54 protein-coding genes and 2 pseudogenes (2 of these 56 cut by a window edge) are annotated in these 56,668 nt (G+C 55.5%); 29 read left to right on the plus strand and 27 right to left on the minus strand.

Annotated elements, in window-relative coordinates; translation table 11 throughout:
- The 3 genes in view from ACM6IT_RS22080 to ACM6IT_RS22090 are tightly spaced (at most 48 nt apart) and all read left to right on the plus strand, a layout consistent with a single transcriptional unit that may run on beyond the window.
- Window positions 1–487, plus strand: the 3' portion of a protein-coding gene (locus tag ACM6IT_RS22080) for a metallophosphoesterase family protein (protein ID WP_414918679.1). Its footprint begins 242 nt before the window's first position; the window shows 487 of its 729 coding nt (coding positions 243–729); its start codon lies beyond the left edge, outside the window; the stop codon is at window positions 485–487.
- A gap of 40 nt (window positions 488–527) precedes the next feature.
- A complete protein-coding gene (locus ACM6IT_RS22085) occupies window positions 528–932 on the plus strand; it encodes a DUF6957 family protein (RefSeq protein WP_414918680.1) in 405 nt (134 codons plus the stop codon).
- A 48-nt stretch (window positions 933–980) separates the two neighbouring features.
- Window positions 981–1,337 carry a hypothetical protein gene (locus ACM6IT_RS22090; RefSeq protein WP_414918681.1) on the plus strand — a complete coding sequence of 119 codons (357 nt, stop codon included), beginning with the start codon at window positions 981–983 and terminating at the stop codon, window positions 1,335–1,337.
- Window positions 1,338–1,446: 109 nt separating this feature from the next.
- On the opposite strand, the gene ACM6IT_RS22095 is transcribed toward ACM6IT_RS22090, so the two are convergent.
- Complete coding sequence (locus tag ACM6IT_RS22095; protein ID WP_414918682.1) at window positions 1,447–1,746, minus strand: hypothetical protein; 300 nt, start codon at window positions 1,744–1,746, stop codon at window positions 1,447–1,449.
- Window positions 1,747–2,070: 324 nt separating this feature from the next.
- On the opposite strand from ACM6IT_RS22095, the gene ACM6IT_RS22100 reads away from it, so the two are divergent.
- The 5 genes from ACM6IT_RS22100 to ACM6IT_RS22120 all read left to right on the plus strand — a co-directional run bounded on the left by ACM6IT_RS22100 (window position 2,071) and on the right by ACM6IT_RS22120 (window position 6,595).
- On the plus strand, window positions 2,071–2,505 hold the full coding sequence (locus tag ACM6IT_RS22100) for a LexA family protein (protein ID WP_414918683.1): 435 nt from the start codon (window positions 2,071–2,073) through the stop codon (window positions 2,503–2,505).
- The gene (umuC, locus tag ACM6IT_RS22105) at window positions 2,492–3,772 is read left to right on the plus strand and encodes a translesion error-prone DNA polymerase V subunit UmuC (protein WP_414918746.1); all 1,281 of its coding nucleotides are present in this window, start codon (window positions 2,492–2,494) and stop codon (window positions 3,770–3,772) included. The genes ACM6IT_RS22100 and umuC overlap by 14 nt, the downstream gene beginning before the upstream one ends.
- A gap of 265 nt (window positions 3,773–4,037) precedes the next feature.
- Entirely contained in the window at window positions 4,038–5,360 is a 1,323-nt protein-coding gene (locus tag ACM6IT_RS22110) for an AAA family ATPase (RefSeq protein ID WP_414918684.1), read from the plus strand.
- Entirely contained in the window at window positions 5,350–6,198 is an 849-nt protein-coding gene (locus ACM6IT_RS22115; protein WP_414918685.1) for a DUF4435 domain-containing protein, read from the plus strand. Before ACM6IT_RS22110 ends, ACM6IT_RS22115 begins: the two co-directional genes overlap by 11 nt.
- Window positions 6,199–6,229: 31 nt before the next feature.
- The gene (locus ACM6IT_RS22120) at window positions 6,230–6,595 is read left to right on the plus strand and encodes a histone-like nucleoid-structuring protein, MvaT/MvaU family (RefSeq protein ID WP_414918686.1); all 366 of its coding nucleotides are present in this window, start codon (window positions 6,230–6,232) and stop codon (window positions 6,593–6,595) included.
- Between the two features lie 416 nt (window positions 6,596–7,011).
- On the opposite strand, the gene ACM6IT_RS22125 is transcribed toward ACM6IT_RS22120, so the two are convergent.
- Window positions 7,012–8,043 carry a LacI family DNA-binding transcriptional regulator gene (locus ACM6IT_RS22125; protein WP_414918687.1) on the minus strand — a complete coding sequence of 344 codons (1,032 nt, stop codon included), beginning with the start codon at window positions 8,041–8,043 and terminating at the stop codon, window positions 7,012–7,014.
- Between the two features lie 292 nt (window positions 8,044–8,335).
- Here ACM6IT_RS22125 and ACM6IT_RS22130 point away from each other — a divergent pair, with 292 nt between their 5' ends.
- The 4 genes from ACM6IT_RS22130 to ACM6IT_RS22145 all read left to right on the plus strand — a co-directional run bounded on the left by ACM6IT_RS22130 (window position 8,336) and on the right by ACM6IT_RS22145 (window position 12,750).
- Entirely contained in the window at window positions 8,336–9,235 is a 900-nt protein-coding gene (locus ACM6IT_RS22130) for a nitrilase family protein (protein WP_414918688.1), read from the plus strand.
- Between the two features lie 12 nt (window positions 9,236–9,247).
- On the plus strand, window positions 9,248–10,462 hold the full coding sequence (locus tag ACM6IT_RS22135; RefSeq protein WP_414918689.1) for a hypothetical protein: 1,215 nt from the start codon (window positions 9,248–9,250) through the stop codon (window positions 10,460–10,462).
- Window positions 10,463–10,572: 110 nt separating this feature from the next.
- Complete coding sequence (locus ACM6IT_RS22140; protein WP_414918690.1) at window positions 10,573–11,934, plus strand: amidase; 1,362 nt, start codon at window positions 10,573–10,575, stop codon at window positions 11,932–11,934.
- 423 nt (window positions 11,935–12,357) lie between these two features.
- Window positions 12,358–12,750 carry an antitoxin Xre-like helix-turn-helix domain-containing protein gene (locus tag ACM6IT_RS22145; RefSeq protein WP_414918747.1) on the plus strand — a complete coding sequence of 131 codons (393 nt, stop codon included), beginning with the start codon at window positions 12,358–12,360 and terminating at the stop codon, window positions 12,748–12,750.
- Between the two features lie 262 nt (window positions 12,751–13,012).
- Here the strand turns inward: ACM6IT_RS22145 and ACM6IT_RS22150 are convergent, their stop codons facing one another.
- From ACM6IT_RS22150 to ACM6IT_RS22185, 8 genes are all read right to left on the minus strand, one after another.
- A complete protein-coding gene (locus tag ACM6IT_RS22150; protein ID WP_414918691.1) occupies window positions 13,013–13,798 on the minus strand; it encodes a cold-shock protein in 786 nt (261 codons plus the stop codon).
- A 169-nt stretch (window positions 13,799–13,967) separates the two neighbouring features.
- Entirely contained in the window at window positions 13,968–14,696 is a 729-nt protein-coding gene (locus ACM6IT_RS22155; RefSeq protein WP_414918692.1) for a M48 family metallopeptidase, read from the minus strand.
- Window positions 14,686–17,796 carry a type I restriction endonuclease subunit R gene (locus ACM6IT_RS22160; protein ID WP_414918693.1) on the minus strand — a complete coding sequence of 1,037 codons (3,111 nt, stop codon included), beginning with the start codon at window positions 17,794–17,796 and terminating at the stop codon, window positions 14,686–14,688. The genes ACM6IT_RS22155 and ACM6IT_RS22160 overlap by 11 nt, the downstream gene beginning before the upstream one ends.
- A gap of 138 nt (window positions 17,797–17,934) precedes the next feature.
- Window positions 17,935–18,354: a hypothetical protein gene (locus tag ACM6IT_RS22165; protein WP_414918694.1), complete on the minus strand. Its 420-nt coding sequence runs from the start codon at window positions 18,352–18,354 to the stop codon at window positions 17,935–17,937.
- Entirely contained in the window at window positions 18,351–19,601 is a 1,251-nt protein-coding gene (locus ACM6IT_RS22170; protein WP_414918695.1) for a restriction endonuclease subunit S, read from the minus strand. The genes ACM6IT_RS22165 and ACM6IT_RS22170 overlap by 4 nt, the downstream gene beginning before the upstream one ends.
- 41 nt (window positions 19,602–19,642) lie before the next feature.
- Window positions 19,643–22,054 (minus strand): type I restriction-modification system subunit M, encoded by a 2,412-nt coding sequence (locus ACM6IT_RS22175; protein WP_414918696.1) that lies wholly within the window; start codon window positions 22,052–22,054, stop codon window positions 19,643–19,645.
- 1,120 nt (window positions 22,055–23,174) lie between these two features.
- On the minus strand, window positions 23,175–23,384 hold the full coding sequence (locus tag ACM6IT_RS22180) for a hypothetical protein (protein ID WP_414918697.1): 210 nt from the start codon (window positions 23,382–23,384) through the stop codon (window positions 23,175–23,177).
- Window positions 23,385–24,003: 619 nt separating this feature from the next.
- Window positions 24,004–24,885, minus strand: a complete 882-nt coding sequence (locus ACM6IT_RS22185) for a hypothetical protein (protein ID WP_414918698.1) — start codon at window positions 24,883–24,885, stop codon at window positions 24,004–24,006.
- Here ACM6IT_RS22185 and ACM6IT_RS22190 point away from each other — a divergent pair.
- Both ACM6IT_RS22190 and ACM6IT_RS22195 read left to right on the plus strand, forming a co-directional pair.
- Window positions 24,884–25,450, plus strand: coding sequence for a hypothetical protein (locus tag ACM6IT_RS22190; RefSeq protein WP_414918699.1), 567 nt, complete (start codon window positions 24,884–24,886; stop codon window positions 25,448–25,450). The genes ACM6IT_RS22185 and ACM6IT_RS22190 overlap by 2 nt on opposite strands.
- 126 nt (window positions 25,451–25,576) lie before the next feature.
- A complete protein-coding gene (locus ACM6IT_RS22195; protein ID WP_414918700.1) occupies window positions 25,577–26,026 on the plus strand; it encodes an antitoxin Xre-like helix-turn-helix domain-containing protein in 450 nt (149 codons plus the stop codon).
- Window positions 26,027–26,537: 511 nt separating this feature from the next.
- On the opposite strand, the gene ACM6IT_RS22200 is transcribed toward ACM6IT_RS22195, so the two are convergent.
- Both ACM6IT_RS22200 and ACM6IT_RS22205 read right to left on the minus strand, forming a co-directional pair.
- Window positions 26,538–26,942: a hypothetical protein gene (locus ACM6IT_RS22200; protein WP_414918701.1), complete on the minus strand. Its 405-nt coding sequence runs from the start codon at window positions 26,940–26,942 to the stop codon at window positions 26,538–26,540.
- Window positions 26,943–27,041: 99 nt separating this feature from the next.
- Window positions 27,042–27,133 (minus strand): annotated as a pseudogene (locus tag ACM6IT_RS22205) (AbrB/MazE/SpoVT family DNA-binding domain-containing protein); the annotation flags it as partial.
- A 284-nt stretch (window positions 27,134–27,417) separates the two neighbouring features.
- Here ACM6IT_RS22205 and ACM6IT_RS22210 point away from each other — a divergent pair.
- The gene (locus ACM6IT_RS22210; protein ID WP_414918702.1) at window positions 27,418–27,996 is read left to right on the plus strand and encodes a DNA adenine methylase; all 579 of its coding nucleotides are present in this window, start codon (window positions 27,418–27,420) and stop codon (window positions 27,994–27,996) included.
- The gene (locus ACM6IT_RS22215; protein ID WP_414918703.1) at window positions 27,996–28,766 is read left to right on the plus strand and encodes an 8-oxoguanine DNA glycosylase; all 771 of its coding nucleotides are present in this window, start codon (window positions 27,996–27,998) and stop codon (window positions 28,764–28,766) included. Before ACM6IT_RS22210 ends, ACM6IT_RS22215 begins: the two co-directional genes overlap by 1 nt.
- A gap of 38 nt (window positions 28,767–28,804) precedes the next feature.
- On the opposite strand, the gene ACM6IT_RS22220 is transcribed toward ACM6IT_RS22215, so the two are convergent.
- The 6 genes from ACM6IT_RS22220 to ACM6IT_RS22245 form a co-directional block, all read right to left on the minus strand.
- Window positions 28,805–29,530, minus strand: coding sequence for a hypothetical protein (locus tag ACM6IT_RS22220; RefSeq protein WP_414918704.1), 726 nt, complete (start codon window positions 29,528–29,530; stop codon window positions 28,805–28,807).
- Window positions 29,508–30,125 carry a 7-cyano-7-deazaguanine synthase gene (locus tag ACM6IT_RS22225; RefSeq protein ID WP_414918705.1) on the minus strand — a complete coding sequence of 206 codons (618 nt, stop codon included), beginning with the start codon at window positions 30,123–30,125 and terminating at the stop codon, window positions 29,508–29,510. The genes ACM6IT_RS22220 and ACM6IT_RS22225 overlap by 23 nt, the downstream gene beginning before the upstream one ends.
- Complete coding sequence (locus ACM6IT_RS22230; RefSeq protein ID WP_414918706.1) at window positions 30,122–31,330, minus strand: PfkB family carbohydrate kinase; 1,209 nt, start codon at window positions 31,328–31,330, stop codon at window positions 30,122–30,124. Before ACM6IT_RS22230 ends, ACM6IT_RS22225 begins: the two co-directional genes overlap by 4 nt.
- 19 nt (window positions 31,331–31,349) lie before the next feature.
- Window positions 31,350–31,679, minus strand: a complete 330-nt coding sequence (locus ACM6IT_RS22235) for a hypothetical protein (RefSeq protein ID WP_414918707.1) — start codon at window positions 31,677–31,679, stop codon at window positions 31,350–31,352.
- Between the two features lie 210 nt (window positions 31,680–31,889).
- Window positions 31,890–33,482 carry a potassium channel family protein gene (locus ACM6IT_RS22240; RefSeq protein WP_414918708.1) on the minus strand — a complete coding sequence of 531 codons (1,593 nt, stop codon included), beginning with the start codon at window positions 33,480–33,482 and terminating at the stop codon, window positions 31,890–31,892.
- Window positions 33,483–34,514: 1,032 nt separating this feature from the next.
- Entirely contained in the window at window positions 34,515–35,444 is a 930-nt protein-coding gene (locus ACM6IT_RS22245) for a LysR substrate-binding domain-containing protein (protein WP_414914836.1), read from the minus strand.
- Between the two features lie 226 nt (window positions 35,445–35,670).
- Here ACM6IT_RS22245 and ACM6IT_RS22250 point away from each other — a divergent pair, with 226 nt between their 5' ends.
- From ACM6IT_RS22250 to ACM6IT_RS22270, 5 genes are all read left to right on the plus strand, one after another.
- On the plus strand, window positions 35,671–37,161 hold the full coding sequence (locus ACM6IT_RS22250; protein ID WP_414914837.1) for an aldehyde dehydrogenase: 1,491 nt from the start codon (window positions 35,671–35,673) through the stop codon (window positions 37,159–37,161).
- A gap of 21 nt (window positions 37,162–37,182) precedes the next feature.
- Window positions 37,183–38,553, plus strand: a complete 1,371-nt coding sequence (locus ACM6IT_RS22255; RefSeq protein WP_056728808.1) for an aspartate aminotransferase family protein — start codon at window positions 37,183–37,185, stop codon at window positions 38,551–38,553.
- Between the two features lie 464 nt (window positions 38,554–39,017).
- A complete protein-coding gene (locus ACM6IT_RS22260) occupies window positions 39,018–40,004 on the plus strand; it encodes an ABC transporter substrate-binding protein (protein ID WP_414918709.1) in 987 nt (328 codons plus the stop codon).
- Window positions 40,005–40,012: 8 nt separating this feature from the next.
- Window positions 40,013–40,816: an ABC transporter permease gene (locus ACM6IT_RS22265; RefSeq protein ID WP_007990681.1), complete on the plus strand. Its 804-nt coding sequence runs from the start codon at window positions 40,013–40,015 to the stop codon at window positions 40,814–40,816.
- Window positions 40,804–41,637 (plus strand): ABC transporter ATP-binding protein, encoded by an 834-nt coding sequence (locus ACM6IT_RS22270; protein ID WP_046041715.1) that lies wholly within the window; start codon window positions 40,804–40,806, stop codon window positions 41,635–41,637. The genes ACM6IT_RS22265 and ACM6IT_RS22270 overlap by 13 nt, the downstream gene beginning before the upstream one ends.
- Before the next feature lie 129 nt (window positions 41,638–41,766).
- Here ACM6IT_RS22270 and ACM6IT_RS22275 read toward each other — a convergent pair whose 3' ends face one another.
- Both ACM6IT_RS22275 and ACM6IT_RS22280 read right to left on the minus strand, forming a co-directional pair.
- Window positions 41,767–42,846, minus strand: a complete 1,080-nt coding sequence (locus ACM6IT_RS22275; protein WP_414918710.1) for an endonuclease/exonuclease/phosphatase family protein — start codon at window positions 42,844–42,846, stop codon at window positions 41,767–41,769.
- 66 nt (window positions 42,847–42,912) lie between these two features.
- Complete coding sequence (locus ACM6IT_RS22280) at window positions 42,913–43,587, minus strand: YciC family protein (protein ID WP_414918711.1); 675 nt, start codon at window positions 43,585–43,587, stop codon at window positions 42,913–42,915.
- Between the two features lie 178 nt (window positions 43,588–43,765).
- Here ACM6IT_RS22280 and ACM6IT_RS22285 point away from each other — a divergent pair, with 178 nt between their 5' ends.
- The 3 genes from ACM6IT_RS22285 to ACM6IT_RS22295 all read left to right on the plus strand — a co-directional run bounded on the left by ACM6IT_RS22285 (window position 43,766) and on the right by ACM6IT_RS22295 (window position 45,755).
- Window positions 43,766–44,527, plus strand: coding sequence for a DUF2076 domain-containing protein (locus ACM6IT_RS22285; protein ID WP_414918712.1), 762 nt, complete (start codon window positions 43,766–43,768; stop codon window positions 44,525–44,527).
- 120 nt (window positions 44,528–44,647) lie between these two features.
- Window positions 44,648–45,127, plus strand: a complete 480-nt coding sequence (locus ACM6IT_RS22290; protein WP_007990686.1) for an NYN domain-containing protein — start codon at window positions 44,648–44,650, stop codon at window positions 45,125–45,127.
- A 22-nt stretch (window positions 45,128–45,149) separates the two neighbouring features.
- Window positions 45,150–45,755 carry a PolC-type DNA polymerase III gene (locus ACM6IT_RS22295; RefSeq protein WP_056728794.1) on the plus strand — a complete coding sequence of 202 codons (606 nt, stop codon included), beginning with the start codon at window positions 45,150–45,152 and terminating at the stop codon, window positions 45,753–45,755.
- Between the two features lie 137 nt (window positions 45,756–45,892).
- Here the strand turns inward: ACM6IT_RS22295 and ACM6IT_RS22300 are convergent, their stop codons facing one another.
- Window positions 45,893–46,345 (minus strand): Lrp/AsnC family transcriptional regulator, encoded by a 453-nt coding sequence (locus ACM6IT_RS22300; RefSeq protein ID WP_007990688.1) that lies wholly within the window; start codon window positions 46,343–46,345, stop codon window positions 45,893–45,895.
- 165 nt (window positions 46,346–46,510) lie between these two features.
- Here ACM6IT_RS22300 and yedA point away from each other — a divergent pair, with 165 nt between their 5' ends.
- Together yedA and ACM6IT_RS22310 are read left to right on the plus strand one after the other, a co-directional pair.
- The gene (gene yedA, locus ACM6IT_RS22305) at window positions 46,511–47,443 is read left to right on the plus strand and encodes a drug/metabolite exporter YedA (RefSeq protein ID WP_223542006.1); all 933 of its coding nucleotides are present in this window, start codon (window positions 46,511–46,513) and stop codon (window positions 47,441–47,443) included.
- 78 nt (window positions 47,444–47,521) lie between these two features.
- On the plus strand, window positions 47,522–48,862 hold the full coding sequence (locus ACM6IT_RS22310) for a DEAD/DEAH box helicase (protein ID WP_150726987.1): 1,341 nt from the start codon (window positions 47,522–47,524) through the stop codon (window positions 48,860–48,862).
- 117 nt (window positions 48,863–48,979) lie between these two features.
- Here the strand turns inward: ACM6IT_RS22310 and ACM6IT_RS22315 are convergent, their stop codons facing one another.
- Window positions 48,980–50,221, minus strand: coding sequence for a TIGR03862 family flavoprotein (locus tag ACM6IT_RS22315; protein WP_414918713.1), 1,242 nt, complete (start codon window positions 50,219–50,221; stop codon window positions 48,980–48,982).
- Between the two features lie 194 nt (window positions 50,222–50,415).
- Window positions 50,416–51,336 carry a histone deacetylase gene (locus ACM6IT_RS22320; RefSeq protein WP_414914843.1) on the minus strand — a complete coding sequence of 307 codons (921 nt, stop codon included), beginning with the start codon at window positions 51,334–51,336 and terminating at the stop codon, window positions 50,416–50,418.
- Window positions 51,337–51,414: 78 nt separating this feature from the next.
- On the opposite strand from ACM6IT_RS22320, the gene ACM6IT_RS22325 reads away from it, so the two are divergent.
- The 3 genes from ACM6IT_RS22325 to ACM6IT_RS22335 all read left to right on the plus strand — a co-directional run bounded on the left by ACM6IT_RS22325 (window position 51,415) and on the right by ACM6IT_RS22335 (window position 53,547).
- Entirely contained in the window at window positions 51,415–51,984 is a 570-nt protein-coding gene (locus ACM6IT_RS22325) for a GNAT family N-acetyltransferase (protein ID WP_056728786.1), read from the plus strand.
- Between the two features lie 103 nt (window positions 51,985–52,087).
- Entirely contained in the window at window positions 52,088–52,957 is an 870-nt protein-coding gene (gene tesB, locus ACM6IT_RS22330) for an acyl-CoA thioesterase II (protein ID WP_056728784.1), read from the plus strand.
- Entirely contained in the window at window positions 52,954–53,547 is a 594-nt protein-coding gene (locus ACM6IT_RS22335; protein WP_414918714.1) for an HAD family hydrolase, read from the plus strand. The genes tesB and ACM6IT_RS22335 overlap by 4 nt, the downstream gene beginning before the upstream one ends.
- A 54-nt stretch (window positions 53,548–53,601) precedes the next feature.
- On the opposite strand, the gene ACM6IT_RS22340 is transcribed toward ACM6IT_RS22335, so the two are convergent.
- From ACM6IT_RS22340 to ACM6IT_RS22355, 4 genes and pseudogenes are all read right to left on the minus strand, one after another.
- Complete coding sequence (locus ACM6IT_RS22340; protein ID WP_056728780.1) at window positions 53,602–54,561, minus strand: alpha/beta hydrolase; 960 nt, start codon at window positions 54,559–54,561, stop codon at window positions 53,602–53,604.
- On the minus strand, window positions 54,562–55,461 hold the full coding sequence (locus tag ACM6IT_RS22345) for a neutral zinc metallopeptidase (protein ID WP_414918715.1): 900 nt from the start codon (window positions 55,459–55,461) through the stop codon (window positions 54,562–54,564).
- Window positions 55,462–55,687: 226 nt separating this feature from the next.
- Window positions 55,688–56,119, minus strand: a pseudogene (locus ACM6IT_RS22350) (hypothetical protein).
- Window positions 56,103–56,668 carry the final stretch of an FAD-dependent oxidoreductase gene (locus ACM6IT_RS22355; RefSeq protein WP_414918716.1) on the minus strand. 1,183 nt of this gene lie beyond the right edge of the window, so only the last 566 of its 1,749 coding nucleotides appear in the window; its start codon lies off the right edge, out of view; it ends in the stop codon at window positions 56,103–56,105. The pseudogene ACM6IT_RS22350 and the gene ACM6IT_RS22355 overlap by 17 nt, the downstream one beginning before the upstream one ends.

A 56,668-nucleotide genomic window follows, 5' to 3' on the forward strand; every position in this document is an offset into this window, starting at 1 on the left:
GCTGGAGAATGAAGCACTGATCGTAGATCAAACTCGTTTTCTAGTTACCACGGGGTGGACGGATTTCACCTCGACTGGAGATGTTGAGGCAGCAGCCCGTACAGCGCGGGAGTGGATGAGTGATTTCCGTGTGATCAGAGCTGCCGCGAGCTATCGACGTCTGCATCCGGCTGATCTGATCGCCAAATCAAAGACGGCCTACAATTGGTTGGCTCAGGAATTAGGCACGCCCTTCGACGGCAAAACCGTGGTGATCACCCATCATGCGCCAACGCCGGACAATCTTTCTGAAGACGTTGAGGGCCACTTGGCGGCGTCCTATGCGAACAACTGGTCGGATCTGTTGGGGAAGGCTGATCTGTGGGTGTATGGCCACACTCATGTGGCTGCAAGCTTCACCAAAAATGGATGCCGCGTGGTCTCAAATCCGCGCGGTTATCCAGGCCAGAACACCGGCTTCGATCCCGATTTAATTATCGAGGTTTGAATGGCGATTTCCCACCACTCAGTAAATTTGAGGAACGGAGATGGCAACGTTAGAAGAAATCTCCCGGCTTCTCTACGGAGCTGGGGATGGATTGGCCGGCTGGCAGGGCTCTCAGCAGGACTTGATTTTCTTGGCCTCAAAGGTGTTCCCAGGTAAAGCGTTCTGCGTCGTGCGGCAATGGATTTTGATTGACCTCACCGTGAAGCCTGATGAAAAGGACAAACTGACGAGGCTTGGACTGCTACCCGCGACCTTGTTCGCTCGCGAAGTTGTCTTGGACAGCAGGGGCCGCTTTCAACCCAAGATGTGGGTGCGCAGCAATTTCGGAGTTTCTTTCATTTACGGTTGCATGTTTGAAACCAAAAATACCGTGTACCTGCTTTTAGGAGGAGGGCAAAAGAAAGAAGCAACCGTGGATGCCGCGTTTTCGATGTCCACCGGGTAACCTGTGACGTCATAACCACATATTGAATCGTTTTGGAGGCTCTGCCGGATGCCAGAAGAAATTGAAGTGGAGCTATACGGTAAGGATGTGAGTGACTTTCAGCTGAGTCGCTTGGTGCGAGCGAGCCATCGAAAATACTCCGTGCCTATCACCGCTTTCATCAGTGATGCTTTCATCGTTGAGGATACTTGCGCAGGTGTTTCTTTTGACCACGCAGAGAAACACGAGGGATATCGCAAAGCAGATGGCACCATCCTTCGCACAGGAAAAATTCACACCGTACGGAAGGAAGGGCGTTTCTGGCTGCTTGAAACGCAAGACGGCAACTACGTCATCGGCAGCTTCATGCGAGATGTTGGACGGCAGAGTTTTCTGAGGTTTCTGCGCACTGGCGAGCGCATCTGATGCGTCAATTAAAGAGCTCCGAAACCGCAATTCTGAGCTCTTAACTTGGTCGGCTCCATCCCGTGACTCTTCTCATCCGTGGGCTGTTTTCACGAGAGTGGTACCTGGCTCAGTAGCCGAACTCGTCCAGCAATCTCTGCAAAAAATCGCGCCGCCTTTGAACGATGCAGAGAATCAAATAATCCCGGTCGGTATCCCTTGTGGACAGGTGCCCGGCATCCACTAAGCCATGGACGTAGCCTTCAGCTTTGCCCCTTGCCTCGAGCAATGCCTCGATGGAGGTGCTTTTGTAGATGTCGCTAGCGATCAGTTGCCACCGCTTCTTTTGCCGGTGCCCGATAGGGTCGTCCGAAAACTTCGGTGCGCTGATCAGTGCATCGAAATCCTTAGGTGCGCTGCTGGTTCTCAAGATGGGCTCTCACGAAGTTGGCATCTGAGAGGAGGCTAACATGCGCACACAATATTGCCGGACGCTAACTGGAAGATTACTAAAGCCCCTTTCTGATTGGACTCATCCCTTCTTGAACAGCTAGCCGCTTCGCGAAGAAGCGACCTATTTCATGGCGGCGTTGGGACAAAAAAACGCTCATGGTTCGGTACTCATGATCGCCTGGCCGACCTCCCGATGTTGCCCAAGCGAACCCATTGGTCGCAATTTTTATCACCCAAGATTGACCGCAAGCACGCTTCAACGTTAACTGTATGTATATACAGCTTGGTTAAGGCATGTCTCATGAGCGTCACCATCCTCGGGCCACTGGCAGAAGGGGGAGTCCAGCTCCCGTTTTACTCGTTCAAAGTCCCTGCGGGCTTTCCGTCACCAGCGGCAGATCATCTCGAGCAGCACATCTCCATCGACGAGCTTCTGGACATCCGAGCACCACATATCTACTTGGTGCGCATTGAAGGCCACAGCATGGAAGGTGCGGGCATCTTTGATGGAGACATGGCCGTGGTGGATCGCTCGATTACCGCTGAGCATGGGCACATCGTGATTGCGGCGGTGAATTGCGAGCCGGTCTGCAAGCGCCTGTGCAAGCGTGGGCCTAACATCATTCTCATGTCCGAAAACGTAGGTTATCCGCCGCGATACATCCTCGAAGGCGATGAGCTGATTATCTGGGGGGTGGTGACATTCAGCGTGCGTGCTCATGATCCAAAAGCCTGAGCCTGTCTTCGCGCTGATCGACTGCAACAGCTTCTACGCGAGCTGTGAGCGGGTGTTCCGCCCTGACCTGGCCAAGACACCCATCGTGGTGTTGTCGAACAACGACGGCTGCGTGATTGCACGTAGCGCAGACAGCAAACCGTTCGTGAAAATGGGCGAGCCTTACTTTCAGATCAAGCACAAACTCAAGCAGCACGGCATCGTCGCGTTCTCCTCGAACTATGCGTTATACGGTGACATGAGCGAACGTGTGATGAGCGTCATCGAGTCGTTGGTGCCTGCTGTCGAGGTGTACAGCATCGATGAGGCCTTCGCGGATTTAGCAGGTGTACCGGGTGATCTTGAAGCGCTAGGGCGTCGGATTCGGGCACAGGTGTATCGAAGCACCGGTATTCCGGTCGGCGTCGGTATTGCCGGTACCAAAACCTTGAGCAAACTCGCAAATCACGCAGCCAAAAAATGGCAGGCGCAGAGTGGCGGTGTCATTGATCTACGTGACCAGGTTAAGCGCGACTGGGTGCTTAAGAAATGCTCGGTCTCAGATGTCTGGGGTGTAGGTCGGAAGATGACTCTTCACTTGGAAGGCATGGGCATCAAGTCCGCGTGGGATCTCTCCAAAACCGACCCCTGGATGCTTCGCAAAAGATTCAATGTGGTCATCGAAAAGACTTCGCGTGAGTTGGCGGGTACGCCATGCCTTGAGCTTGATGAGCCTGATCCGCCCAAGCAGGAAATTTGCTGTTCTCGCATGTTTGGCAAACGCCTCACCGAGATCGCACCAATCAAGGAGGCGGTCGCTTCCTACATGATGCGAGCCACCGAAAAGCTCCGTGCGCAGCAATCGTTGTGCAAGAAAATCAGGGTCAGTGTCCGCACCGGCATGTTCAATCCAGAGGAAGCAAAGTACGCCAATGGTGTGCTGGTTGAATTGCCTTACCCAACTGATGATGTGCGATTGATGACGAAGGCGGCGGTGGAGGCTGTTGATTGTGCGTTCCGACCAGGGTTCAAGTACAGCAAAGCAGAGGTGCTCTTGCTCAGCCTATGCCAGAAAGGTGAGTACACCGATGACCTTTTTTCCATCTCACAACCGGTCGCTACTGAAAAGGTCATGAGCGTGCTGGACTCCATTAATGAGCGATGGGGTAGGGGAACATTGCGCTTAGCGAGTGTGCCAACCAATCCCGATTGGGGAATGCGCCGGGAGATGATGAGTCAGAGTTTCACGACGAGGGTAGATCAGCTTTGGACGGTCTTCTGCAAGTGAATTGAGATACGCGATTTGCATTGCATAGCATTCTAGATAGGCATCGGACTAGGCAGATCTCATTTCAAGCAGTCAAAATAGCAAAGGATGCATCCTGTTTTTTCCTAAAATTGCAGTTACGCACATGGTTTTTTAGGTGTCTGTCTAGCTCAACTCAATTGGATTTTCATCTGACCCATCACGAATGCCTCATTTTGACGCTACCTGTAGTAGCCCTCTCGGTGTCCATATGCCATGATCAGGAAAAATTGCTAAGGGAATAGTCATGAGCACACCTTTGCGCATCAAAGAAATTTACATTTCAAAACTCTACGGAATATATAACCATAAGGTAACTCTTAAGGATGAGGGGATTACCATAATTCATGGTGCTAATGGTGTCGGGAAAACAGCAGTTTTAAAGAGTTTGAAGTATTTATTTGATTGGGATATGGATGCATTATCAGGTATTCCATTTCGCACAATGCATGTTGGGCTAAGTGATGATACTAAAATCTCAATTGCCAGGTCTCTAGACGATAATAAGTTATTATCTCGTTCTAATAACGGCCTAATTGGCCCTTTGGAGATTTCCTTTTTTAAAGGTGCCAATGGACATGTAGAGACGGTGCTTCCAGTTGATCCGGAATTGTATAAGGTTGCTGAGGCAGTAGCTGATAATCAACCATGGTTGAAAAAAATTCAACGTGGTCTTTGGGTCGATGAATCTACTGGTAAGGCTGTTGATATATGGGACGTGGCAGAAAAATACCTTCCGCCACGTCACAAGAAAAAAAGAACCAGATCTGCTTTTTTTGATAAGATCAGGAAAGCAGTAAATGTTAAGATGATCGACACTAATCGTCTTGCGCGGCGTGATGAAGGGCGGCGAGAGTTAAATGTTGAAAGTTGTGCAGCTGATATGTTGGAAAAAATTGAGCAGGTTAGTTCTGAGTATGCAAAACGGTCTCAAAAACTCGATCAGTCGTTCCCTCATCGCCTTATTATGGGGCAGCACGACGCACTAGAGTCTAATGTTGTTGAAACTCGCCTTAAACACTTAGAGAGTTATCAAGCTTGGTTGAGTTCTATGGGGCTGTTGGCTACTTTTGATGGGCCAGCATTTCCATCGGATGTGAGGGCGCTGTCTCGAGGTAAGTTGGAGACGATAAGTTTATTTGTGCAAGATAGCGAGAAGAAGTTGGATGCGTTTAGTGAGTTGGCTGAGCGTTGCTATATTCTGCTTGAGTTATTAAGGGAGAAATTCAAGCACAAGCACTTAATGATCAGTAAAGAAAAAGGGTTGTCAGTTGTTGATGAGGCCGGATCAGAGATTCCTTTGACATCCCTCTCCTCGGGTGAGCAACATGAAATTGTTATTAATTATGAGTTGTTGTTTAAGACGCCGGAAAATTGCCTACTGTTAATAGATGAGCCTGAGATTTCGTTGCATGTTAAGTGGCAGCGCAGTTTTATTGGTGATTTGTCAAGAATAGCAAAAGTAGTTGGGTTTGAAACACTTATCGCAACGCACTCTCCGTTCATCGTGGGCGACAACCATCATCTGATGGAATCGCTGGACGAAATCGGAGATAGTGATGATTACTGAAAGAGAACCCGGCGATATTATTTCAGAAGTCCTGATGACATTGGCAGCCGATCCCGAAACAATTTTTTGGTTGCTTGAGGGTATCTCGGATGTTAAGTTTTTCAGGTCGCGCTTAAAGTCAGGTATTTGCTTAGTCGACTCAACAGGAAAATATAAAGTTATTTCTACAATGCAGAGAATCAATGCTGATAGAAGGCTCGCAGAAATAAAGCTTTTAGGTATTGTAGATAATGATTATGACTGGCTGACGGAGTATCGGTTGCCGGAAAATATTATTTCAACCGAGCCCCGAGATCTTGAAGGTGTTATGTTGAGGGCTAATAGCGTTGCGTGTGTGTTGGCTGAATATGGTAATGCAGAAGCGGTTGTAAGGTTTGAGCGCGGTGGGGTATCGATAGTTGAGGCGGTGATTCAGCGATCACTGTTGTTTGGGAAAATCCGGGCGGTCAATAACTTAAATGAAAAGGTATGTCTCAAAAAGTTTAAGCCGCTGCAGTTTTTCAAAGAAGATTGGAGTTATGATGAGGAGTCGGCGTTAGAAAGAGCAGTGCAGCTAGGTGTTGCTCCAAATGCTGAAATTCTTCGTGAGAAAATCCGAGATCTTCCTTCAGTCAGCGATTGGTATTATATTCGAGGACATGACGCTATTGACATTCTTTGCGGGGGGCTTAAATCGTTGTTTGGTGACGGTCGATCAGTTGGCATTCCAGCTATTGAGCCTATCTTGCGCCAGTCTTTGAATGATGAAGACTTTGCCAGATCTAAAATTTTTACTGAAGTAGTTCAGTGGCACCAAGATCGCGGTCTTGGTAGTCCGTATATTTATTCACCTAGATAATTAAATTTTATTTAATTGGAGGATGTGTTTCATGTCCAAACTCGCTGAATTCCGCCAACTCGAAAAACACCTTGCCGAACAGCTTGAAGCTCTCGAAGCCCTGAAAGGCGACGCTGGCCTCAAGAAAGAAATCGAATTTGAAACCAAGCTGCGCGCTCTGCTTGCCGAGTACGGCTACAGCCTGCCGAACGTGATCAACCTGCTTGATCCGAAGTCCGGTCGTCGAGCTCCAGCCGTCGAGTCCAAGGCCGGCAGCCGTAAGCCACGCCAGGTGAAGATCTACAAAAATCCGAACACTGGTGAAGTCGTCGAAACCAAAGGCGGCAATCACAAAACGTTGAAAGAATGGAAAGCAGAACACGGCTCCGCGACCGTTGAATCTTGGCTGACCAAGTGATTTTGGTTTGAGTACAAAAGGGCCCTTCGAGGGCCCTTTTTATTGCCCGGAATTTTTTCAGAACCGATCATTAATTGAACACTTGTGAGCTGGGCAGGAATCCGCGCCGGTAAGGGTCAGTCGAGAGCTATTCACAAGTCCGATATCACTGTGGAAGGTGTGCTCTCTGAGGCCGAGCGCTCGAACACCCGCAGGCCATTCCAGATGGGGCGCTGTCTGCGGCATTAGCGCTGTACCTACACCATTTTCTGCCAGCTTGAGGATGACCTCCAGTCCATCCGGCTCACCGCTCAGCATGGGCACATCATGATTGCGGCTGTGAACTAGGAGCCGATCTGCAAGAGTCTATGTAAGCGAGGCCCAACATCATCTTGATGCCCGAAAATTTATGCTATCCACCGCGTTAGTTCATAAAGTTAATTCAGCTGTAGAAGTGAACTGTCTCTGGCGACAAGTTCGGGCTCGAGCCTGATTGAGCTAACCGTCCTTCCTTTGATTTTTTGAAGTAGCAATTCCATAGCTCGATACCCCATTTCATGCATCGGCGACCGAATGCTGCTGAGTGGAATCGGAAGCTGCGCAGCCAGAGGGGTATCGTTGAAGCCCACAATTGCTATGTCGTGCCCAGGTGTTAGGCCGAGCGCACGCGCCGCACCCATGACGCCAATCGCGATGAAGTCATTTACGGCGAATACGGCAGTAGGGCGTATTGATCGCGAGAGAAGCTTCATCCCAGCTTCATAACCTGCGGCGGTATCAAAATGGCTTGGGACAATCCAGTCAGATGAGATATCGATGCCAACAGTTCGACAATAACCAACAAAGCCCGCTGCACGCTCTACGCCGGTACTGGCAAAGGACTCCCCTGCAATCACTGCGAGTTGCGTATGCCCTTGAGAAATGAAGTGCTCAGCTGCTAGAGCCCCACCCCGGTAGTCATCGCAGGTGACAGAGCAGTAATCGCCAGCGCGACGGCTAACCAGTACAAACGGTATGCCTCGTCCTGCGATGTCCTCTAGGAACTCATTGGCCGAGTCTACATGGGCATCACCAATGATGAGTCCATCGACTCGGCGTGCCAGCGCCATTTCACCCAGCTCTCGCTGGATGGCTGGTGAGTCCTGGGTATTGGAAACGAAAGTGAAGACCCGATTCTTATAGGCAGCTTCGTCAATGCCCTCGTAGATCGTTGCCAGTACAAGGTCGGACAGCCTCGGTACGAGTACGCCGACTGCCTGACTACGTTGTGTTTTCAGGCTGGTAGCGTGTGGGTTTGGGCGATATTGCAGCTCGGCAGCCAGTTTCCTAATTCGCAGCACTGTCTCAGGGGATGCCGCCAAAGCGGCGTCATCTTGCGAGCCATTCAAGACGCGGGAAACGGTAGAGACAGAAACGCCGAGCTGCTGCGAGAGTGCTCTCAGTGTGATCGGTTTTCCTGGTGTGCTCATACATTCCTTCTCACCAATACGATTATTTCAGCCAATAGGGTGCGAAAGCCCGAGATTGTCAAACGTCTGAGTGTGCGGGCTTCGCAACAAATATTGAACACATCTGACGAGTTTCGGCGCTTTTTCCAGAAAAAATCATCTTTTAGGCTCCATTCTGCGCCGACGAATGGCCAATCCTACCATATTGACTTTCCTAAATTTGAGAGCATAGTTTGCCTACCCAAACGTTTGGGTAGCGATCCGTCGCTAAACCCAAACGTTTGGGTTAAAACAATAAGACGAGGTTTCAGCGATGAACGAAAGTACGAAAGAGAGAGTGAGTCCGGTTCGAGTGGCTGTGGTGCAGTTCGATCCTCAGGTCGGCATGGAAAACCGTGAGCGCAACTTGAGGCACGGCCTGAGCATGGCGCTACAGGCAGTCGAAGGTGGTGCGAACCTCATTGTGTTGCCGGAGCTTGCAAACACGGGCTATCTCTTTACCAGTCGGCAGGAAGCTTTCGAGCATGCGGAAGGTGTGCCGAATGGCCCTAGCGTCCAGGTCTGGATGGACTTCGCGAAGAAACACGACGTTTATCTAGTCGCTGGTGTTGCCGAGCGAGATGGAATGCAATTGTTCGACACGGCAGTTCTGTTGGGGCCTGAAGGCTTTATTGGCAAGTACCGCAAGGCCCACTTGTGGAATTTGGAGAAGCTCTGGTTTACCCCTGGAAACTTGGGCTTCCCGGTGTTTGACACCCCTATCGGGAGAATTGGTCTGTTAATTTGCTGGGATATCTGGTTCCCAGAGGTGCCCCGGATTTTGGCTCAGCAGGGCGCCGACATCATCTGCAGTGTTAACAATTGGGTATGGACTCCACCGCCCCTGTTCGACGAGACCGGCAAATGCATGGCCTCGTACCTGACGATGACTGCCGCCCATGTGAACAACGTTTTCATTGCTGCGGCCAACAGAGTGGGGACTGATCGTGGTGAGCGGTTCCTGGGCTGTTCGCTAATTGCCGGAACCAACGGATGGCCGATTGGCGAGGTCGCGCCGTCAGAGGGGGAGACCATCGTGTGTGCTGACATTGATTTAGTCTCCGCTCGCAGCGCACCGATCTGGAACAGTCTCAATGATCTGCCGCGTGACCGTCGGACTGACCTCTACGATTCCATGCTGGGTTATACCGGCCACAGCGCTTTTCCACGTTGAGGGCCTGCCAACATGGAAAACTCAACTGCGGCCAGCAAACTCAAGTCTTCTGAAGTTTCCATCGTATTGAATGCAATCGCTGCTGCTGCGCTAGTGCTTATAGTGGCTGGAGTTGGTCATCTGGCCACATTAATAGGCGCTTCGACTACGTCGCAATGGCCGGGATTTGTTGAGCTCATGAAAAGCCTGCCAGAGCCGCTCGCGTGGTTGCGATGGTTCTTGGGTGATATGAGTGAGGCGACGTTCTATAAGCACGAGTTCGCTTCGATAGGAATGCTGCTCGGCGCTTTGCTAGCGCACTGGGCGTGCAAACGAGGGGCGCGCTGGCAAGGTTTCTCTGTTTCCTATGGAACTGGGTTATTGCCTTGGATATTGTTTAGCTCGTCTCTGGGCTTGATTCTGAGCAATCTCCTTTGGAGCTGGACAATCGTGCAAAGCAGCGCGTGGCAGCCCACTTTTGTGACCTTCGTATCGTTACCAGCTGCCATGGTGCTGATGTTCGGGAGGGGATGGAAAGTCGCGATAGTGGGTGCCGTGATGGGAGCACTTCTGGTGACTCCAATAGCGCTGGTTCTGGTGAATTACGTTTGCAACCCTCTAAAGCTGCCAAGCATCATCGGCAACGTCAGTGCAATGGCGCTAGGCAGTGCGGTGGCATTCGTAATTTGTCGCCTGGTTCCAGCATTGGTACGTAATAAGCTGGCGCCGGTGGAGGCGCCCAGCCCTGGAGCCACCACTCCCCTTGTGTACGGCCCGAGCTGGACGGTCAGGCGAATTCTTGCTGATTTCACTGAGTCACCATTCGTGGGCAACGAACTGGCCAGTATCGGCTTGATCTTAGGTCTGCTGTTTGCCATCAGCTTGAACCCGCTGAGTCCAGTGTATGGCACTGGTCTTGCTGCACAGGTATTGGTGGGGCAAGTACTGGCCTCCGCTATTGGTGTACTGCTGTGGCGCAGACAATGGATGGTAAGAGGTTGGTATCCGACCTATATACCGGTGGTCTCTGTGACACCTGCCGCAATACTGACCTATGGTGGTACGCCGGTAGTGATTGCCATCAGTGCGTTGTTAGGCGCGCTGATTGGGCCACCGCTAGCCGCTGCCATCTCTGACCGTCTGCCAAAGAGCTTTCATCCATACCTTGGCAACGTGATATCAATGGCGATTTGCACATTGGTGGTTTTGCCAGTTATCGGCATGTTGCCTGGTGTGGCCACACATTAGACCAGTCCTACTCATTAATTATATTGAGGTGCGAACCAGTCGCTGTTGAAATACACATCGATGTGTGCGGCTGGTTCGTGATTAATGGTTCTCGTTTGGTCGGAAGTAAAATGAAAATGAATCCTCCGTTGTTAGGTTTTTATTCGGGAGTCTCTCTGCAAGAACTGGGGAGGCGTCTGCGAATAGGTGAGCTCACTTCAGTGGAGTTGGTGCGCAAAAGCCTCGAAGCATATGAGTTAATTAATCCTCTCGTTAATGCTTTTACCTTTGTGGCTACAGATATGGCTTATGAGGCAGCCTCAATGGCAGATAGAGAGCTGGCAGAGGGTATTGATCGAGGGACACTCCATGGGATACCCGTCGCAGTTAAGGACAACATTTTTACTGCGCAGATTCCAACAACAATGGGGTCAGCACATTACAAAGGGTATGTTCCAGAGCATGATGCAAAGTGTGTGCAACTCCTGAAATCTGCCGGGGCGGTCATCCTGGGTAAAACAACCACCCATGAGTTTGCCTTTGGCCCGACCGGAGACTGCGCAGCTCAAGGCCCTACGCTCAATCCGTGGGATACTTCTCGCATGGCTGGTGGCTCAAGTTGCGGAAGTGCCGTTGCAGTAGCATCTGGAATTGTGCCAATTGCTATTGGAACTGACACGGGTGGTTCAATACGGATACCAGCGGCGCTCACTGGCGTAGTCGGTTTCAAACCGAGTATTGGCAGGATTTCTACAGAAGGCGTCTTCCCACTTTCGAAGACCTTGGATCATGTAGGGATTTTGGCGAACAGCGTAGAAGATGTTGCCCTGGTGCTAAGAGAGATTTCGCCAGAGAAAAAAACCTTAGATTCGGATATCTATGTAGAACCAGAAGAACTCAAGCTGGGCTGGGTCTCTCCAGAAACGTTCACGCTGACTGATCCTTTAGTTATAGACAGTGTATTTCAGTGCGCAGATGCACTATCTGGTGGAAGTATCTCCGGCGCCAGTGATGTTTCAAAGCTGGCTGGAGAACTTCGCCGCGCATTTGGATTGATCCAAAAGAGCGAGGCATATGAAGTTCACTCGGAGCGAGTACTGTATCACTCAGAGCTGTACCAGATAGAAGTTCTAGAGCGCCTGCTGGCGGCGCAAAGCGTGAAAGGCTGGGAGTATGTTCAAGCGATGCATATTCGGCAGACGCTTCAACAGTCGATGTTAAAAATATTCAAGGAATTTGATCTGTTGGTCATGCCGACGGTTCCAATTCTAGCTCCAAAACTATATGAGCGAGCACTTGAGATTGGTGGAAGCAGTGTTCATGTTCGAGACGCGCTCCTGAGCTTAACCAGTCCTTGGAATTTGTTAGGGCTTCCAGCGATCAGCATTCCTTGCGGATTGGTGGAGGGGCTGCCAATAGGGCTTCAACTGATTGCCCCGCTCGGGAAAGATGAATTTTTACTCGAGATCGCTACTAAATTGTTCACTCATTAGCTCACCTAGTTGAGCGTACATTTTTCTCCTTTTTGACCACAACTGAAAGAACGTTGGAACGGTCGAAATTGGGGCCTATCCGATAGCGTAAGAGGATGTCGACAGCCCTTAAAAAAGTTCGTGGCTTTTAAGGCTTTTTGATGTGTCGGCGATACTTGGGAGGCTTCGGCCTCCATTTTTTTTGCTAGTTTAATTGCAGGTGCTGTGACATCAATGAGAAGCGCGCTCCTTCGAGCCACGAGGCCCGGCTACCCATCGAAATTACATTGTCCCGTGTCTAATAGGCCTAAGCAGTGGGCAATGGAGATGTCGCTGGTTCGGGCCACCTGGCCCGGCTTGGTGGTAGGTTTTCAGATGGAGGTGAAAGTGCAGTCATCGATCAAGGAATACCAACCAGGGCCCCAGATCCCACCGAGTATTTGGATGACCCTCGGGCTGCCGTCACGGGGTAGCAGGCTTCATGACCTAGTTCGCGAAGGACTGTCTTTCGTTTTCCTCGACCGGATAGCGAGTCTTCTGCAGGTGCCTCCAGGGGATATCGCTAAGGCTATTTGCTTATCCACCACAACGCTTGCGCGTAGAGCGAAAGCAGGACGGTTCAACCCCCTAGAAAGCGACCGCTTGGTAGCACTGATAGCTGTCTTTGAGGAAGCCCTTTCCCTGTTCGAAAACAATGTCGCCGCTGCATTAGAATGGATAAACTCGCCGGTTCGAGGGCTTGGTTCGAGGCGTCCACTGGACATGGTGAGGACGAGGGTGGAAACAAAAGCCGTGCTCGATCTTATCGGTCGACTGGAGATGGGAGTGCTTGTTTGAGATTCATCAGGCTGTCTACTGGACAGGATAGCTGAAGCTCATTTTGCTATCGCTCTTTCAGGCCTACGCCCGGCTGACGTCACGTGCTGCGAGATCTCTCAAAGCATGGCTACGTCCTACCTCAGCAAGGCCTGACTAAGCTAAAAGCTGAAGTGTTAGGTTCAGGTGGGCGGAAAGGCAGGTAGATTTTAATAATCCCAGCGTTCTTCAGCCAACACTTGATGGTCACGGTTGTGGCGCTTGGATTTTGAGCTAAAGGAGATTAGCGCTCATTGATGTCTTTGTAGGCTGTGAATGAAAGCGGCCTTGCCCCTGAGCCTTGGTTTCCTAACCCCAGCTCGTAGCACAACCTTGCATAGATTCTCGGCGGAAACCCACCATTGAAGTTCCACACATCGCCACCCATCCCCATCTGTAAGACTCCGGAAATATGTTGGTACTTGTATCCAAGCTTTTGGCGGACAATATATGCGGACACCTGCTTGCTCTGGGTGAACCCTAGCACTAACAACTCTGTAACAAGTTGGCGAAACTCCTCTTCTTCCGCTTTTACATTGACCCTCATCTGATCTGCTATCTCTTGAAGCCTAGTAGTTTCAGCTCTTCGCAGTTCTTCGTGCTCTTTCTTTTTCTCTTCCTCTAAAATATACCTTCTTGCTTCTAATTGACGAGCCTCATCTAGCGACAACAGATCAAGAGTTGCTTTTCTGATCGTTTCTGGTAGCGATATCTCCGCATTCAGCCAGGATTTCTCGATAGTTTCTATAAATTTTGATGCGTTATCAGGGTGATTTTGCCTCATTTTTGTCGGGTCTAGAATCGCGATAACTTTTTGGCCTTTCTCTGATATTTCAAATTCATACCAAAAATACAGAGGTTCATGTGAATTATGGCTGTTTAGTGCCTGAGCTAACTCTGGGCGGGTTCGTTTTACACTCTTTATGTGAAAAAACACCTCCCTAGAAGGCGACCCAATGAAGGTATGAGAGACAAATCCGAAGCCTCTATCTTCAATGTATCTTTCAACTCTTCCGAAATCGATTTTCACTGTGTTCCCCGTGATCAAGCCTCCTCCAGTGGTATGGCAGGCGGCGTTACGTTTACGCGTTTAAGCGGAGGCTTGCGCCAATGCTCGACAAAGGGTTGTCCTACTTTCCGAGGCCTGTCTACGCTAAGAGCTGCAGTGTCAGATTCAGAGGGCGGAAAGGCAGCTGATTTTAATAATCCCAGCGTTCTTCAGCCAACAACGACCTATTCAACTCATCTCGATGCGCCTGCCATTGCGGTAAGTACTTATCCATCAGGCCGCGAAAGTGGTCGTTGTGGTGGCGTTCGATTAGGTGTAGCAGTTCGTGGACGAGAATGTATTCCAGGCACTGGATCGGCTTTTTGGCCAATTCCAGGTTGAGCCAGACGCGGCGGGCGGCGATGTTGCAGGTGCCCCACTTAGTTTTCATCTTCTTGATGCCCCAAGCGTTCGCCTCAACCCCCAAGATCGGCTGCCATTTATCTAGCAGCGTGGGGATTAGTTTTTTCAGCTCGGCCCGGTAGAAGGCTTGCAGCAGTTCTTCACGCCGATCAGTACTGGTCTCTGGGCGCACGAACAAATCCATCGCGGCATTCCCCCGTAACGCGACTCGCATTGGTGTGCTGCCTTCGACTATACGCAGGCGATAACGCCGCCCCATAAAGTAGTGGCTTTCACCACTGACCATGCGCCGCTGGGACTGTCGAGGCTGAGCTTGAAACTTGGCGCGCTGGCGTTTGATCCAGCCGAGTTTACCAACCACCGCCAAGCGCACAGCATCGTCGCTGACGGCCAATGGTGCCGCCACGCGCACCCGACCCAAGGGCGGATAAACGCCCAGGTGCAAGTTTTTGATGTTCTTGCGCACCACTTCAACGCTCAGGCCGCTGACCGTGATGTTGTGGTTGTCAGTAGTCACGTTGGCTCGTTACCAGTTCTAGTAGTTTATCCAAGGCCTTTTGGGCAGAGCCTGAGTGGTACTCGCCAGCAAGTTCCGCCGCGTCGTGGCTGGCTGCATCAAGCACCTCTTTAAGCGCCAGGCGCACCTTGCGTACCTTGAAGGCGTTGTTGCGCCAATCATCCTGACGGTTAGCCATTACCGCGTTATCGACTGCCAACGCCAACCCGGCATTTTTATCCAAGTTGTCGAACAGCGCCTGGCGCGCCCCGGTGTTCATGGTCGAGGGATAGCTATTGTTGCTGCTGGGGTTCTTGGCCTGTATGGCCAGCTCAACAACTTCCTGCAAATACTCCTGATAGCTGATGGCGTCTTCTTTGCGTTTGGCAATCAAGGCATCCAACAAGGACGACATGGTCTCGTAATACTTCGGGTTGATTGGTGATTCATCGATGATCAGCTTGCGCACGTTGTTCTCGATGGTTTCTGCCACAGCCTCCTGACTGCCGCGAATGCCCTTGGGCAAGGCCTCTACCGCATCAACGCCGCGCTCGACGATAAGCTGAATCAGCGACATATCATCGAACGCCGAGATTTTTTCGCTCTCTTCAGCACGGATGTAGGTGTCGATCAAAAAGCGCATGTCAGGCTCATATGCCTTGAGGTCGATGTAGTCGCCGCTGGCAATCTTCACCTCGTCACGCACTTTGTTGTAGTGATCGACCTCGTCTTTGATCTCGGCAATTTGCTTGACGCTGTAGCCTGCCTCTTCAAGCTCATTGGCCACGCTGGCAAAGCAGCGGATCAAAGCAGAGGTCATCTTGTACAGATTCAACCGGCGCGGCTCGTTGGCCTTGAGCTGTTCGGCATTGCCCGATTCAGATCCGCAGAAATAACGCAGGTAAGCCGGCGTATCTCGTGGCCGATCAACTGGCTCGCATAGCGCCTTGATGGTCTCCCGCGCATCCTCAAGGTCATCGCGGGCGTTACCGAGACGGTCTTCCAGCAGGCCAGCAACATCGGCTTTATCGAAGCCATCCAGAGCGCCGCTGGTGTAGTCGCCGATGGAGTTTTCTAGCTGTTTGAACAGATCTTTGTAGTCGACGATGTATCCGTATTGCTTGTCTTCACCGTCGAGGCGGTTGACCCGGCAGATGGCCTGAAACAGGCCGTGGTCGCGCATTTGTTTGTCGATATACAGGTAGGTGGCTGAAGGCGCATCAAAACCAGTCAGCAGCTTATCGACCACAATGAGCAGGCGCATCTGCCCTGGTTCCTTGATGAACTTCTTCTTGGCATCTTTCTCGAACACTTCCGGATCTTTGCCATTCAGCATCTGATTGTAGATGTTGTATTTGCGCAGCTTCTCGGTCAGCCCTTCACCGGTAGCCTCGCCCTTAATGTCGGCTGGTGATGGCTTGTAGCTGGTGACTATGGCGCAGGTATCGGCCATGCCGGCCTTGGCGAATAGCTCATAGCATTTGCAGGCCTCGAAGATGCTGCTGGTGACCAGCATGGCATTACCCCGGCCATTGGCCAGGCGGTCACGGGTGGCTAAGTCGAGCATGATGTCGGCGACGATTTTTTCCAGTCGCGACTGGCTCGACAGCACCTTTTGCATACTTCCCCAGCGCTGCTTCAGCTGGGCCTTAGCCAAGTCATTCAGGCCCTTGGTTTTGGCCTCAAACCACTGGTCGATCTTTTTCTGCGAAGTGATGTTCTGGTCGATGTCGCGTGCTTCGTAGCGCAAGTCCAGTACCACGCCATCTTTAACGGCCTCGTCAAACTTGTAGGTGTGGATGTAGCTTCCAAACACCTCGATGCTCTTTAGTTTGTCCGCCTTGAGCAGCGGTGTGCCGGTGAAGCCAACAAACAGCGCATTGGGCAGAATCGTTTTCATGGCTTTGTGCAGTTCGCCAGACTGGGTGCGGTGGCACTCATCGACGAACACATAGATATCGCCCTTGGCGCGAAAATCAGGCGGCAGGTTCTTACGCAGCTCCTCAAGGAAGCCTTTGATATCCGGGTTATCCGAATCGTCTTCTTCGCGGCTGCCGAACTTATGCACCAGTGAACACAACAGCCAGGGTGCCGGCTGGTTCAGCTTGGCGATCAGGTCAGCGCCGCTCTGGCTGCGGTAAATTTGCTCATTGACCCCGGTAAAGACCTTCTCGATTTGCTCGTCCAGTTCGGTACGGTCGGTGATGATCAGTACCCGAGAGTCCTGGATGTTTTCACGAATCCACTTGGCCAGCCAGACCATGGTCAGTGACTTACCACTGCCTTGCGTGTGCCAGATGATCCCGCCCTCACGGCGGCGCAAGTAATCCTGCGCGGCACGCACACCAAAATACTGATTCTGCCGGCAGAGCTTTTTCACCCCGCTGTCGTACGCTACGTAGTCATGCATAAGCTCCAGCAAGCGGCGCTTGCTGCACACCTGTTGCAAGTGACGATCCAGCAGGTTCTCGACCGGGCTGTCTTCCTTCCAGGTCAGAAAATACTTCTCCCCGGTCTGGATGGTGCCGTAGCGCATGCCTTGGGTATCGTTGCCCGCCATCACCAACTGCATGGTGGAAAAGAACGGCTGGATGAACTCAGGTTTTTGGTTATCCAGGTTCTGGCGAATACCTTCATTGACTGCTACCCGTGAGCGCTTCAATTCCAGCACGGCCAGGGCAATACCGTTGATGTACAGCACTACATCCGGGCGCTTGGTGCTGGCCTTGGCATCTGCACCCTTAACCGTCACTTCCTCGGCTAGCGCGAAGTGGTTGTTCTCGGCGTTTTTCCAATCGATGAACCATACGGTCTGGGTGTTCTCGCCTACCTCGCTCTTAACTCGTACCCCATAGCGCAGCAACTCATACACAGCTTTGTTACGGTCATACAGGCTTTTGCTGGCATCGGCGGCAACCTTGGTCAGCTCGAACAAGGCGCGGGGAATCAGCGCGGCGTCTACATCTTGCTCGGTCAACCAGCTGCGCAGCAGCTCTTGCTCGATGTTGGCGTTGCCGGCGCGATCCGCCCAGTCACCCAGATACTCGTAGCCGAGGGTGTGCTGGAACAGCGCAACCACGCGGTCTTGGGTCTTGCGTTCGATCTGCCCGACGCTGCTCATCAGTCTTCTTCCCTTATTGCTTCGTACAACCTTCGATTCGTGAACGTGAGGCGATATTTTTAAGCAGGCTTGTCTTCGATGATCATTTGAAACTCTGGCCGATTGCAAAAGGTATTCTTCTGTCCTGCATTCCGACTCTTAGCTTGACTGCAATTCGAAGGCGGAAACGATATTAGAAATCTGCACAGAGGCCCCCAGACGGTCAGCTGCCACCGCAGTTACAAACCGATGGTTTTGCTTCAAGTGTTCGATATCATCAGCCTCGGCAAGCTCAACATCCATCCATTTGCCGTCATCAGAAATTGCGGTAATGCGCCGAATTGCAATCATGTGGCCATCTGTGGTCAATAAGCCGAAAAGCCACCAATCATCCATCATTCGAGAGGTATACCAGGCAGGCAGTATTTCTGAGGCCATGCCGGAGTCTCCAATCATGGCAACCTTACTGCTGACTTTTTTCCATTGAATATGAGCAAACCACAGGCTCCAGCCAGCCACGGCGAGGCTGAGGGCCGAGACCACGGCCCCAGCTAATGCTATCCAATCACTGCTGCTCATTTCAGTCGAATCCTTCCTGTTAAAAGCTCTTGCATCATGCCCAACTTGATCTGGCGGGCCTTGTCGCAGCGGGCTTTAAGCGTCGCGAGTTCGCCATCCATATCGGAGAGAATGGAGGCGATGGCGGTTTGCTCTTCTTCAGAAGGCTGAGGTATTTCGAGTTGCATGAAGGCGCTCTTGGCAATGTTGTAGCGGGTTGCGCCTTGTGCTAGGACGGACATAGCAGTCCGTCCTGGCTTGCTTCTGAACCAGTACGCAAAGAACAGTCCATTTACTTTTGCGCTCGATTTGAAGCGGAAGCCAAAGCAAAAGCTATTCAGGTAGAGGTTCGGAATATCCTCAAGCAGGACTGAGCAGAAACCTACTTCTTCAGGTGTTTCCGATGAGCCATTGAAGAAAAGGTCTCCTTTTTTGGCGAGGTTTTGTACTTCATCGGGCGCAACATCGACAGGCTCAAGCCAACTCGGGTCGATCACCGTATCGGTCATCACGTTCATGAACGGGATATAGCGAGCATCGCCGTGTCCGAAATTGCTCTTTGTCTTTCCTGCGAGCCCTCCGTAGGTACAACCTAGTGCACGCATAGGTTTCACCTCCCACTCCCCGCTAAACCCCGACACGCGTTGTTGAGCGGTGAAGAGTTGTTGCATGGCGGCTTGTTTGATGTCGCGCTTTTTGGCGATCAGCTGATCAAGGCCGCTGATCAGGGCGTCCATGTCAAATAGGGCGGCAGCTATGGCTTGGCGCTCATCATGATTAACCGGCATGGGCACAACAAATTCGAACAAATCCTTCAGAGTTATACTGGCTTGGTTGGCATTGCCGCGAAATATCCCCTCAACAAAAGAAAAATATCTTTTGGTTCTTAAGTGACTAGCGACTAGCACTTGAATTGATTTTTCATTTTTTTTGTTGCGGATAATAACCGCGTTTTGATTTAGTAGTGCGCCTGCAAACTTCTTCTCAACCAAAATAGCTTTGCCAACCATTGAATCATACATGGGAGGTTTCGACCCCACTGTAGACACAATAATATCGAATTCATTCAAGCTCCACTTTGAATAAGCCTCTGACGTTATAGGAGAGATAAATATCGGGGCACTTTCTGAGATGGAATCATGCGTGGTATCACTCACCCTAATAATGCGCACCCCGCCAGTGGTGTAGTCGGCTGACCTGAAAGGAAAACCTTTGGTGTAATCAATCACGTCTCCAAGAGTTACAACCTCCCAATCCTTGGGAATCACCCCAACCTCCGTTACCTTATATCCTGACGTAACCTCCGTACTCATAACGCAAACCCCATATTCACCAGATGCTGATTGACTTTGGATGCCAGTGCTTCCACTTCGGCAGTCAGTTGCGGCAACGGCGTGGCATAGCGTTCGGCGAGTTGGCGGATGCGCGAAGTTAAGGCTTGGGACACACGATCCAGTTCGCTCTGTACATCCAAGGCCAAGATCGCGAGCCATTTGTCTTCAATCACTAGGGCTTTGATATCCGCTTCGCTGAGTTGTGCATATTGCTTGGCGACTTTTACATCCAGAGCCTTTTGCGCATCTTTGATTTTTTTTCCTGCGGCGACTTCTTGCTCCAGCACGGCGAGGTATTGCTCAAGGGCGGTGCGTTCATCGGCGGCAGCCAGGTCGTTTTTGATCGCCTTGATGCGGTCTTTCACGCTTTTGGCTGTAAGTTTGCCTTTGTCGGTTTTACCCTCCACAAGCAAACCGTCTTCGCCGCCTTGCTCTTCATCCAGCTCTTCCAGCTGGCGGCTAAAGGTGTCGCGGGCGGCTTCCAGCTGTTCGATTACCGTGGAGTCAGTTGCAAAGTAGCGCTTGATAAGCAGCTCTGGCGGCAGCAAGTCGGTGTTCGGTTGGCCTTGGTTGGCACCATCAACAATTAGCGACTGCCAGCCGTCACTGACCAGCTGATAGAGATCGTCCTGCATGGTGGTCGCCCAGTAATCCAGCAGGTGCTGGTACACGTCGTAGGCATCCAGCAATGGGGCTTGGGCGAAGCTGGCGAGCAAATCTTCGGCCAGGTTGTCGATCAAAGCCTTGGGTTTGTCACCAATCGCGATGGCGTGTAGATGAGGACGATTGCGGGTTTTCCAGCCTTCAAACATCTCGGTGATTGTCTGGTTGAAAGCGGTGAATTCTGGGTTGGCAAAGATGGTCGGCTTGATCTCGCCAATGGCCACTTGCAGCTGGCTGTAGCCCGCTCGTGCCGAGGTAAACAGGCTGGCGCGTACCGCTGGGATAACCTGCCAATAGGCGGCCAACGCATCGATGTCGCGGTTGGGAATGCCACCTTGAAGGTGGGCGGCAATGTCTTGCAGGTCTTCGGCGGCGCTGGCGTCGATATAGCGCGGGATGTTGAGGTTGTAGTCGTTGTCAGCAATCTCGGCCAGTGGCACCAGGCGGGCGTATTTGGCCACTTCGTGCTGCTGGGTAAAGGTGTCGACGATTTTGTGAATGTCTTGCTCGCGCAGGCGGTTTTTGTTGCCATCTTTGATGAAGCCTTTGCTGGCATCCAGCATAAAGATGCCTTTGCGGCTGTGGGCGTGTTCTTTATCCAGCACGATGATGCAGGCCGGGATGCTGGTGCCGTAAAACAGGTTAGCCGGTAGGCCGATGATGCCCTTGATAAAACCCTGCTGAAGGATGCGCTGGCGAATAGTGCCTTCGGCACCGCCACGGAACAGTACGCCGTGGGGCAGAATCACCGCGCCTTTACCAGAGTGCTTGAGCGAGGTAAGGATATGCAGCAAGAACGCGTAGTCACCATTCTTCTCGGGCGGGATGCCAAAGCCGAAGCGCTCAAACTCATCTTCAGCAGGATTGAAGCCGTTGCTCCAGGCTTTGGTTGAGAAAGGTGGGTTGGCGACGACGAAGTCAAAACGCTTGAGCTGGCCTTTGAATGGGCCGTGGGCCTCGGTGAAATACGGTGCGGAGAGGCTGTTGTCTTTCCAGATGGTGGCCGTCTCGCAGCTGTGCAAGATCATGTTCATCTTGGCCAAAGCGCTGGTGGCGTTGTCCATTTCCTGACCGTAGATGCTTAGGTCTAGGTTAGTGGCGTGCTTGGCTTCGTCGTGGGCTTTCAGCAACAGCGAGCCAGAACCGCAGGCCGGGTCATAAATAGTCTGGGTGCTATCCGTGGCGGCGCTAATGCCGATGACCTTAGCCATAATCCGTGAGACTTCTGCCGGGGTGTAGAACTGCCCCTTGCTCTTGCCCGACTCAGTTGCGAAGTGGCGCATCAGGTATTCGTAAGCATCTCCGAGGATGTCGTCACCCTGGGCGCGGTTACCTTTGAAGTTCAGGCCGGGTGAGTCGAAGATGCTGACCAGGTTGGACAGCCGATCCACCATCTCTTTGCCTTTGCCAAGTTTCTCGGCATCGTTAAAGTCGGCCACATCAATCACTCCGGTCAGGCTGTTGGCCTCGGCAAGGGTGCGAATGATGATGTTGAGCTTGTCGCCGATCTCCTTGTCGCCTTTGAGCGCGATCATGTCGGCAAAGCCACCGCCGACCGGCACCTCAAGCATGGCGCTGTGGTTGCCGGCGTACTTGTCGGATACATACTTTACGAACAACAGCACTAGGACATAGTCCTTGTACTGCGAAGCATCCATACCACCCCGCAGCTCGTCGCAGGACTTCCACAGGGAAGAATAGAGTTCAGATTTTTTGATGGCCATGGGGTGCGTTACTGCCTGAGCAAATGGGGTAGGAATGAGGTGAGGATATCGACTGGGTGTTGCACCGGATCGGTAGCTTGGACGGTCTGCAGTGGCTGCGTGTCTGATTCGAAATACGCACTATTAACCAGGGAGACTTGAGGGCTGGCTGCAATACTGGATTGCAGCTCGTGATGAAAGCGCCGCTCTGCGACCTGTATGTAGACGCGGGCAAATCCTTGAGTACCTCGTTCTTGTGACCGAGGTAGGCCATGTCCTAGCTGATGCTGCTCCATGCTGCCTTCCGCGCGCTCGGTGATATCTTGCATTGTCGTGATGTGAGAGACCTGGCGCAACCGCCATGCGGCGTCCAGGTGAAAGCAGAGATTCTAACCTCATGACTATAATTGTAGGTTTTCAGGTCAGTCGGAATCCTGTCCACAGCGCCGCTCTCCTGTCAGGTGGAGGTTTCGATGCCCCGTACCCCTAGGCCGAAATCAAAAGCTAAAGGCCGCCCCCGTCTCGAATCGCAACGGACGCTTTATCAAATCAAGTTGTCCGGGTGGGACTTTACATGGTCGTTCAGCCTGGCCCTGCGCAATTCGTGGGCAAATGAGGGTCATTATAATGAACACATGATTCTCACGCTAAGAGGCGAAGTGCTCTACCCGGAGAACTTCAAATACCCAGACGTCGAGTGCCAGCTGTATGCAGACGCGCGTTTGACGCAAGACATTGAGCCTCCGAAAGGAATAGGGTCTATGACAGCAAGCGGGACACGACTGGTTGCGTACATAGCCGTCCCTCGCGAGCGGATGGATACCTTGGCCGGCGTGGCTGACCGACTTCTTTCCCTCGAACTAAACGCTACCCCTCTGCATTACCGCCGTGCACTGGTTATGTCGATTCATTTGGGTACGGAACCAGAGTCTGATTGGTCATAACGCTAATGCAATTGGAATGCCTTCTATCTAGATGGAGGGGCGTCATGCCCGCCTCAACCACCTCATCATAGAAGTAAGAAATTCGATTACGAGATGTCGATCAAAACGGAGAGTACTGCAGGAGCCACGGAAGGACGACCTCCTCAAAGGGAAAAAGAGAATAATCTGCTGTGAGCCGCCATTAAGCTCACGGCTGTTCACTCTGGTGCCATCAGCAAAGCGAGCGTCATATTGATGAACTCTTCGTTCTTGCTGATTGTGTCCAACGCGCCGCGCACGTTGCCGGCTACCTCTGCTGATCCGCGCTGCTCGACCCACAGCGTCAGCTCCATAATGGCAGCCTCAAGTGCGAGCTGGTTCTGATTGATCTTGAAGAGCAGGGAAGGGAGTAGATCTGCGTTCGACATCGTGATTCCTCCGTGGAAAGACGACAGCGTAGCAGGCGAGTGCTATTCCGATTCAAGCTGCCTGGCGTCTGATGTCACCGCTTCCCTAGTAGAAACCAGCTCCTCAAGCAGCTCCGCATAGTAGCGAGTGAGTTACCGCACCGGCTCAGTAGGTGCTATGCGGTGCAACATTACGCACCGCCGACTGCCTCGGATTCTCAGCATTCAATGTCGAGCAAACCGCCTCCGCCTCTGTCCTGGCTTTGAACACACCATGCTTGCTGGCTGAGCCTCCTTCTACAAGATCAACGACCCTGTATCGCTTGCTGCCATCGTCCAGTGCGGTGGTCTCAATCACTCTGAATCTTGTGTGCATGGTTGCTTTCCGTGCATGAGATTGGTGTCCTACAAGTACCGGCAAAAGGAGACAATTTCAAGAACAGGGAGGGCTTCAGCTGAGACAATTTATGACAGTGCAATGCGCTCGTCATTGCGGGAGAACTTAGCGGTGGGGGGAGTGTCGAGGCATTTCTAAATGTCGCTGCTTCGGGCCTCATGGCCCGGCTCGACGTAAACCCTGGACGGCAATGTTGCCTGAAGCATCCGTCGTATCTGCCAGGCTGCATCTTGGCGATCAGAGCTACCAACTCTTGTGCAAATCCGGAAGGATGTCCCTTACAAACCAGTTTGGTAAGGCAACCGAAATTGTGAGGAGGTCAGATGGCGAGCTCACTACGACACCGACATCAATCAACCTGTTGAGTTGATCCTTTGCGTTATCAGGCTGAAGTCCGGTAAAGGTCTTGAACTCAGAGCGAGGAAGCGCGCCCTGAATCAGCAGCACCAGGAAAGCTGGTGCAATTTCTGCTCTGATCCCGGCCTCTATTAAGCGTGAGTTTGTGTTGAACGCATTCGTAACAGCTTCACAAAGCTTGCGGCGATTCAGGGCAGCAGTCATGTAGTCCACCTCTTCATGGCAGACATCAAGCATGAACTCGATGAAGGTAAGAGAGGCTTTGTCTGTTCGCTGGAAACCACCAGCAAGTTGTCTCTCTTGCGTGCCACCAGTTATGCCCAGCGCAGCGTGATACTCCTCCTGTCTACGAGCTATACCGCGAGATAACGACCACAGCTGCGGATGCAATCCGATCTGAGCGAAATGCATATGAACGATCAGCCTCGCCACGGCCCCATTACCTTCAGATAGCGGTTGAGTTTGTACAAGGTGATAGTGGTGGGCTAGCGCCGCAATGAGACGTCGACGAAGCACGGTGATTTCCCCTAACGTGGACTGCGTGCTAGCCAAGTTGGTTGCGTCTTCCAGCATCTCCAGGTCAGTGTCGTGCCCGTCGATGATTCTCGAGTACTCAGCGTCAGAGACCTTCAACTGTCTGCTCAAGCATGCTGCAGTTTCAGGTGCGATCAAGCCGGCTAGAAAAGCTGTCTTCGTTACAAGCGAGTCTGCGCTCGCCAGAATTGGCTGAGGAATCGAATCGGGGAGGGCCGGGTTTGAGACATTCATGCCGCTGACATTATTCGCGCCTGGGTTGAAAGGCAATCCGAATGCCGCTGCAGCTGGCGTTCTTATACGAAGGTGGCCGTCCATCTTCAATAGTGCTTTGATTCAGGCAGTAGGCTTGAATGGACGTGTCGACGTGATTGAACAGAGTTTTAAAATTAGATTTTCCGAGATCGAAACCGCAGTGCCACAGGCTCCAGGTCTCTATGAGATCGTAACTGAAGAAGGAAAGCTGCTGAAGGTAGGAATCAGCGGAAATCTACGTCGGCGGCTAATTCAGCACAGGCAATCCAAGCAATCTCGTCTCAAGCTTAAGGACGGAGGAGAATGGAGCAACCCTAATGACGTCCTGAGCAAGCAGTCGATACTCGCGAAGCACTTGTACTTTCACTCTCCTGTCACTGGCTACGATTTGAAAACGGAAGCAGGTAGGCAAGCCTTTCTCGAGCAGCGGTGCCATCTGTTGGTAACCGTAACCTTGACTCGGGAGGAGGCTCGCGAGATGGAAAGGCTGAAGGAGCAAAGCGGTGCATATCAGTTCGTGGGAGTCACGAAGACGCCTAGCTAGGATGACTAGGCTACCCATCTAAATCATATTGTTCCGTGTCTGAGGCCTACACAGTGGGCAATGGGGATGTCGCTACTTCGGGCCACCTGGCCCGGCTTGGTGGTAGGTTTTCAGATGGAGGTGAAAGTGCAGTCATCGATCAAGGAATACCAACCAGGGCCCCAGATCCCACCGAGTATTTGGATGGTCATCGGGCTGCCGTCACGCGGTACCAGGCTTCATGACCTAGTTCACGAAGGACTGCCTTCCGAATACCTCGAGCGGATAGCGAACCTCCTGCAGGTGCAGCCCGGGGTTATCTCCAAGGCCATTTGCATGTCACCTACAACGGTGGCCCGTAGGGCAAAAGCAGGGCGGTTCAACACCACAGAAAGCGACCGCCTGGTTGCATTGGTAGCTGTCTTTGAGGAAGCCCTTTTCCTCTTTGAAAACGATAAGGCCGCAGCAACGGAATGGCTGAGCTCGCCGGTGCGAGGGCTCGGATCGAAGCGTCCAATAGACATGGTGGGGACGAGGGTGGAAACGAAAGCTGTCTTCGATCTTATCTGCCAACTGGAGAGGGGAGTACTTTTGTGAGACTCACCAGATGGTCTAGTGGGCTGGAGCTATTTTTGCTATCGCTCCTTCGGGCGTGAGCCCGGCTCGACGTGTGAGGGCCAGGTGTCTGAAAAAAATGTTTGACATGAGACATGTGTATAAGTATACAGTGTTATTGCTGCGTTGACGTGCCTCTCCTGATTAGCTGCCAGATGTTATGGGCGTCAGCGATGATCGTAATGCAGTGAAGCCAGAGCCCCTTAAATGGGGCTTTTTTTGCCTGAGCTAAAGAAGCCGAGGGGGAAGATGGCTGTGTATCAAGCTTTCCAAGCGACTCCTCCTTCCGCTCGATGGAGCGACTTCCGCAAGCCGAAATGACGTCACGCCAGCAAGCGAGCTAGGTCGGAAGGCGAGTGAGATGGGTCATTAGTACGGTCAGTAACTATCTTCGACCTCATCGGTCGACTTTAGAGGGGGAGTGCTTGTGTGGGATTCGTCAGGCACTGGCATCCTCTGACAATCCTGAGACTTACGAATCCCCCAGCAGGTTCTAGCGCATCTCCTTATGCGCCGCGAGGTGCTGCATCTCGGCTGTCCATAGTCTTAAAAAACGGCGCCAATCTCTCGCATAGCAGCCCTGCTGCAAACGGGTAGATCCAGTACTCGCTTCTTCGAAACGAGTTTTCCAAGGTTCTGGTATGTGCTCGTCAAGCACGACTACAAAGTGGGATCCGCTGACTCCCTCGATTTCGGTTTCTGGAACGCATTCTCGTAGCTCATCAACCGACATGGCGACTGCATCACCAATGGGGTCATCTCGATCTTCGCGCTCAACTTCATCAAGAATCGCAAGGCACTGAATCGCTCGGTCAGATCCAGGCTGCAGCCTTTCCAAATCCCAAAGTGCGTAGCGGCGTTTGTGTTCGCGCTGCCAGAGACGATTCGTGTCAATCATCATTATTTTCCGCTATTCAGGTCTCAGTGAGTTTGCCTATTCAATCCGCAATTTGAAGATTTTTCGATAGGAAAAAGAGCGCGTGTTGACGATAAACTACTCGATCAGATAAACCGAGTCGCCTACATCGAGCTCCTGCAGCGAATCATCAGGAATTCGAATCGCCCCGTCACATCCCATTCTTCGATCATGATTTACGTAGGAGGCTTTCTCAAGCGTGGTCTCCATTGCTTTGAGTCGGCAACGGTAATGAGCTTTTGCTTACAGGCTAACGCCGCCTCTACTGCTTGAGTTCGGAAGGTGGGTTGGCCTGCCGCTTCCGTTGGATCGGCTGCTTGATTGACATCATCGTCACTTTTGACGATGATGAGGTATGAGATATCCAGGTGGAAAGGGCAAGTGCTATCAGCGCTTGATAAATCTGATGCCACCGCATCAGACGTACATCGAAACGCATCTAGGTGCGGGCGCGGTCATGCGCAACAAAAAAACTGCGGCTCGGAATATTGGCATCGACATTGATCCAAGCGTACATAAACTGTGGTCTGAGTTTGATGGCCGAGGAAACGTCGAGCTCGTCCAAGACGATGCCGCGTCCTATATAAGTGGCTTCGCCTACGAAGGTGATGTGCTCATCTATGCTGATCCTCCGTACCTGACCGAGACTCGTCGCCGATCTAAGATATATCGCTTCGAATATGACTTCGAAATGCATGAACAACTGCTTAGTACGTTGCGCGATGTTCCCTGCAAAGTGATGATCTCCGGCTACGACAGCACTCTGTACAACGACACTCTCTACGGATGGAGAAAGGTTACGTTCTTAGCAAAAACCCACGCAGACGTCAGGGAGGAGTGTGTCTGGATGAACTACGCTGCCCCTGAGGAACTCCACGACAGCCGATATTTAGGCGATACCTTTCGGGCCCGTCAAACGATTGCTCGTCGTCAAGCGAGGCTGCAGGATCGCATTCACGCAATGGATCCGGTGGAGCGTAATGATTTCGTTCGTTGGGTTGCTGAGACATATGGTCATGCTCAGGAGGCCGTGTGATGCAGAAAGGTGTCGTGTACGTTGATTCTCAGGTCTATCGTCGTGAATTCCCTGAAGCTACAAGTGAGGTGCTTCCTGGAGTGGCCTGGGGATTGATAGAAGCGTTTCCGAGCCCCGCATATTGGGCCTATCAGGTTTGGGCTAACGATCAGGATCCCGACCCAATCAATTACAAGCTCGGCGCTTCTTTGAAAGAAGAGGTTGGGGCGTGCTTGCTCGGTGGACACGGTATTCCAGCTAACGTCGGGTTAGCTGCATTCGCACACCTGTGTGAGCTTGGAGCATTCAAAGAGGAAGTGCCCACAGAGCAGCAACTGCTTGAGTGGCTCTCGGCTCCTTTGAACGTCTCGGGCAAACAAGTGCGCTATAGGTTCGCCAAGCAGAAAGCCCGGTATCTTCATGCAGCTTTGTCGCAATTGGTTGATGCCGAACCTCCACTGTGTTCCGGACGAGCTCTTCGTGACTGGCTGCTCACCATTCCTGGCGTCGGTTACAAAACCGCGTCCTGGATCGCTCGAAACTGGCTCGATGCTGATGACGTAGCCATTTTGGATATCCACATACTAAGGGCCGGGGCACTGGCAGGGTTCTTCTCGCCGGGACTAACCGTACAGCGCCATTATTTGGAACTGGAAGAAGAGTTTTTGATGCTGAGTCGCGGTCTGGATGTTCAGCCATCCAAGCTCGACGCGCTGATGTGGTATCAGATGATGTCGGCACCTACCATCGTTCACGGTCTGCTGAGCCAAGCAGGACTCAAGGCAGCCTGAGGCTACTTGATTCTCTTTGGATGGCCTATCTGGTTGGTCTATCTGTTTGGCTTACTTGGAGCTCTTTCTGGGGGTCTATCTGGGTTACCACCAACTAGTGCCATCCCAACGCCCATCAAAATGCCGGGTGCTGCTAGCTCGCTCGCCCATGGCTCTCCCGTGATACCTAAAGGGCAGAAAGCAAGGTTTAGGGCTTCCGCTGTCACGGCCATTATTGCGAGAAGTGCACCTGCATCTCGCCAAATGAGGCTCTCCCCACATTCATATTTGGCAGAGGTTTTGCCCGGCTCTGCAACGAGCAACAACTGGGTTGCGTCCTCAGAGGGCAGAACACCTTTGCTGCATTCTTCAAGTGGTTTTAGCTCACTCTCTGAACCTTCAACCTCTAAAAGGCCATGTCGGCGGGCGTCATAGCGAAACCATTTATGGGTCTGGGCAGGTTTCACCAATATGTGAATGGGATGAATGGCGCCAGCGGATGGAGTTGGCCTCTGCTCTAGATCAAAACCGAGGTCAGATGTGGCGATTCCTTGCGTGCGGGCACAATGCCAAAACAATTGCCCAAGCTGGTCATGATTTAGGGAGACAAAGCTACGTCGCGATCTTCGACGCTCAATTACCGTCAAGACATCAATATCTTCGCGGGCGGGCGGAGCATCCCAGATGGCAGGGAACGCCTGAAACCTCCCATCCGGCCAGGCGAAAGGGGCATAGGTCTCAGGTGTTTCCCTGACGGTCGGACTACTCAGTTTGATCCACGCCATGTTCAAGTTCGTTCCAGACCTCGAAGTATTTATTGCATCCCCTGCAGTTGCCACATGCGACAGTAGACTTGTGGCAGCTGTGCGCCCACGCCAGCATGTCACGAGGTACACCGGAAACTCTTACTAACTCAAGAGTGCTCAGGTTGATGGCGGGTGCCTCAACGGTCATCTCGCCTTCTTGAATCGCCATTAGTTTGCTAATGGCGTCAATAAATTCCTGCGAACCGTCGCGGTGAACGCAGTCAGATTTTACTGTGCCCAAGTAAAGCGTATTCACACCCAGGCTGATCGCTTTCATGGCGCCGAGTGTGACGAGCATTTGGTTTCGATAAGGCCACCAGTCAGTGGCGGGGGCGTGAGTATCAGCTTGTCCACCTGCCATGTCTCCCGATCCAACCGACCTGCAGTCAATGGAGATAATGTGGTGGTCTATTCCCAGCCGTTTGCAAATAACCTTAGATGCTGAAATCTCAGCTTCTGCTGCTAGCTGGCCGTAATCCAGAGTGATGCCTAGATCTGGTTTGATCCACCACGCGAGAGCGAGCGAATCCATTCCTCCCGAGAGGAGCAGTCCGCGTTTTAGTCCGTCTTTCATAGTGCGGCTGCCTCCCACACCAGTCGGTAAATTGCGGTCACGAAGTCATCACAGAGAACGCAATCCGTGCCCTCCATCATTTTCTTGTTTTCTTCCGATTCATTCTCGGTATACATGACCACGGGTTTTCGGAGAGCTTTGGCATATCCGATTTCAAAAACGGTGCCTGAGTCCAAGCCGTCCCCAATAGCAAACATAAGCTCACATTCGTGAATGGCCTCCACATCCTTGTGCACAACATCTGCAGCCAAGCCGTGGCCTACGTCATGGTAGGGAGAGAACACTCGTAGACCCATAGCGAGTAGCGTGTTGCGTACCTCTTCAACCAGCCAGAGCTGAGCGAGGGAGAAGAAAGGCCCGGCTAGGTAAACCTTCGGGCGGAAACCATCTTGAAAACGGGTGGAAACCACTAGAGGCGACGGTTGAAACTCTCGGAGTCGGCGTGGAGATGCAAAGCCCTGGTTCTGGCAGAAGTACGCAGTAGCACGAGAAGCAGCTTCAGCAGCATCGTGTGGTGACAAACCGGCTTCCAACCAACCGTATGCAAAATGAGCAACGAAATTGTCACCGGAGCCAATTTTGTAAACCCTTTCGGTGTAGAAGGCTGGCACGCGAGTGATATGGCCTTGATCGAAGACCAAGGCGCCCATAGGGCCCATCTTTATGACAACAACCTCAGCACCTTCAGCCTTTGCTACATCGGTTGCGAGCTCTTCAACAGTTTGGCAGCTTACGCCGAGATACAACTCAGCCTCGTATCGGTTGAGGATGATCGCCAGGTGGTCTGCGGTTGATCCATTAGCCGAAAAGGATTGAGGTTTGGTGGAGTGTTGCGGATCGTAGACTGCATGGGTGGCGTGAACAATCGCATCGCCCTCTATCATCCCAAAGCGAACAACCTTTTCGGCAGAGACATTTATTGCCTGTAACGAAGCCAGTGGCTGGTAAATGACCGGCGAGGATAAACCGTGGACATATGAAAAGCCTGCGCTCTGAGAAGCTTCAGTCACGACTGTCTTGAAGTTTTCGAGAGCACCGCGCTGAGCGAGCACAGTTGATACTGCCTCATCAGCGTAAGTGTGAAGCTCTACCTCGGCTGTCATTCGGGCTAAAGCTGTTGCTGCCCGGCCTGCAGAGCCGTAAATTTCGCGCCATCTGGGCGACATACAATGTTCGTGATAAACACCGCCGACAACTGTAATCATATTGCCTCCTTGCTCAACCTCAGTTCTGAGTTGGCGTGATGCGAATCCGTACTTCGCCACCGTTCTTTGCAGTAACCGTGGCGATATAGTTGAACCCTTCGCCAATGCAGTTCTGCAACTGTTGTACGCTCGGAGATGCGATGCCCCCAGCTAATTCACCATTCCAATAAACCTGGACGGTGCTCACTGATCCATGGGCCACGACGCTGAGGAAGAGGCTATCACCAACTTGGATACGGTCGACCACATCCTCGCGGGGTGAGGATAGGTGAGTCTCGAGAGCCAATGATTCGCACGAAGTCTCCCGGGAGGGGAGGCCACTGAAAGTACCGCCGCTGGAGCCAGACATGAAACACTCCCTGTGGGTCAAAATCCTTGCCCTGCACAGGCTATCTGACGATGGCCGGTGATGACATGTGGCCAGCAATTTAGCACAATCGTTTGCAGGTCGTGTGAGCAACGCTTAGCTGTGCTGAGGCGGTGTGGCCGGGAAGCCGGGTGTCTTGGTCGGAGCGTTATCAGGCCTGCGTATTGAGCTTTGAGTCCCTATGCAGGGTGTTCAGTATCTGCTCCGGTTGGAAAAACCAGCGACGATTAGACCCATGGTGAACGCGCCTAAGGCTGCCTGTGAGGCGGCTAATGCCTTGAGCAGATCGGTTTTGGGGGTGATGTCGCCATATCCAAGAGTCGTGAAAGTTACGACAGAAAAGTACAAGCAGTCGCCTAGCCGGGGATTGTAGGGGACTCCTTTTTCATCGACCCACGCAACAGTATCGTACACCCCCGCGTAGGCGGCGATTAGTGCCGCTGCTGCTATTAGGATACGTCCGGGCTTTTCTCCATAGCCCCATAACAAAGAATCAACCATCGACATGCACCACCTAAACCTTGAAATGATTAAAGGTATGAAGTGCTTCGGGCGCGTGTAGAGCTTGAACTTGCTTTTGAGAGCATCAATTAAAGGGCGGCGTATTTTGCTTTTGTCCCAAAACCCCGTTCTGTACATTTGAAGGACTCGGGAGATGCTAGCACCGTAGGCTAGCCCCGGATAAGTTGCGCTGTCGTACAGCTGCGGGTTGAATAATGACTTTCTTTCGTAAACTCGTTCTCTGTAATAAGAATAGGATGCCTCTTGTCGAAAACCACGCGACTGGTACGCGTTCCGTAACAGCCTGTATGTTGTTGATATGCGAGCAGGATCGACGTCTTTAGGTGGAGCGTAGTCTATTTCGTGAAGTTCGCAATTTTCGATCATGGGGCTAATATTCGTTTCTTTGAACCCCATTTTCATGATGAATGAATTTTTGAGAATGAGTCTACTCATGTCGCAGTGTTCAAAGTATATGTCCTGTAGGCGTGAATTAGAGCAAATGAAATCTCCCATTGCGCAGCGATGGAATTTGAAAAAAGCCTCGCTTGAGTCTAAAAATTCTAAACCTCTGCATGAGCTGTAATGGATCGAGGTGTTGGCGGTGCCTCGGTACTCTCCCGTTATCTGCAGGAAGTCGAGATTTGTGAAGTCTAGGTTGCGCTCTATGAAGGATACATTTCGGTCGAGTATGTGTTGTCCCAGCTTCAAAACTTCAAAACCGTTTAGAAGAAATGCTCTGGTGGAACAATCGGCGACATTAAGGCCTGCCCAGCTTGTAAATTTGAAATTGTCCGCTCGTTGTTTGTTGACTTTGTCGTACGTGAATATTCTTTTCTTTCCTAGGTTCAACTTAGACCATAAAAAATAGGGTAGAAACTCTCCGATTATGGTCTGGCTGATATAGCTTGGACGTGCGTTTAATAGGTCTGCAGGCCCTGTTACGCTGGTGAAGATTTCCCCATTCCATCCAAAAGACCTTCGGCGCACCAGGGTTCTGACTGTGTCTCCCTCGAACAGGTGGCCGGTTGGGGTGACTCTGAGCACCGTCTCCATATCGAATGGAAGGGTGTTAAGCCAGTCGCTGAACGATGGTAGAAGCTCTATGAGATTTCTAAATAATAGGGGAAGGTCGTTCGTCGCTCGCCACTCATTAAATTCTAGCGGGTTCAGGTTCCACAATAGTCGCGGTGAAGGGTAGTTAGGCATGAGGGGGTCTTGTAGTCGGTTGGCCTTGGAGTCGATGCAGGCTAGCATAGGGCTTTCGTATACGTTGGGAAACATTATTTCTATCTCCGCGCGTCGGCTACGTTGTTACAGTGAATCCGGTGGCGGTCTTGTGTTGCTTCACCTCGCGATCAAGAACATTCACGTATTAGGTGCGTATCGTGGTATTGGAGGTCGCTGATTGTTTTGACCTTTGTTAGTATCGCTGTCGCTCTTGGAGGCTCGAGGGTTTTATATCGCTTGCATCTCATCGAAGCAGTATTAGTTGGCTCGGCTCACAGTATCAGGCTTTGAGGTTGTTCTTGGTCATTTGGACGTCTTGGGGAGGGATTACCTGGTCAGCAAACTATCGCTAAAGAACTTTCATGTCTTAGTTATGTATACCTCCAAATACGTCCATGCCTGCGGTTGAGGTAAAGTTTGTCGACCATTGTTCCATCATGTCGAGCAGAGTCACGTCGCCAAACTCCTTTATGGATGCGCGTCGTTTCTATACTAGTTTGTAAATTTTCTAGGGCTTCTGTAATGTAAGGTGGATTTCTTTATGGACTTAAGACGTCTAAAAGGCCCTTGATTGTTGTGAAGTACAGGTTTCTAGGTTGGCGAAGCAGTAGCATGTTCATAAGCTCGGGGGGAGCAGTTTTGGAGCGATGGGCGTAACGACTAAGTGGGGGGTAGAGAGCGGGCATGTGCCAAATTTGGTAGTTGCTGTAAGTGCACTCTTCCGCAATTGTTTAAATATTATTGGTGTTGGTTCTAGTAGAACTTCTGATGCTTTCAGAATCACGGATTAAAGGCTGCTTTGCCAGTTGCTGAATGAGGCGGGTGTCAATCCTCGTTGGCTGGTCTCAGGTGAGGACGCTTCAAGGGTGTCAATCCTAAGCTGACGTCCCACCCTTGGGTGTCAATCGGGTGGGTGTGAATTGACATTCAATGGGTGTCAACCTGGATTTCGTACAGACCACGGATTCAGAGGGGTGTGAGGTGTCAATCTATAGAACCCAATTGCGATGGCGGACACTACTGGCCGGATGATCCGCTGGTGGCGGAGGCGACTGCGCGGATAAAACCGCGCAAGTAAAGCAGCTCCTACACGGACGGCGTTGAGCTTTCGGATTTGGCGGTCAGTTGTTCGCGGCAGTAGTCGGCGAACAACTGCGCCGGCTTGGTCAGTTGCCCACGCTTGAGCCATGCCGCCACCAGCCCGGAACCGGTGACGTCCTCGGCGATGTCCACGCACACTACTTTCTGTCCGTCGTAGGTGCACTCCGAATGCGGCTTGGTCACCAGGATCGAGAACCCGAATCCCTGGCCAACCATGCCCCGCACCATCTCGATCGATGGCGAGCTGAAGGCGATGCGCGGGGTCAGGTCCAGCTCTTCGAACAGGCTGACGAAGTAGGTCCGGCTCGGCTGCACGTCCAAAAGAATCATCGGTTCCAGGCACAGGTCCCGCAATGACACCTGCGCCTGATGGGCAAAGCGGTGATCCGCCGGCAACAACGCATAAGGTCGTTGCGCCGGCATCAGCGGTTCGGTCGCGATGGTGCCGTCCAGGTCGTGTTCGTAGAGGATCGCCAGATCGAAGGCCCCGGAGGTCAGGCCCTGCACCAGCTCTTGTTGCTCGCCATCGCGGATGCGGATTTCTACCCCCGGGTACAACGCCGAAAATCCTGCGATCAATTGCGGCAGGTACAGCGGCGCGACGGTTTCGAAACAGCCGATATCAATCTGCCCGGAGACCACGTCGTTGTCGGCCAGGGCGTTCTGCTCGAACTCCTTGGCCATGCGCAGCAGTTCCTGTGCCTTGCGGTAGAAGCGTGCACCGCTGGGGGTCAATGACACGCCCTGTGCATGATGGCGGATCAGCAGTTGCACGCCGAAACTGTCTTCCAGCCCTTTGATGGCCGTGGAGATCGAAGGCTGGGCGATGTACAGCTTGCGCGAGGCCTCGGCAACGCTGCCGCACTCGACTGTTGTGATGAAGTATTTCAGTTGACGCAGATTGTAGGCAGCCACAGCAAACCTCGGGGGAGAACGGATCAGGCATCCTGGCAATTTGCGCGCCACCCCTATCCGCTCGGGTGGCGATTTGTTGTGTTTGAACAATAACCACATGCTGCGCCAGAAGGGAGATTGGCTACGTAGTTTTTTCTTGGCCTGCGAACACATTTTTACTGGTTTTCCACCGCTCGGGCCTGAGCGACTATCCAATACACAAGAATGTCCTCTGGAGCATCTGAACGTGTTCGAGCTTGAGTATTGGCAACGCAAGGCCGCTTCCCTGCGGTTTCCCGACCAGGCCGTGATCGGCGGCCAGCGCCGCGCGGCGCAGTCGGGGCAGACCTTCGCCGCGATCAACCCCGCCACCGGGCAATGCCTGGCCAACGTTGCCGCCTGTGGTGAAGAAGATGTGAACGCGGCGGTGCACAATGCGCGGCAGGTCTTCGAGGCTGGCACCTGGGCTGCGCGCTCGCCGACCGAACGCAAGCAAGTGCTGTTGCGCCTGGCCGACTTGATCCTGGAAAACCGTGAAGAATTGGCGCTGCTCGATTCGCTGAACATGGGCAAGCCCGTCACCGATGCCTACAACATCGACGTGCCGGGTGCCGCAGGCGTGTTCCGCTGGTACGCCGAAAGCCTCGACAAACTCTACGACCAGATCGCCCCCAGCGCGCAGAACGTGCTGGCAACCATTACTCGCGAAGCCCTCGGCGTGGTGGCTGCCGTGGTGCCGTGGAATTTCCCTCTGGACATGGCGGCGTGGAAACTCGCCCCGGCCCTGGCCGCCGGTAACTCGGTAATCCTCAAACCGGCCGAGCAGTCGCCGTTTTCCGCCCTGCGCCTGGCTGAGCTGGCGCTGGAGGCGGGGATTCCGGCAGGCGTCCTCAACGTACTGCCGGGCCTCGGCGAGCAGACCGGCAAAGCCCTCGGCCTGCACCCGGACGTCGATTGCCTGGTGTTCACCGGCTCCACCGAAGTCGGCAAATATTTCATGCAGTACTCGGCCCAGTCGAACCTCAAGCAGGTGTGGCTGGAGTGCGGCGGAAAGAGTGCCAACCTGGTGTTCGCCGATTGTCAGGACCTGGATCTGGCCGCGGAAAAAGCCGCGTTCGGCATCTTCTTCAATCAGGGCGAAGTCTGCTCGGCCAACTCGCGGTTGCTGGTGCAGCGCTCGATCCATGACGAGTTCGTCGAGCGCCTCAAGGCCCAGGCCGAACGCTGGTTGCCGGGCGATCCTCTGGACCCGTCGAGCGCCGCCGGGGCCATCGTCGACAGCCGGCAGACCGCGCGGATCATGAAGTTCATCCAGCAGGCCGAACAGCAAGGCGCGACTAAGGTTTGTGGCGGTCGGCAGTCGATCTTCAACGGCTCGGACAACTTCATCCAGCCGACGATTTTCACCGGTGTGACCCCGGACATGCCGCTGTTTCGCGATGAAGTGTTCGGCCCGGTGCTGGCGATTACGCCATTCGACGACGAGGCCCACGCCTTGCAACTGGCCAACGACAGCGTCTACGGTCTGGCGGCTTCGCTGTGGACCGACGACCTCAACCGCGCCCACCGTGTGGCGCGACAATTGCGGGCCGGTACGGTGTCGGTCAACAGCGTCGATGCGCTGGACGTGACCGTGCCTTTTGGCGGCGGCAAGCAGTCGGGTTTCGGCCGCGACCTGTCCCTGCATTCATTCGATAAATACACCCAGTTGAAGACCACCTGGTTTCAATTGCGCTGATAACAAAACGGAGAACTGGCGATGACCACACCACGTGACACCCGCGACTACCAGGCCGCCGACGCTGCGCACCACATCCATGCATTCGTCGATCAAAAAGCCCTCAACGACGAGGGGCCACGGGTGATGGTCCGTGGCGAACGCCTGCACCTGTGGGACAACGATGGCCGGCGTTACCTCGACGGCATGTCCGGGCTGTGGTGCACCAACCTCGGTTACGGGCGCAAGGACCTGGCCTTTGCTGCGAGCCAGCAGCTGGAGCAACTGCCGTACTACAACATGTTTTTCCACACCACCCACCCGCAGGTGATCGAGCTGTCCGAGCTGCTGTTCAGCCTGCTGCCGGCTCACTACAGCCACGCGATCTACACCAACTCCGGCTCCGAGGCCAACGAGGTGTTGATCCGCACGGTGCGTCGTTACTGGCAGGTGCTCGGCAAGCCCGAGAAGAAAATCATGATCGGTCGCTGGAACGGTTACCACGGTTCGACCCTGGCCGCGACGGCGCTGGGCGGCATGAAATTCATGCACGAAATGGGCGGCATGATTCCGGACATCGAGCACATCGACGAGCCGTACTTCTTCGCCCACGAAGGCAACCTGACACCGGCGGAATTCGGTCTGCGCGCGGCCCAGCAACTGGAAGCGAAGATCCTCGAACTGGGTGCGGACAAGGTCGCGGGCTTTATCGCCGAACCGTTCCAGGGCGCCGGCGGCATGATCTTCCCGCCAGAAAGCTACTGGCCGGAAATCCAGCGCATCTGCCGCAAGTACGACGTGCTGCTGTGCGCCGATGAAGTGATCGGCGGCTTCGGTCGCACCGGCGAATGGTTCGCCCACGAGTACTTCGGTTTCGAGCCGGACACCCTGTCCATCGCCAAGGGCCTGACCTCGGGCTACATCCCCATGGGCGGTTTGATCCTGTCGAAGAAAATGGCTTCGGTGCTGGTGGAGCAGGGCGGCGTGTTCGCCCACGGCCTGACCTATTCCGGGCACCCGGTGGCGGCGGCGGTGGCGATTGCCAACCTCAAGGCATTGCGTGACGAAGGCGTGGTGACGCGGGTCAAGGACGACATCGGCCCGTACCTGCAACAGTGCCTGCGCGAAGTGTTCGGCAAGCACCCGTTGGTGGGTGACATCCAGGGCACCGGCATGGTCGCGGCGTTGCAACTGGCCGAAGACAAATCCACTCGCAAGCGTTTTGCCAACGAGAACGACATCGCCTGGCGCTGCCGCACGATCGGTTTCGAGGAGGGGGTGATCATTCGCTCTACCCTTGGCCGGATGATCATGGCGCCGGCGTTGATTGCCAGTCGTGAAGAGATTGATGAGCTGATCGCCAAGACCCTGAAAGCGGTGGATCGTACGGCGCAGGAATACGGCCGGCTCTGATCTTGCTGGAAGGTCCTGCGGACCTTATCGCGAGCAGGCTCGCTCCTACATTGGATTTGTGTCGATCATCGGAAACGAGGGCGACATAGACCCCTGTAGGAGCGAGCCTGCTCGCGATTGCGACAGACATAAAAGATCGCAGCCTTCGGCAGCTCCTACAGGGGATCGCATTCCAATGTAGGAGCTGCCGAAGGCTGCGATCTTTTGCTGTTCTCAAGCTTTGCACCCACCTCGGGCATCCCCGCCCACAGCGCCCTTTCGCGGTGCGCGCTAACCAGTTTTTTCATCACTCGCATCCACATATTTCCTCGTTTTCCTAAGCCCTCCCATGGGCCAACATCGATCTCGCCAGCCCGCCGAATGCTGCCCGCCGAAGGGTCCCACAGAGACCACAGGTCGCAGCCGATTCAGGGCTCGCCGTACTGCCCATGACAAAACTAAATCAACAGCTTTGGGAGTGCTCCATGACCAAGTCCTTGCTCACCCGCTTCACTTATCCGCTGGCGGTCACCGCCATCGCCGCGACGGTTGCCACCAGCGTCCAGGCCGGCACTCTGTCCATCGGTCATACCACCTGGGTCGGCTACGGCACCCTGTACCTGGCCCAGGACCTTGGCTACTTCAAGGAAAACGGTTTGACCGTCGAATTGCCGGTGGTCGAGGAAGCGGCGATGTACATGGCTGCACAAGCGTCCGGCGAGTTGTCGGGCTCGGCGTCGACCATCGACGAGGTGCTCAAGTACCGTCCGCAATTCTGCTTCAAGGCCGTGGCCGCGCTGGACGACAGCCATGGTGGCGACGGCGTGCTGGTAGGCAAGGACATCAAGAGCCTGCAGGAACTCAAGGGCAAGGCCGTTGCGGTCAACGAAGGTTCGACCTCGCAGTTCTGGCTGTCCTATCTGCTGAAAAAACACGGCATGAGCATGAGCGACATCACCGTGCAGAACATGACGGCCGACGACGCCGCCACCGCGTTCATCGCCGGTCGCGTACCCGCCGCCGTGACCTGGGAGCCGCACCTGTCGATGGTTCGCGACAAGCAGCAGGGCAAGGTGCTGATCGACAGCAGCAGCACACCGGGGGTGATCGTCGATGTGGTCGCACTGAATTGCAGCGTGATCGAAAAACAGCCGGAAGACGTCAAGGCCCTGGTGGCCGGTTTGTACAAAGCCGTGCAGTACACCAAGGATCATCCGCAGGAAGCCTACAAAATCATGGCCAAGGGTGTCGGCGGTTACCTGGCCGATCCGAAGGAGCTGGAAGCCGCAGCGCAAGGCGTGCGTTTCTACGATCAGGCCATGAGCGAAAAACTGCTGGGCTCGCCGGGCAAGCCGGGTGACAGCGCACCGCTGATCAAACTGGCCAACGAGACCGCCAGCGAGCTGCAGGGCAAGCCCTACAACGTCAGCAATGACGACCTGATCGACAACCGTTTCGTCACCCCGCTCTAGGAGGCTGCATGTTCAAGCGCAATTCATGGCTGAGCCGTTGCATTACGCCCAAGACCGGTTTGCCGGTCTCGGTGATCTGGAGCGCGAGCGGCCTGGCCTGGGTGCTGCTGGTCGGTCTGTGGGCCGGCTTGTCCTACGGTGGCGTGGTGCCAGGCATGTTCCTGCCGACGCCGGGCGCGGTGGTCGAGGCCGCCGTGCGGTTAGGCCGCGACGGCACCCTTGGCCAACATGTGTGGGCCAGCGTTGAAGTGGTGATGGTCGGTTTCATCGTGTCGTCCCTGGTGGCGGTGCCGCTGGGACTGTTGATGGGCAGCTTCCGCATCGTCCAGGCCTTTCTTGAGCCACTGGTGAACTTCATTCGCTATCTGCCGGTGACCTCCTTCGTGCCGCTGTTCATCCTGTGGATCGGCATCGGTCTGGAGCAGCGGGTGTCGGTGATCATCTTCGGCGTGTTCTTCCAGCAACTGGTGATGATCGCGGACGTGTCCAAAGGCATCTCCAAGGACCTGATCAACGCCTCCTACACCCTCGGTTCCAATCGCCGCGATGCAGTGCTGCATGTGATCGCTCCGGCTTCCCTGCCAGGTGTGCTCGACACCTTGCGCGTGACCATGGGCTGGGCCTGGACTTACCTGGTAGTGGCTGAACTGGTCGCCGCTTCCAGTGGCCTGGGTTACCTGAGCCTCAAGGCCATGCGTGGCTTCCAGGTGGATGTGATTTTCCTCGCCATCGCGATCATCGGCCTGCTGGGCCTGGTCACCGATCAACTGTTCCGTTTCCTACGCCTGAGGATCACCGCATGGGCTCAGTAACCGCCGCCACTCATCGTTTTACCGCGCCTCATGCTGCCCCAGTGAACGCGCCTCGGCTGAAGGTGGACAAGGTCAGCCTGAGTTACAAGAAACCCGATGGCGGTACCTTTACCGCCTTGGAGGAAGTGTCGTTCGAGGTGCCGGACCAGCAATTTGCGGTACTGGTCGGACCTTCGGGTTGCGGCAAGTCGAGCCTGCTGTACCTCACCGCCGGCCTGGCCGAACCGACCTCGGGCGAGATCTACGTCGGCGGCCAACAGGTGGAAGGCCCCGGTGCGGACCGTGGCATGGTGTTCCAGAGCTACACGCTGTTCCCGTGGCTGACGGTGCGGCAGAACGTCGAGTTCGGCCTCAAGCGCCGCGGCATGCCGGCGGCGCAACGCAAGGACATCGTCGACTACTACGTCAATGAAGTGGGCTTGAGCGGCTTTGCCGACAACTACGCCAAGCAGTTGTCCGGCGGCATGATGCAGCGCGTCGCCATTGCCCGCGCGCTGGCCAATGATCCGCAGATCCTGCTGATGGACGAACCCTTCGGCGCCCTCGACAGCCAGACGCGCCTGCAAATGCAGCAGTTGTTGCTGCGGGTGTGGGGCAACAGCAAAAAGACCGTGTTGTTCGTGACCCACGACATCGACGAGGCGATTCTGCTGGGTGACCGGGTGTATGTGATGGGCGCCAGGCCAGGGCGGATCAAGCAGATTCTGGATGTGCCGATCGAACGTCCACGCAACCTCGATATGGTCATGGAGCGCTCGTTCATCGAGATGAAGCGCGAGATCTTCGGGCTGCTGCATGATGATCTGGAGGAGGTGCATTAAGTCGAGCATACACAGACCCTGTGGGAGCGGGCTTGCTCGCGAAAGCGGTGTATCAGACAACATTGATCTCGGATGTACTGGCCTCTTCGCGAGCAAGCCCGCTCCCACAGGTATTGTGTTGCCTCGGTATCAGGGCGCAACCGGCAACAAAAACCGCGCAATCACCGGCAGGTGATCGGAGATGCGCAACGTATCATCCTGCCGCACCATCGCCTCCACCCGTTTGATCCGCGGGCTGTAGAACAGGTAGTCGACGGTCCGGTCCGGGCCGTTCAGCCGGGGATCGTTCGGGTAATGGGTCAGCCAGCGTTCGCGGTCGATACCACTGGCTTCGTTGTTGCTCGGGATCATCGGGTACTTGTCCCACAGCAGGTGCAACGGGCTGTCGGCGGAGTAGGGCGCGCGTTGTGCGTCGGACAGGCGTCGATACTGGCCCAGCGGCAACAGGTTGAAATCCCCACCGATCAGCCACGGCGTGCCACGGCTTTCGAGTTTATCGAGGGCCCTGGCCACGGCGTTCACCTGGTTTTGCAAGGTGTTGTCGGCTCGATTGGCGCGGTCCAAATGGGTATTGAGCACCGCTATTTGCCCGCCATCACTCAAGGGCAAGTAGCTCACCAGCAAGGCGTCTTTGGGTTTGAATTGGCGGCTGAGCGGATTGCCCGAGGCGACGGGTAGTTGCAGGCGTTCGGCATGTTCGATCCGGTAACGGCTCAGGGTCGCCAGTTGCCGGCCGACACTGCCGAAGATGTGCGGGTTCGGTACGAAGTCGGCCTTCCAGTCGAACGCGCTGGCGCCACAGGGATACAAGTCGGCAAGCCGTTCCTGCAGCAGTTTGAACTGCTGCTGGTAATCGCTGGCCTTGGCGCCGTCGTCCAGTTCCTGCAACAGCACGATGTCCGGTTGTTCGTCGCGAATCACCCGCGCCACTTCGTCGAGGCTGAAGGCCATATCTTCCGCTGTGGGACGTTCGTCGGCACCGGCGGCCAGGTCATTCCAGAATACGTAGCGCTTGCCGGCCAGGTACTGGACGTTCCAGGTCATCACCTTCAACGCCTGCCCGGGGACCAGGGAAGGGGCCTGGGTACTGCAACTGACTGGCAACACTTCTTTGGCGTCGGGGCGCCAGGTCAGGCTGTAGATCATCGCGCTGATCAGGACGGTCATGATCAGCAGGCCCAGCAGGGTGTAGCGCAGTAGACGGGTCATGGCTCGGCTTAATAGCGTTACAGAGTTGTTCCCGAGCATACCCGAGAGCGATGGTCGCGCCCAAGGTCAGAGCGAGTTGTCATTTCTCTCAGGCAACGGGTTGATCAGCATGAACAACCGGAACAGCACCACGCTGGTAAACAGTTGCAGGAAGCTGTGGGCACTGTCGATCAATAGTGAGATCACCGGGTTCTGCGGTTCCGGGTACGCCGCCAGCGTCACGCCCTTGAGCAGCCACAACGGCCCCATCACACACAGAATGCACAGCAGGATGCGCAAGAAATGCCCATGGGTCATGCGCAGGCTTTCCTTCATGGCCGCCAGCGGCGCCAGGCCGCGCAACACCAGCAGGTATTCGCCAAACGCCAGGGTCACCATCAAGTAGATACCGGGCAGGAAGTACAGCGACAGGCCCAGCAGAATCAGCACGGTATTGAGCGCCGTCAGCAGGGCGAAGCGCGGCCACAGGTAGGCGGACCTGGACAGCAGCTCGCGGTTGCTCGGCGATTCGCCTCGGCTGCGGGCGTCGAGAAACAGAATCAGCGCGGCGGTGTACAGCGGATACACCAGCAAGCCGACAATCACGCTGATGCCGGGGAAACTGTCCGGCTCGGTGGAATGGTCGACCACTTGTTGCAGCAGTGCCTCAAGCATCACCAGCGGCAGGCACAGTTGCACGATCTGGCCCAGATTGCGCTTGAAGAAATACAGGGAGTCACGCAGCACATCTAACGGATTCATCAGTTGGTATCGCAGGTTGGAAGCAGTGGCCCACTTTAACCGATCAAGCGCAGGGGGAAGCAAACGTAAACGTTCGGTAAAGGACATTGAAACATCTTGTTTCAGCCTCCATTAAGGTCGAGCACCTTATCCTCATTGGATAAAGGCAACGATTTCCCCGGCAATCTACGAGGTCGCCATGAACAGCGAAGAACAAACCCTGATCGATGGACTGTTTTCCCGGCTGCAACAGGCCGAAACGGACTCAGCCCCGCGCGACGCCCAGGCCGAGGCGCGGATCAAGGAACACCTGACGCGCCAGCCCGCGGCAGGTTATTTCATGACCCAGGCGATTCTGGTGCAAGAGGCGGCGATCAAGAGCCTCGATGAGCAGAACACACAACTGACCCGGCAAGTCCAGCAATTGCAGGCCGAACTGCAACAGGCCAAGGCCCAGGCGACCCCGGCTCCTGCGCCGAGTGGCGGTGGCTTTTTGTCGAGCATCTTTGGCGGCAACTCCCGCGAGCCACAGCCCGCATCAACCCAGAGCGCACCGCTGTCGAACGGTGGCTGGCGTGAGCCGGGACGCTCGTCGTTCGGTTCGCAGCCGCCACAGCAGAACATTCCACAACAGGGCTACGCACCCCAGCAGCAGGCTCCGGCAGCGGCCGGCAGCAGTTTCCTCGGTGGCGCGCTGAAAACCGCCGCCGGCGTGGCGGGTGGCGTGATGCTGGCACAAGGCATCAGCAGCCTGTTCCATCACAATCAGCAACCGGAAGTCGTCGAAGTCATCAAGGAAGAGCCGGCCCAGGTCAACGACCAGGGCAACAGTGGCTGGGGCGATGACCAGCGCATGGCCGGTAACGATTCCAGGAGCAACGATCAGGGCGGATTCAGCGACGCCGACTACAGCGATGACAGCTCATCGTTCTTCGGCGGCGACGACGATTCCTTCGTCTGACCTGTGGCGAGGGAGCTTGCTCCCTCGCCACATAGCTGATTATTCGCGGAACAATCCTTCGGGCTGGCATACTGGGCGACTTTTCGGGCCTGGTGCCTGATTCAGCCTCGAGGAAAGCCGGTGAAAAAAATCGCAGTGTTCGCCGATGTCCAGAACCTCTACTACACCGTGCGTCAGGCCTATGGTTGCCACTTCAACTACGCCGCACTGTGGGCTGACATCAGCAAACAGGGCGAGATCGTCGAAGCCTACGCCTACGCCATCGACCGTGGCGACAGCAAACAGCAGCAGTTCCAGCAGATCCTGCGCAACCTCGGTTTCACCGTGAAGCTCAAGCCGTACATCCAGCGCAGCGATGGTTCGGCCAAGGGCGACTGGGACGTGGGCATCACCCTCGACATCATGGATGCCGCCGACCATGTCGATGAAATCGTCCTGGCCTCCGGCGACGGTGATTTCGACATGCTGCTCGAACGCATCATCAGCAAACATGGGGTGCAAGCGGTGGCCTACGGGGTACCGGGCCTGACGGCCAACTCGCTGATCCGCGCCGCCAGCCGCTACGTGCCGATCGAAGGCGCGTTGCTGCTCAAGAATTGATTTTTACGGAGTTGAAACAGGTTTGGAACGCATAGCAGTCATCGACTTTGAAACCACCGGGATCTCCCCGAGCAGCAGCTGCCGGGCTACGGAAATCGCCGTGGTGATCCTTGAACAGGGGCGCATCGTCGAGCGTTACCAAAGCCTGATGAATGCCGGCGTGCGCGTCCCGGCCTTCATCGAACAACTCACCGGCATCAGCAACGCCATGCTGCGCACCGCGCCGTCGGCGGAGCAGGTGATGAATGAAGTGAATGAATTCGTCGGTACCACGCCATTGCTGGCGCACAACGCCGCGTTCGACCAGAAGTTCTGGGACTTCGAGCTCGGACGAATCAAACGCACCCGCTTGCAGAACTTTGCCTGCTCGCTGCTATTGGCCCGACGCCTGATGCCCGCCGCGCCGAACCACAAACTCGGCACCCTCACCACGTTCGCCAACTTGCCCCACACCGGCAAGGCCCACCGGGCGATGGCCGATGCCGAGATGGCGGCCAACCTGACGGCGCACCTGGCGGACGAACTGCGGCACAAGCATGGCTTGCGCGAGCTGTCCCATGATTTGCTGTGCAAGTTGCAGAAAGTGCCGGCGGCGAAAGTGGGCGAGCACCTAAAGCGTTATCGCTGATCCCGAAAACACCGCATAACCCCTGTAGGAGCTGCCGAGTGAAACGAGGCTGCGATCTCTTGATCTTGATCTTTAAAATCAAAGTCAAAAGATCGCAGCCTCGTTTCACTCGGCAGCTCCTACGGTCCCAAAGAAAGCTATTTGCCATTGCCTTCGATGTGCCCCAATGGCACCCGCTTCTCTATCGCACTCGACAACACAATCGACGTCTTGCTGAAGCCAAACGTGGCGATCCGGTTGATCAGTTCTTCCAGCTCCGGCATTGAGCCCACCGCCGCTTGCATGATCACGCACGGGTCGCCGGTCACCCGATGGCACTCGGTCAATTGCGGGATTTTGATCAGGTCGTCGTAGGCTTTCTGGTTACCGTGCTGGTTCAGGCGCAGTTCGATCACGCACTGGATCGGCAGGCCGAGCTTGGCCATGTCGACCTTCGCCTGATAACCGGTGATCACGCCGCTGGCTTCGAGCTTGGCCACGCGCTCGGCCACGGCCGGGGCAGACAGGTTGACCTTGCGCGCCAGGTCCGCGTAGGACGCACGACCGTTTTCCAGCAGGGCGCTGAGCAGCATGCGGTCGTACTTATCCATCGGGGTGACTCCTGAAAATGGCCAGCTTTCGAAAACATGGTTTATAGCGCTGAACTCCGTGTTTTGAAAAGTGTACTGGCGCTTTAAACAGGTTTTGTAACTTATTTTCCGACGCTGGCCTTTCTAGAATAGCCGTTCACTTGTCCTTGCCTGTGAGCTGCCCCCATGTCCGGCCTTCGTCGCTTTCCCTTACCCTTGATCGCTGCCTTCTTCGCCTTGTATGTGATTTGGGGCTCGACTTACCTGGTGATCCGCATCGGCGTGGAGTATTGGCCGCCACTGCTGCTCGCCGGCATCCGTTTCGTCATCGCCGGGACCTTGATGTATGCCTTCCTGCGCTGGCGTGGGGCGCCGGCACCGACCTGGGCGCAGTGGAAAGCTGCCGGGATCATCGGGATCTTGTTGCTGGCGTGCGGCAATGGCGCTGTGAGCGTGGCCGAACACACCGGCGTTGCTTCCGGTGTCGCGGCACTGGCAGTGGCGACGGTGCCGCTGTTTACCTTGCTCTGCGGATATTTCTGGGGCGCACGTAATACCCGTCTCGAATGGGCCGGGATTGTGCTCGGGCTGATCGGCATCGGCATGCTCAACCTCGGTTCCAACCTGCAATCAAGCCCGCTGGGTGCGGCGTTGCTGATTTTTGCGGCGGCGACCTGGGCCTTTGGCTCGGTGTGGAGCAAACATTTGCCATTGCCTCAGGGCGCGATGGCCAGTGCTGTGGAAATGCTGGTGGGCGGTGTGGTGTTGCTGATTGCCAGCGCAGTCAGTGGTGAGCAGCTGGAAAAGGTGCCGCCGATCGAAGGCTGGGCCGCGTTGGCGTATCTGACCGTGTTCGGTTCGATCATCGCCTTCAACGCCTACATGTATCTGTTGAAGCATGTGCGTCCGGCGGCGGCCACCAGTTATGCCTACGTCAACCCGGCGGTGGCGGTGTTGCTGGGGATCGTGTTCGTTGGCGAGACCATCGGCATCGAAGAAGCCCTGGCGATGGCGGTGATCATCAGTGCCGTGGTGTTGATCGGCTTGCCACAATGGCGCCGCACGCCAGAACGGCCAGTGGTGGTGACGGCAGTACCGACAGAATCCCGTGTGAATTAGGGTAAACTGCGCGGTATTGCATCTTGTTTTGCACACTTGTTTTGAACAACCCGCGCTGAATTTTCCTACGGTACTCCCATGACTTTCGCCACCCTTGGCCTGATCGAACCCTTGCTGCGCTCCCTCGAGACGCTCGGCTACCAGACACCGACGCCGGTTCAGGCGCAAGCCATTCCGGCAGTGCTGGCCGGTCGCGACCTGATGGCCGCCGCCCAGACCGGTACCGGCAAGACCGCCGGTTTCGCCCTGCCGCTGTTGCAACTGCTGGCCATGGAAGGGCCGAAAGTCACCGCCAACTCGGTTCGCGCGCTGATCCTGGTACCGACCCGCGAGCTGGCCGAGCAGGTTCACGAAGCCGTGCGCCAGTACGCCGAAAACCTGCCGCTGCGCACCTACGCGGTATACGGCGGCGTCAGCATCAACCCACAGATGATGAAACTGCGCAGCGGTGTCGACCTGTTGGTGGCGACCCCGGGCCGCTTGCTCGACCTGTTCCGCCAGAACGCGCTGAAGTTCAACCAGCTGCAGACCCTGGTGCTGGACGAAGCCGACCGCATGCTCGACCTGGGCTTTTCCGAGGAGTTGGCGAACATTTACCGCGCTCTTCCAAAGAAACGTCAGACGCTGCTGTTCTCCGCGACCTTCTCCGACGACATCCGCCTGCTGGCCGGGCAAATGCTCAACGATCCGCTGACCATCGAGGTCAGCCCGCGCAACGTTGCGGCCAATACGGTCAAGCAATGGATCGTGACGGTGGACAAGAAGCGCAAGCCGGAACTGTTCGTGCACCTGATGCGCAAGGGCAAGTGGAAGCAGGTGCTGGTGTTCGCCAAGACCCGCAACGGCGTGGATGCGCTGGTGGATAAACTCCAGGGCCTGGGCATCAACGCAGACGGCATCCACGGCGACAAACCCCAGGCGACTCGTCAGCGCGCACTGGATCGTTTCAAGGCCAGTGAAGTGCAGATCCTGGTCGCTACCGACGTGGCGGCCCGTGGCCTGGACATCGAAGACCTGCCGTTGGTGGTCAACTTCGATTTGCCGATTGTCGCTGAGGACTACATCCACCGTATCGGTCGTACCGGCCGCGCGGGCTCGACCGGCGAGGCGATTTCCCTGGTCTGCGCCGATGAAGTGAATCTGCTGTCGGCCATCGAGATGCTGACCCGCCAGACCTTGAAGCGGCAGAACGAGCCGGACTTCGAACCTGAACACCGCGTGCCGGACACCGATGCCAGTGGCCAGGTCGTCAAGAAGCCGAAAAAACCGAAGAAGCCCAAGGCTTCCGGTGGTGGCGGTGGTAAACGCAATCTGGGGCGGTGGGTTGATAGCGGAGAGGTTGCGCCGGCGGAACCTTCGATCAAGCCTGTGCGCAAAGTGCCGGTGTTCAATACCGGGCCGCGCAAGCGTAAGCCTTGATTTACCTCTGCGTCTGTTAGGCCGCCTTCGCGAGCAAGCCCGCTCCCACACTGGATCTGTGTTGTTCACAAATCCCCTGTGGGAGCGGGCTTGCTCGCGAAGGGCGCGCCTCGGTCTTCAGCCCTTGCGCTGCAACCATTCCACCATCCCCAACCCCGCCGCTCGCCCGCTGGCGAAACACGCGGTCAGCAGATAGCCGCCGGTCGGCGCTTCCCAATCGAGCATTTCCCCGGCGCAAAACACGCCAGGCAGTTGCTTGAGCATCAATCGCTCATCCATCGACTCGAACAACACACCGCCAGCACTGCTGATGGCCTCATCCAGTGGTCGGGTTTTCACCAGCGTCAGTGGCAATGCCTTGATCGATTTGGCCAGCAAGGCCATGTCGGCAAAGCAATCGGCGCTGGCCAGTTCACGCAATAGCGCCGCTTTTACGCCATCGATGCCCAACTGACTGTGCAAGTGCTTGGCCATGGAACGCGATCCCCGCGGCTTGCTCAACGCCGCTTGAACTTTATCCACAGGCCGGCCGGGCAACAGGTCCAGATGAATGGTTGCCGAGCCGTGCCGGTTGATTGCCTCGCGGATCGGTGCCGACAGGGCGTAGATCAGACTGCCTTCGATTCCGGTGGCGGTAATCACACATTCGCCAAGTCGCGGCACGTCATCGTTAAGGCCGATGGCGATGTTTTTCAGCGGCGCACCGGCGAATTTGCTGACCATCAATTCGCTCCAGGCCTGCACCTCGAAGCCGCAATTGCTCGGTTGCAATGGCGCCAATCCTACAGCCAGTTGCTCCAGTGCCAGCATCCATGCGCCGTCCGAACCCAGGCGCGACCAACTGCCGCCACCGAGGGCGAGCAGGGTGGCATCGGCTTGCACGGTTTTTTCGCCTTCCGGGCTGTCGATGCGCAATCCGCCACGCTCGTCCCAGCCGAGCCAGCGGTGGCGGGTGTGGATAACTACGCCGCTGTCGCGCAGGCGCTTGAGCCAGGCGCGCAGTAGTGGCGCGGCCTTCATGTCGGTGGGGAATACCCGGCCGGAACTGCCGACGAAGGTCTCGATGCCCAGGTCATGAATCCACTGGCACAGCGCTTCGGCGCCGAAGCCACGCAGCAGCGGGGCAATCTGCGGGGCGCGTTCGGCGTAGCGCGAGAGAAACGCCGGGTAGGCTTCGGAGTGCGTGATGTTCATGCCGCCGACGCCGGCCAGCAGGAATTTTCGTCCGACCGAGGGCATGCCGTCGTACAGGTCGACCTTGATCCCGGCCTGGCTCAACACTTCGGCCGCCATCAGACCGGCGGGGCCGCCGCCGATGATGGCGACGTGAGGGGGAAGGGGTGACGAGGATTGGGTCATGGGATGCGCTGCGGTCTGGCGGGATAAGCCGGGCATTCTACCAGCCCCGTCCCCACAGGGATGATCGGTGTATTGGAGGGCTGGTTAAAAAACAACCACCGTTCTGTAGCCTATACGCAGCATGGGCTACAGGCCCTTTCACTCAGGTTATCCACAGGCAGTTCCACAGGCATTGTGGGTAAAGCATCCACAACTCAGTGACAACCTGATGACTGCCAGACGCGCTGCGCGCTGTGATGGAGGATGCCGTGACGGCGGGCCAGGGCCTGGCGATCCTTGCTGTAGCCGCCGCCGATCACCCCGACCAGCGGAATGTCGCGGCCCAGGCAATGGCGCATCACGCTTTCATCGCGGGCGGCGACGCCTTCGTCTGTCAGATTCAGATAACCCAGGGCGTCGTCCTTGTGCACATCGACTCCGGCGTCATACAACACCAAGTCCGGCTGGTAGAGCGGCAACAGGTAGTTGAGTGCATCGTCCACCACCTTCAGGTAGTCGACATCGCCCATGCCGTTGGGCAGCGGAATGTCCCAGTCACTTTCGGCCTTGCGTGCGGGAAAGTTCTTCTCGCAGTGCAGGGAAACGGTCACCGCTTCCGGAGTGTTGTGCAGTATTCGCGCGGTCCCGTCGCCCTGATGCACATCGCAATCGAAGATCAGCACCCGATTCACCCGACCACTTTCCAGCAGGTAATGGCTGATCACCGCCAGGTCATTGAAGATGCAGAACCCGGCCGGGTAGTCGTAGTGCGCATGGTGGGTGCCGCCCGCCAGGTGGCAGGCCAGGCCATGCTCCAGCGCCTGCTCGGCTGCCAGCAACGAGCCGCCCACCGCCCGCACCGTACGCCGGGCCAGGGCTTCGTTCCAGGGCAGGCCGAGGCGGCGCTGGTCTTCGCGGGATAATTCGCCACTCATGTAGCGCTCGATGTATGAAGGGTCATGGGCGAGGGCGAGAATCTCTGCGGGACACAGTTCCGGGCGCAACAGGTCGGCATCGCGGGTCAGGCCGCTGTCCACCAGGTGATCGCGCAACAGGCGGAACTTGTCCATGGGGAAGCGGTGATCCGCCGGAAACTCGGGGCTGTAGTCTTCGTGATAAATCAGCGGGAGCGGCATGATGATTTCATTCAGGAATGAGAGAAGAATCCTACCAGCGTTGTAGACTTGCGGCATGCAAACGGAGGGCGGGGAGCAATGGAGCCAATACTGGAACTTGAAAGCGCCCGGCTGCTGTTGCGCCAGTGGCGCGATGAAGATTTACCTGACTTTGCGGCGATGTGTGCCGATCCGCAGGTGATGCGCTATTTCCCGGCAACCTTGAGCCGACTGGAAAGCGCATCATTGATCGGGCGAATCCGTGGTCATTTCGCCGAGCACGGTTATGGTCTCTGGGCTTTGCAGCGCAAGGACTCTGGCCAGTTCATCGGGTTTACCGGGCTTGGCGTAGTCGGTTTCGATGCACCCTTTACCCCGGCCACGGAAATCGGCTGGCGCCTGGCCCGCGAGCACTGGGGGTTGGGTTACGCCAGTGAAGCGGCGTGGACCGCTCTGCGCTGCGGGTTCGACCGCTTGCCGCTGAAAGAGGTCGTGGCCTTCACTACGCAAACCAACCTGCCGTCAGAGAAAGTCATGCAGGCCATCGGCATGCACCATGATCCGGAAAATGACTTCGATCACCCGCGACTCGACGTCGATCATCCGTTGCGTCGGCATGTGCTGTATCGCATCAGCCGGGAGCAATGGCTGCAAACCTTGCATGGATAACCTGACACGGACGTTTACAATGGCCCCATGGGTAGAGTCCAGAAACTGAATCGAGCGTTGCAGCCAAGGCTGCGCGGCAATGTTTTGCGTGAGGAGCATCTGAATGAGCCAAGTGTTGGATGATCTGGTCGACCTGCTGACCCTGGAACCGATCGAAGAAAACCTGTTCCGTGGCCGTAGCCAGGATCTGGGCTTTCGTCAGCTGTTCGGTGGTCAGGTACTCGGTCAGTCGCTGTCGGCGGCCAGTCAGACGGTGGAAGAGGCGCGCCATGTGCATTCGATGCACGGCTATTTCCTGCGACCGGGCGATGCCGGGTTGCCGGTGGTGTATCAGGTTGACCGGGTGCGTGACGGTGGCAGTTTCAGCACGCGCCGGGTGACGGCGATCCAGAAGGGCCACCCGATCTTCACCTGTAGTGCGTCGTTCCAGTACGACGAAGAAGGCTTCCAGCACCAGTCCGAAATGCCGCAAGTGGTCGGTCCGGAAAACCTGCCATCGGAGCTGGAGATCACCCAGCAGCGCGCGCACCTGATCCCCGAGAAAATGCGCGAAAAATTGCTGTGCCCTAAGCCGATCGAATTTCGCCCGGTGACCGAGAAAGATCCCTACAACCCGCTGCCCTCCGATCCGGTCAAGTACGTCTGGTTCCGCGCCGACGGGGCGTTGGCCGATTCGCCGGCGCTGCATAAATACCTGCTGGCCTATGCCTCGGACTTCGGTCTGCTGGTCACCTCGATGCAGCCCCATGGCAAAACGGTCTGGAACAAGGACATGCAGGTGGCCAGCCTCGATCACGCGTTGTGGTTCCACCAGGATCTGCGTGCCGATGACTGGTTGCTTTACGCAATGGACAGTCCATGGGCCGGCAACTCCCGTGGATTCTCCCGTGGCAGCGTGTTCAACCGTGCCGGACAATTGGTGGCCTCGGTCACCCAGGAAGGCTTGATCCGTCATCGCAAGGATTGGGCATGAGCCTGGCCGACGTGCGTCACTGGGTGTTCGACATGGACGGCACCCTGACCGTGGCCGTGCACGACTTCGCGGCGATTCGCGTGGCATTGGCGATCCCTGCCGAACGCGACATCCTGACCCACCTCTCCGCACTGCCGGCCGATGAAGCCGCAGCCAAACATGCGTGGCTGCTGGAGCATGAGCGGGACCTGGCCCTCGGTTCGCAACCGGCACCGGGTGCGGTGGAATTGGTGCGCGAACTGGCCGGGCGCGGTTATCGCCTGGGCATTCTCACGCGCAATGCCCGGGAGCTGGCACATGTCACGCTGGAGGCCATTGGCCTGGCCGACTGCTTTGCGCTGGAGGATGTATTGGGCCGCGATGATGCGCCGCCCAAGCCGCATCCGGGCGGGTTGCTGAAACTGGCCGAAGCGTGGAAGGTCCCGGCGAGCGAGATGGTGATGGTTGGCGACTACCGCTTCGATCTCGATTGTGGGCGGGCGGCGGGAGCGCGGACTGTATTGGTGAATCTGCCGGATAATCCATGGCCGGAATTGACTGATTGGCATGCGGCGGATTGTGTCGAGTTGCGGCAGATGCTGTTGGCTTGAGTGCTTCGTTGCCTGGTCAACCGCTTTCGCGAGCAAGCCCAGGCACTACAAGAGTCATTGCCCAAACAACGCCTTCTGCCCCTCCGGCGATGTAAACATCCCATCCCCATCATGTCCAACCCCGGGCACTTCAATCAGTTGCTGCTTCAACCCTTGCGGTTGCAACCGCTTCAGATAATCGAAGTAGTAACGCCCGCGGGCCAATCGAGACGGCCCTTGCGCTTTGGCCTCACAACTCTTGTCCAGCGCCGGATGGTTCGGATCGATGTCCTGCTGCCCCAGCAGATAAACGACTTCACGCTTGAGGTAACTTTCCTGCAACTGCGCGGCGGTTTGTCCTTCGGCGTAGGCCGGTAAATCCGCCAGCCCGTACTTCCAGCGATTGAAATTCGGGCAACCGGCGTGGCTGAACGCCACCGGTCGACGCTCATCGAAATAAGCGTAGGAGGACGGATTGGCGATCACGTAGCGCACCTGCACGCCGGCCGCATCGAGCTCGGATTGCGCGTGGCCGAGCAATGCATAGCGCTGAACCACTTGCGCGCCACCGGAGTGCCCGGCGATGACGATTTGCTTCACATCCGGAAACTGCTGATGGTCACCCAAGCGGGCGATGATTTCGTCGAGCGCCGCGTAGGAGCTCAGCCGAAACGGTGCCGTGGATTCGCCGCCGGCCATCCATTCATTGCCTTGCCAGCGCAAAACGGTGTCGGCCACCGGATGGACCGCAACGTCAGTTTCATTGAGGAATTGCGGGGCGATCACCAGGGTCGTTGCGCTTTGCCCGGCCAGTTCGGCGGCGTGCTCACCGCTCTGCAGGTAGGTTTGCGCGTTGCGCAAGCGACCATGGAGGATGATCAGCACCCGTTCGATTTTTGCCGGGGCGGGGCTGATGCCCACCGCGATTTCACCTGACTTCAACAGCAGGCGCCCTGAGCTGAGTTCCTTGACCCCAGGCTCGGCGGCCTGGGACGTTGCGCAAGTAAACAGAACAACCAGCAACCACTTCTTCATTTACAGATTTTTCGCCGCAAAGGTATCGCACTGGCCAACCTGGCCTTGGGCGAAACCGGTTTTGAACCAGCGCACCCGTTGCGCTGACGTACCGTGGGTGAACGAGTCCGGGACTACACGGCCCTGACCCTGCTGCTGCAAACGATCGTCACCAATGGCGTTCGCGGCATTCAGTGCTTCTTCGATGTCGCCCGGCTCCAGCCAGTTCAGGCGCTTCTGCGCATTGTTGGCCCAGACGCCGGCCAGGCAATCGGCCTGAAGTTCCTGGCGAACCAGCAAACCACCGTCGCCCTCCATCTGCCGGCCTTGCTGGCGTGCGGCCTGAATTTTCGCGGACACCCCGAGCAAGGTCTGCACATGGTGTCCGACTTCGTGAGCGATCACGTAGGCCTGGGCGAAGTCGCCCGCAGCGGAAAAGCGTTGGGACATTTCCTGGAAGAACGCCATGTCCAGGTAGACCTTCTGGTCGGCCGGGCAATAGAAGGGGCCGGTCGCCGAGGTGGCCAGACCGCAGGCCGAATTCACGCGGTTGCTGAACAACACCAGGGTCGGGTCCTTATATTGGCGGCCGGCCTGCTGGAATATCGCGCCCCAGGTGTCTTCGGTGTCGCCGAGGATCGAGCGCACGAATTCAGCGCTCTCATCATTGGCCGGCGGTGCCTGGCGACTCTGGTTGGTGGCGGGCGCCGATTGCTGCTCCATTTGCCCGGTCAGTTGTCCGAGGATTTGCAACGGATCCTGGCCGGTGATCCAGCCGATGCCGACAATCAAGAGGATCGCCGTCAGGCTCAGGCCCTTGCCACCGCCAAAACGCATGCCACCGCCACCGCCACCGCCGCCAACATCATCGCCCCGGGCGTCGACCACGTTGTCGCTGCGTCGGCCTTTTTTCCATAGCATGTGGGAATCCTCTTCTGTTCCGGGTAAAACTCTGTGCGATGAGTGTTGCTGCCAAGTGGGAGGGGCGCCAGTCCGGCCGTCCGTCTTTTTTCCGCGCACAGGTCAATTCCCGGCTACCCGTGAAGGGCTGCCGAGAAGGTTTCAGGCTTGTATTGAACACGGATAACCCATCGAATTCCGTAGGACGATGGTTTTTTATCGTGAGGGCGATCGCCGGTCTTGCGGATTATTCGTCGAACGCATCCCATCCCGGCGCAAAGTCGGGGCTGACCTGACGCTCGCGTTTGGACAGGCTGGCGATCAAGGCACGGTCTTCATCATCCAGTCGCACATCCATCGCCGCGAGATTGGCCAATTGATTGGACTCGCTGCTGGCCTTGGGCGCCAGGCCTTGCTCCCTGAACGACACCAGGGTTTCTATGGTGCGCGGCAAATCCCAATCGGTGGATGGCTAATGGAGCATGAACAGGTCGACGTATTCGCTGCGCAGGCTTTGAGGCAGGTCTTCGTTGTTGTAGACCGCTGCCGTGTCGATGTGCCGGTAACCCAGAGCCAGAGCCTGCTCCACGGCACGGGTGCATTCCTCGCCGAGCATTGGCCAGGTGCCGAGGCCGAGTTTCGGCATGTTCAAACCCTGTGCGTTAACGATGTGCTGCATGGTCGATCTCCTTTTCATAAGCCGTGACGCCTGCGATGTGGCGCGCGGCGATGTAGCCGAACGTCAGCGCCGGGCCGAGATTGATGCCGCCAGCGGGGTAGTGACCGCCCATGATGCTGGCCATGTCGCCGCCCGCCGCGTACAGGCCGGCGATGGGTTGTGCCGCGCTATCCAGGACCTGGGCATGTTGGTTGACCTTGAGCCCGGCGAAGGTGCCGAAGCAGCCCGGCTGGACTTTCACGGCATAGAAGGGGCCTTGTTCGATCGGCGCGACGCATGGGTTGGGTCGTTGCAGTGCGTCACCCTGCTTGCGGTTGTAGGGCGTGGAGCCACGACCGAACTGCGGGTCCTCACCGTTGCGCGCGTGGCGGTTGTAGTCCGACACGGTGCTGCGCAAGCCAACCGGGTCGATGCCGCAGGCTGCAGCCAATTCCTCAAGGGTGTTGCCGGTTTTCAGATAGCCGCTGCGGATGAAGGATGACAGCGGCACCGGAAATGGCCGAGAGATGCCCAGGCCATATCGACGCTGAAAGCCATGGGTGCAGATCA

Origin of the sequence: Pseudomonas sp. IT-P4, assembly GCF_949767755.1 — a bacterium.
GTDB classification, from domain to species: domain Bacteria; phylum Pseudomonadota; class Gammaproteobacteria; order Pseudomonadales; family Pseudomonadaceae; genus Aquipseudomonas; species Aquipseudomonas monachiensis.

Bases quoted from the DNA above. Each gene is read 5' to 3' on its own strand.
- ACM6IT_RS22325 (WP_056728786.1), top strand. From the start codon at position 51,415: ATGGAGCCAATACTGGAACTTGAAAGCGCCCGGCTGCTGTTGCGCCAG.
- ACM6IT_RS22120 (WP_414918686.1), top strand. From the start codon at position 6,230: ATGTCCAAACTCGCTGAATTCCGCCAACTCGAAAAACACCTTGCCGAA.
- ACM6IT_RS22225 (WP_414918705.1), bottom strand. From the start codon at position 30,125: ATGAAAGACGGACTAAAACGCGGACTGCTCCTCTCGGGAGGAATGGAT.
- tesB (WP_056728784.1), top strand. From the start codon at position 52,088: ATGAGCCAAGTGTTGGATGATCTGGTCGACCTGCTGACCCTGGAACCG.
- ACM6IT_RS22100 (WP_414918683.1), top strand. From the start codon at position 2,071: ATGAGCGTCACCATCCTCGGGCCACTGGCAGAAGGGGGAGTCCAGCTC.
- ACM6IT_RS22165 (WP_414918694.1), bottom strand. From the start codon at position 18,354: ATGAGCAGCAGTGATTGGATAGCATTAGCTGGGGCCGTGGTCTCGGCC.
- ACM6IT_RS22230 (WP_414918706.1), bottom strand. From the start codon at position 31,330: ATGATTACAGTTGTCGGCGGTGTTTATCACGAACATTGTATGTCGCCC.
- ACM6IT_RS22145 (WP_414918747.1), top strand. From the start codon at position 12,358: ATGACCCTCGGGCTGCCGTCACGGGGTAGCAGGCTTCATGACCTAGTT.
- ACM6IT_RS22285 (WP_414918712.1), top strand. From the start codon at position 43,766: ATGAACAGCGAAGAACAAACCCTGATCGATGGACTGTTTTCCCGGCTG.
- ACM6IT_RS22260 (WP_414918709.1), top strand. From the start codon at position 39,018: ATGACCAAGTCCTTGCTCACCCGCTTCACTTATCCGCTGGCGGTCACC.
- ACM6IT_RS22300 (WP_007990688.1), bottom strand. From the start codon at position 46,345: ATGGATAAGTACGACCGCATGCTGCTCAGCGCCCTGCTGGAAAACGGT.
- ACM6IT_RS22340 (WP_056728780.1), bottom strand. From the start codon at position 54,561: ATGAAGAAGTGGTTGCTGGTTGTTCTGTTTACTTGCGCAACGTCCCAG.
- ACM6IT_RS22270 (WP_046041715.1), top strand. From the start codon at position 40,804: ATGGGCTCAGTAACCGCCGCCACTCATCGTTTTACCGCGCCTCATGCT.
- ACM6IT_RS22315 (WP_414918713.1), bottom strand. From the start codon at position 50,221: ATGACCCAATCCTCGTCACCCCTTCCCCCTCACGTCGCCATCATCGGC.
- ACM6IT_RS22190 (WP_414918699.1), top strand. From the start codon at position 24,884: ATGCCGCTGACATTATTCGCGCCTGGGTTGAAAGGCAATCCGAATGCC.
- ACM6IT_RS22215 (WP_414918703.1), top strand. From the start codon at position 27,996: ATGCAGAAAGGTGTCGTGTACGTTGATTCTCAGGTCTATCGTCGTGAA.
- ACM6IT_RS22335 (WP_414918714.1), top strand. From the start codon at position 52,954: ATGAGCCTGGCCGACGTGCGTCACTGGGTGTTCGACATGGACGGCACC.
- yedA (WP_223542006.1), top strand. From the start codon at position 46,511: ATGTCCGGCCTTCGTCGCTTTCCCTTACCCTTGATCGCTGCCTTCTTC.
- ACM6IT_RS22185 (WP_414918698.1), bottom strand. From the start codon at position 24,885: ATGAATGTCTCAAACCCGGCCCTCCCCGATTCGATTCCTCAGCCAATT.
- ACM6IT_RS22175 (WP_414918696.1), bottom strand. From the start codon at position 22,054: ATGGCCATCAAAAAATCTGAACTCTATTCTTCCCTGTGGAAGTCCTGC.
- ACM6IT_RS22310 (WP_150726987.1), top strand. From the start codon at position 47,522: ATGACTTTCGCCACCCTTGGCCTGATCGAACCCTTGCTGCGCTCCCTC.
- ACM6IT_RS22255 (WP_056728808.1), top strand. From the start codon at position 37,183: ATGACCACACCACGTGACACCCGCGACTACCAGGCCGCCGACGCTGCG.
- ACM6IT_RS22180 (WP_414918697.1), bottom strand. From the start codon at position 23,384: ATGTCGAACGCAGATCTACTCCCTTCCCTGCTCTTCAAGATCAATCAG.
- ACM6IT_RS22265 (WP_007990681.1), top strand. From the start codon at position 40,013: ATGTTCAAGCGCAATTCATGGCTGAGCCGTTGCATTACGCCCAAGACC.
- ACM6IT_RS22135 (WP_414918689.1), top strand. From the start codon at position 9,248: ATGGAAAACTCAACTGCGGCCAGCAAACTCAAGTCTTCTGAAGTTTCC.
- ACM6IT_RS22140 (WP_414918690.1), top strand. From the start codon at position 10,573: ATGAAAATGAATCCTCCGTTGTTAGGTTTTTATTCGGGAGTCTCTCTG.
- ACM6IT_RS22210 (WP_414918702.1), top strand. From the start codon at position 27,418: ATGCGCAACAAAAAAACTGCGGCTCGGAATATTGGCATCGACATTGAT.
- ACM6IT_RS22235 (WP_414918707.1), bottom strand. From the start codon at position 31,679: ATGTCTGGCTCCAGCGGCGGTACTTTCAGTGGCCTCCCCTCCCGGGAG.
- ACM6IT_RS22110 (WP_414918684.1), top strand. From the start codon at position 4,038: ATGAGCACACCTTTGCGCATCAAAGAAATTTACATTTCAAAACTCTAC.
- ACM6IT_RS22130 (WP_414918688.1), top strand. From the start codon at position 8,336: ATGAACGAAAGTACGAAAGAGAGAGTGAGTCCGGTTCGAGTGGCTGTG.
- ACM6IT_RS22125 (WP_414918687.1), bottom strand. From the start codon at position 8,043: ATGAGCACACCAGGAAAACCGATCACACTGAGAGCACTCTCGCAGCAG.
- ACM6IT_RS22275 (WP_414918710.1), bottom strand. From the start codon at position 42,846: ATGACCCGTCTACTGCGCTACACCCTGCTGGGCCTGCTGATCATGACC.
- ACM6IT_RS22200 (WP_414918701.1), bottom strand. From the start codon at position 26,942: ATGATTGACACGAATCGTCTCTGGCAGCGCGAACACAAACGCCGCTAC.
- ACM6IT_RS22220 (WP_414918704.1), bottom strand. From the start codon at position 29,530: ATGGCGTGGATCAAACTGAGTAGTCCGACCGTCAGGGAAACACCTGAG.
- ACM6IT_RS22345 (WP_414918715.1), bottom strand. From the start codon at position 55,461: ATGCTATGGAAAAAAGGCCGACGCAGCGACAACGTGGTCGACGCCCGG.
- ACM6IT_RS22090 (WP_414918681.1), top strand. From the start codon at position 981: ATGCCAGAAGAAATTGAAGTGGAGCTATACGGTAAGGATGTGAGTGAC.
- ACM6IT_RS22115 (WP_414918685.1), top strand. From the start codon at position 5,350: ATGATTACTGAAAGAGAACCCGGCGATATTATTTCAGAAGTCCTGATG.
- ACM6IT_RS22160 (WP_414918693.1), bottom strand. From the start codon at position 17,796: ATGAGCAGCGTCGGGCAGATCGAACGCAAGACCCAAGACCGCGTGGTT.
- ACM6IT_RS22280 (WP_414918711.1), bottom strand. From the start codon at position 43,587: ATGAATCCGTTAGATGTGCTGCGTGACTCCCTGTATTTCTTCAAGCGC.
- ACM6IT_RS22320 (WP_414914843.1), bottom strand. From the start codon at position 51,336: ATGCCGCTCCCGCTGATTTATCACGAAGACTACAGCCCCGAGTTTCCG.
- ACM6IT_RS22240 (WP_414918708.1), bottom strand. From the start codon at position 33,482: ATGTTTCCCAACGTATACGAAAGCCCTATGCTAGCCTGCATCGACTCC.
- ACM6IT_RS22085 (WP_414918680.1), top strand. From the start codon at position 528: ATGGCAACGTTAGAAGAAATCTCCCGGCTTCTCTACGGAGCTGGGGAT.